Source organism: Rhodanobacter sp. FW104-R8 (assembly GCF_001617365.1).
Taxonomy (GTDB): domain Bacteria; phylum Pseudomonadota; class Gammaproteobacteria; order Xanthomonadales; family Rhodanobacteraceae; genus Rhodanobacter.
The window spans coordinates 1-54,807 of record NZ_LVJR01000011.1; the positions used below are offsets into that span (position 1 = coordinate 1).

The window sequence follows — 54,807 nt, forward strand, 5'->3', positions numbered from 1 at the left end:
GTGGCGGCGCGGCCGAGGCGGTGCCTGCCGCCGTAGGCGCGGGCGTCGCCGCCACGGCCGAACCGGCACTTGCGGCCGGCATCACGGGCGCGGCGATCGGCACTCCCGCCTGCACCTGGTTCAATTTCGCGGTGAGTACCGGCACCAGGGTCGCCTGCACCTGTGCCGAGGGCTTTTCACGCAGCACCGATTGCGCCAGCCGGTACGCCTTGTCCACTTCGCCGATCGCGCGATAGCCGTCCGATACCTGCGCCTGCAGCTGCGGATTGCCGGTCGCGCGTCGCTCCAGGTCAGCCAGCACCCGCTGCGCCTGCTGCTTCTGCGCCGGGTCGGCAGGGGCCTGCGGCTGCGCGCGGATGCGGTCCAGCTCGACCGTGTCCTGGCTGAACTTCACCGCCTGGATGCCGGGAAAACCCATCAGCACGATCGCGAACACGATCAGCCCCATCGCCATCTTGAAATCGCGCCGCTGCACGATCATCACCGTGATCGCCGCCAGCGCGAACACGAACAGCACGAAGCCGCAGACCAGCATCAGCTTCTCGTAGCCGTAGAGGCCATCGAAGATGTTCATGGCAAGGTATCCATCAATGCTTCCCCGGAGTGTCGAAATTGAACGGCCCCGGGGTCTTTATGCCGAACGATTTCTGGGCCGCCTCCAGAACCTCCGTGCTGCATTCGACGGCGCCGGGTTCGTCGTGCGCCGGAACACCGGGCTGGCGTTCGCGCACGACCCGCGTGCGCTCCAGCACGATGGCCGCACGGCGCATCAGCTCGTACGCCTGTTCGCGTTGCCTGCCGAAAGACTGGCGTTCGAACTTCGTGCGCTCCGCCGGGTCGGCCGGCGCCAACGGGTCGGGCGTGCCGGTCTTGCCGAGGAACTCATCCACGGCCCCGTGCTCCATGGCTGGCCCCTTCGGCTCGGGCTCCTGCTTGCCCTGTTCGGGCGGCAGTTCGCTTTCGCCGCTTTGCGCCGCGCCCGACAAGTCGCAGCCGGCGCACACCTTCGGGTCCGCCAGCCAATCGTGTGCCGCCTGCGCCCGCTCGACGGCCAGCGCCACGTTGCCCTCGAACTGCGGCGCGTGTTCGGTGCCGCGCGGCCCCTCGGGCGAGGTATAGCCCTTGATGGAGGTGACCCGGTAACCCTGTTCGTTCAACGCCTGGATGTCGGTCGGCAGCCGGAAATCCTTGCGCACCTCGTGCCTGGCGTGCCGGAAGAACACGTAGCGGGTCTGGACATCCGTCTGTTTCTGCTCCGGCACTTCCGGTACCGCCGGCACGTGGTTGATCTTCTCGCAGTTGAAGGTCAGCTTCTGCTTGCCTTTCTTGTGGCAGTCGACGTCCTTGGATGCCGCACCGCCACCGATGTCGATGGTGAACATGCACGACCCCGCCCGCGGGTCGCAATTCACGCCGCTCTTCACAGTCACGTCCTTGGTCTGCACCTCCACCGACCCACCGGCGCCGGCAAGGCCCTTCTCGTCCAGCTTGACCGACGGTACGAGCGACACCGTGAAGCTCGATCCCTGGATGAAGGTGATCTTCAGCTCGGGATTGATGGCAACGCCCTTCAGCGCATCGGAGCCCGCCACCATGTTGGCGACCACCGAGCCGAGCGCCTGCGGAAGGTCCACGCCCGGCTGCAGGTTCACCTGGATGTTGCCCTTGCACAGGGAGATGTCCAGCCAGATTTCCTTGAGACTGGCGCCGGGCGTGACCGAGCCGTGGAAGCCAGGCACGTTCGGCCCGTCGGTGGCCGTCATCGTCACCCGGTAGTCGGAGCCGTCCGGGCAATGCACCTTGCGCACGTCCGGGCTCTCCCCTGCGCTGGCGGCGCAGCCGCGCATCTGTCGGCGCATCAAACCGCCACCGCCGGGCGAAACTGAGACCCGCTCGCCCCGCATCACCGCATCGGCGGCGCGGTCGGCGGCGATTTCAGAAGCGTCGTCAGGCCGGCCGATCGCCAGCGATGCATGCAGGCCGCCGGCGCCGGGATCCTGCAGCGTGTGCGCCAGTTCGTGGGCGAGCAGGCGGCGGCCCGCCGGCGTGCCTGGCGCGTACTGGTGGGCCTCGAACACGACATGGCTGCCGACGGCGTAGGCCAGCGCGCCCACCGCGCGCGCTGATTCGGCGGCGCGGCCATCGTCGTGCACGCGCACACGGCTGAAGTCGCTGCCGAAGCGCGATCCCATCCAGCCCTGGGTGGCGAGGTCGAGCGGCCGGCCGGGGGAGGCGATCACGTCGTGCACGAGCGGGGGAGCGAGCATGGACGGGCTTCCACCGGCTCCGCTGCGCTGCAGTCGCTTGCTCGCGCAATCCCGGCACTCGCCGCCGTTCGGCGTATGCGTGCCGCAGGCGCATTTGCGGCGCAGGCTCGTCGCCGAGAGGGTTGCATTCGGCGGCTGCATGCGGACGAGGGGGCTATTCGTGCTCATGGTGCCCTCTCCCCATATCCACCCGCTCGAAAAAAAGCACCCGCCGGTTGGCATCCTGACGCTCGATGGCGAACACCATCGACGGATCAGGACCGAGCAAATCGACCAGTCCCTGCAGCGCGCTGCAGTTTGCACGTATCGACACCGTGGCCGTGTACAGCGCTGCGGCGGGATCGCCTTTCAACAGTGGCGGCACCAGATCGGCCATCTCCGGCGCATTGCCGCGCAGAAACTCGACATAAGCCTGCGCCGTCTGCAGGCGCGGCCCCCGAAACGCTTCGCCCGACAGCGGCGCGCGCCAGATGTCCTGACGCGGATGCAATACGCACCGGCCGTCTATCGCGGTCCACGCGTACTCGGGCACGACCGCGACAAGGGAATCCAATAACGCTTCCGGCGTTGTGTACGACGACGCCTGCCAGTCATGGGGCGCGGCTCCGTTTTCGATGAGGCACAACGCCACGTGGTGTTGCCCGCGCAGATACGCGGCGGCCTGCCTTGGGGTGAAGGCGGACGGGCCATCGGATCGAGGTGGGGGCGTGTTCATGGCGTTCCCTCAGGTACGCGTAACCGTGCCCGAGCAACTGCTGCCCGACCTGGTGATGACAAAGCGGATCGCCCGCGTCTCGGCCAGCGCGCCACCAACGAACAGCTTCTGCGTATAGGTTTCGGTGCACCCGGTCGCACCGAAGGCAGTGGCCGGCCCGCACAGCGCGTAAGTGTCGTGGCAGTTGCGGATGATGCCGTGGCCGGGCAGTAGCGGCGGATGCTCCTCGATCGGACAGCCCGCACCGGTGGTCACGCCACCGGGGCCGCAGCCGTTGTCGGTGGTTACCGATTCGGTGACACGCAAGCCGTTGAGCGTGGGCGGGCAACCGCTCCCGGTCGCGGTCACGCCGGTTACGTCGTACTCGATCTGCGCACCGCAGCTCGCGCCACAACCGGTGTTCCTGACGTTCTCGTAGTCGATCGCGAAGCTGCAGCCGCCCGAGCCGGAACCGGAGCGCACCGGACCCGTGACGCCAGGCGGTGGTGGAATGATCTGTGCCGTGCGCATGATGCCGCCTGCGCCTGCGCCTTCGTTCTCCTTCGTCCGCTCGCCTGCCTGCTGCAGCGCGCCCAGGCGGGCGGGCGCGTTATGGCGCACCGTGCGCACGTCGATATCCATCTCCCTGCCGCCGTCGTTTGCTCTCGCCATGGGCACGTTGGCGCCATTGACGCGGATGCGCGAGAAATCCTCGCCGAAGCGCGAGCGCATCAGTGAAGCGGTCAGTGGATCGGCAGTCCGCAGCGCGGCGGGTGGATTCGACGTTTGCGCCGAACGCCGCAGACCCGCGTGTTTCTTCTTGCAGGACTCGCATTCACCACCGCCGGGCACATGCGCGCCACACGCGCACTTGCGGCGAAGCACGCCGGCTGGCGTCGCTTGACCAGCGGGTGACTTGCGTTCCGCAGTGGCGCTGCGCTCAGCCATGCCGCAATGCTCCCCCGTGGTGCATGGTGGTGTTGAGGCCGAGGCTCTGCCGCACGGCCGAAGCGACGCGGGCGCCAAACGGCTCGTGCAGCCGCACGGCCGCTGGCAACGTCATCGGCGGCAGCGCGGCTACCGTGCCGAGGCTATGCAGCGTGTCGATGGCGCCGGCTTGTGCCAGCTGTTGCCCCAGTTCGCGCTCGAGCGTCGCGCGCACATCGGTGGCGCGTTCGCCACCGAGCAGCGCCGCGTCGATCACCAGCCGTTCGATGTGCAGCTCGATGCTCACGAGTGGCCTCCGGCGCTTGCCAGCCAGCGGAAATCCGCTTCGTTGACCGGCTTGTCGAGCTTGCGGTACTCGCCGCGCACGGCATCGAGCAGTAACGGCATGCCGATTTGCACGCCAGCCTGGGCGGCCATGAAGGCGGCGTTGAGCGCGATGCCCTGGATGCTGCCGCCGGTGAGCGCGAAGCGCGCCAGCCGCTCCAGGTCCAGCGCGCCTACCGCGGCCTGCGGGGGAAACACCGAGGCCCAGATCGCGCGGCGCTCGGCCACGCCGGGGAACGGGAAGTTGATGACGAAGCGCAGCCGGCGCAGGAAGGCGCCGTCCAGCGCGCCCTTCATGTTGGTGGCCAGGATCGCCACCCCGCGGAACGATTCCAGCCGCTGCAGCAGGTAGTTCACCTCGATATTGGCGTAGCGGTCGTGGCTGTCCTTCACTTCGCTGCGCTTGCCGAACAGCGCGTCGGCCTCGTCGAAGAACAGGATCGCGCCGCCGCCCTCGGCCGCGTCGAACAGCTTGCGCAGGTTCTTTTCCGTCTCGCCGATGTACTTGCTGACCACCGCCGACAGGTCGATGCGGTACAGCGACAGGCCCAACTCGCGCGCCAGCACTTCGGCCGCCATGGTCTTGCCGGTGCCGCTCTCGCCGGTGAACAGCGCGCTGATCGACAGGCCGCGGTTCATGCGCGCGCGGAAGCCCCAGTCGTCGTAGACGGTGCTGCGCTGGGCGACCTGGTCGGCGATCTGGCGCAGCAGGGCCTTTTCGCTGTCGGGAAGCTTCAGGTCATCCCACCCCGCCTTCGGCTCGATGCGCTGGGCGAGCTGGTCCAGTGCCGGTCGCGTATGCGCCAGCGCACCCTGCCACAGCGTCTGCGCCAGCGCTTCGGGCTTGTCCGCGACCGCCGCCAGCGCGACATGCGCGATCTGCTCGATGCGGTTGAGGTTGAAATCGAAGTGGCCGGCCAGTTGCTGCGGCTGGGCGCCCGCGGCGGCGCCGAGCAGGCGCTGCCACAGCGTGCGCTGCTCGACCGCGGTGGGCTTGGCCACATCGATGCTGAGCGCGCGCGTCGTGGCGCCTGCCCACGGCTCACGCGCGTCGACGAAGCTGAGCCCGCCGGCGCGTGCGAGGAAGCGCTTGACCAGCGCCGCGGCAGCGTCGCCGCGCTCGACCTCGGCCGCATCGAGGTACAGCGCCAGCGGCAGCAGCTGGCTTTCGCGCTGCCACAACCGCAGCAGGGTTTCCTGCTCGCCCACCGCGGCGGGCAGCAGCTCGGCCGACAGCCGGTACGCCTGCGCGCCGAATGCGGCGGCAATCGTTTGCGCCACGGCCTGCTTGCTCACACCGTCGCTGCCGAGCAATTGCACCGCCGGCATCGGCTCGCCCGGCGGCACGTGGCGCAGGTTGTCCAGCAGCTGCTCGGCGAGTGCCTGCTGCGAGGGCGGCAGCGTCGCCGGCGGCAACGCGGTGAGCAGCGGCGTGAGGCGGTCGTCGAGGTAGTTCAGGCCCTTGACGAAGTTGACCACGCGCTCGTCCGCGCCCAGTGCCGCGCCGATCAGCGGCTGCGCGCCGGGTTGGTGGATCTCCAGCAGGCGCCAGTAGCGCAGCGGGCGCTCGGGCGACAGCGCGTCCCAGCTCGGCGCATCCAGCACCGCGAACGCCAGCGCGTAGGTGGGATACGGCTTGCCCGGATCGTGCTGGGCCTGCGCGCAGAGCGCGGGGAAGCGGGTGTCCAGTTCCATGCCGATGCACAGCAGCAGCAGGTCGCGCTCGAACGCAGTGAGGCCGAGCCGGCTGGCGAGAATTGCCAGCGCGGGTGTGTTCCCGTGGCCGGCCGTGGGGTCGACCGGCGGGCCCGTGTCGGCCGCGGCGCTGCCTTCCGGCGCCACGGCGACGATCGGCCGCGGCGCGGGCGGCTCGATGGCGTCCAGTTCCGCCGCGCTCAGCGGTGCATGCCCGTGCGTGCCGCCGAACATCCGCGCGAGCCAGGAAGGTTTCGGCGCGGCCGGCGCGTTCACCGCCGGCGCCGCTTCCATCAGGGCGGTGGCCAGCGGTGCAGGCGACGGCGCGGCGGCTTCGTCGTGGCGCTGCGCCCCGCGCTGCAGGCGTGCGCGCAGCTCGGCCAGCGCCGCGGCGAGGTAACGATCGTTCGCTTCCAGCCATTGCGCGTAGTCGTTCATGTCACCGCGACCTGCTGGTTGGCGGCGAACGCGGGCACGCTGCCGCTGAAGTCGACCGGGATGCTGTCGGCGCCATCGACGCGCAGGCGCACCACATACGTACCCGCCGCCACGCCCGGCACGTGGAATACCAGTGCGCTCGGCTGATGCTGATCGGCCGGATTGCCGATGCTCTGCGGCACCAGCAGGCGATCGCCGAACAACAGGAACACCCGCTGCCCGTGGCGGATGCGCGGCATGCAGGTGAGGTTCAAGGTGAGGTCGCCGGCCGGCGCGGCGAGCGGACTCAGCGTGATGACCGGCGCCAGCGCCAGCGGCAGTTCGTTGCTGAGCAGCGGCGGCAGTCCCGGTGGCTGCACCTGCAGGGCCACGGTATAGATGCCCGGTGCCCAGCGCGACGCGGCATCGGCATCCTCGGCCGTGTTCGCCAGGTGCACGCGCAAGCTGGCGTCGTCGCCCGCCAGCGGTGCGATCTCGACCGGCGCGTCGAGGCGCAGGCTGCTGAAGCGGGCCAATGCGTGATTGGTGGTGAGCTGGCGCCCGCCCAGCACGAGATCCTCGCCCAGCCGCACGGCTGCCTGCGCGCGCGGATAGCTCAACGTGTCCAGTGCCGCCGCGGCAGACGCCGTGGCGATCACGCCGCGATCCTGCGGGCCACGCCGCAGCACCGGCAACGGCGCGCGCACCGCGGCCTGGCTGTCGATCAGCACCACCGCCGCCTCGTAGACGGCCGACGTGCGGTAGTTGGTCTGGAAGGCCGTCCACAATTTGGACAACTCGTCGACGCCCTGCGGCAGCGGCGTGATGCGCACGCGCTCGAACTGGCCGGCGAGGTCGTTGCCCGGCAGCGCGTTGCGGATGTCGTTGCCGTCGAGCACGCCGCGGTCGTGCAGCGTGCTCATCGCCGCGGCCAGCACGCGATGGCTGATGGCGTCGTTGTCGTTCTCGCCGCGGCCCCACGCGGTAATCACGTAGTGCAGGTTCAGCGCCAGCGACGGCGGCGCACTCTCGCCGGCATGCACCTGGCCGGGCATGTCGAGGTTGCGCCAGGCGGCGTTCGCCACCACCTGGTACAGGAACAGGTTGAGCTGCGCCTTGCTGACGCCCTTGCGCGCCACGTCCGGCGGCTGCAGGGTCACCTCCAAGTCGCTCAGCTCGGCATCCAGCACGGGCATCTGCGCCAGCAGCAGGTTGCGCAGCGTGCGCGTGGTCGCGGCGATGGCCAGCACGTTGCTCATGGCGAGGCCTTGCCGCCGCGCTGGCGCAGGTAGTCGTCGAGGCTGCCTGGCTGCGGGCCGTCGCGGCGTCGCGGCGGCGCGCTGGCCGGCGGCGCAGCACGTACTTCGAGGCGGCCGATGCTGACGTGCACGGCCGGCTCGCTCGCCGCTGCGCCGCCATGGCCGGCTTGCGCCGCGCCGGCGCGCGGTGCGGCGGCGCCATCGCGCCGCGCGGATGCGGTCGCGGCACGCGGCGCGGCAAACACCGGCGCGTGCGGAGGCAGCAGGACGCCGCTTGGCGGCGACGGCGGCGCCGTCTCGAGCCGGGCCGGGGCGATGCGCGTCCGCCGCGGCGGCACCGGCGGCGGCGCGACTTCTGCCGGATGCGCCGAGACGGACCGCGGCGTCCCGACGCGTTCGGTGAGGGGCGACGAAGCCTGCGTCGCGGCGCCCGGCATCGGCGACGGCGGCGATATTGTGCTACGCGGTGCATCCGCGACGGCGGGTGCCGGCGCGGATGCCGCGAGGCGCTCGTGCGGCGCGCTGCGCGAGGCATCCGGCTCGATCCGCGAAGCGGCATTCGGCAAGCGCGCCGGCGCTTCGGGCGGTGCCGCTTCGGTCGCAGGCGGCCCCTCGCGACGACGTGACGGCATCTCGCCAGCGTCGGTGGGCGGCATGAGCGGCGCGCGCCGCAGCGGCTCGAACAGCGACGGCAGCCGCGGCGCCAGCGCCGTCTCGCTGCCGATCGCCCTTGCCGCCAGCCGGTCGAGGAAGTCGCTCATGGCGCGCACAGCTCCAGGTAGGCCTGGCGGCGGCGCGGGCTCAGCGCGAGGATGTCGGCCTCGCGCCAGTGGTAGGCGTATGCCAGCGTGTCCACGTCGCGCAGCATGTGCAGCGCCCACGCGTGCAGTTCCTGCCACAGGAAGCGCGCGACATCGAACGCCGGCTGCCAGCCGTGACCGCAGTCCGGGCAGCGGAAGGCCAGTTGCAGGTCGGCCTGCGGATCGGCCCGGGCCATCGCCTGCGCGATCTCCATCTGCACGTCGTACGGTAGCTCGCGCACATCGCGCGATCCGGTGCCTCCCTCCGTGGCCAGCACGCAGCGTTCGAGCAGCAGGCCGCGCGCCGCCTGGGCATCGCCGCACTGCTCCAGCGCCAGCAGGTCGCTGCTGTCGGGCAGGCGGAACCGCACGCGGATACCACCGTGCGAGGCATGTTCCAGCACGGGCGCTGCGGCATCCGGCTCCGCCAGCCGCAGGTCGTCGCAACGAAACGTCGCCTCGACTGCGGCCGCGCATGCCGGGCAGCTCGCCACCGCGGCGATCTCGGCGCCGAACAGGCGTTCGCGCAGCTCGAGCAGCAGCGCGTCGCGCCGGCCCAGCGGCAGCGCCGCCCGCGCTTCGGCGGAGTATTCGTCGCAGCTGCAGCCGAGCAGCAGCAGCCCGCGTGCCGCGGCGGACGGGTCGCCCCCGCGTTCCCAGACCTGCAGCAGCTGCGCGGGCGTGGGCGTGCGCATGGCGCTCAGACGGCGGGCACGGTGAAGCTCGGCTCGGCCGGCTCCGACACGCCGACGTCGCGCTCCCAGCCCTCGTTCTCGAGCTTCAGGTGCTGGATCGCCACCGCATTCGCGTTCGCGTCCAGGTCGGGCATCGCCTGGTACTCCGACACCCAGCAGCGGTACAGCTTGTAGGCGAGTGCGAGCTGGCCGGCCTCGTTGTAGACCTCCAGGATCAGATCCTTGCGGAAGTCCTTCAGCGAGACCTCCGCGCCGAGCCCGGCGCCGAAGTTCCACACCTTGTTCGCCCACTTCTCGAACTCGGTGTCGTGGGTGACGCCGCGCTCGATGGTGACCGCCTCGTACTCGGTGCGCCCGGGCGACTTGCGCGTGCTGCTCGGGTCGCCGCCCTCGCGGTGCTTGACCACCTCGGTGGTGCGCTTCAGCCCGGAGACCTTGCTGACGCCGGCCACGTAGCGGCCGTCCCACTTGACCCGGAACTTGAAGTTCTTGTACGGATCGAAACGCTGCGCATTGACGCTGAACTGAGCCATGGCGTTTTCCTCAGGACTGGATCTGGCCGGCCATCTGCTGCAGCTGGATGACCACGAACTCGGCGGGCTTGAGCGGCGCGAAGCCGACCACGATGTTGACGATGCCGAGGTTGATGTCGTTCTGCGTGGTGGTTTCCTTGTCGCACTTCACGAAGTAGGCATCGTTCGGCGTCTTGCCCTGGAACGCGCCCTGGCGGAACAGGTTCTGCATGAAGGCGCCCACGTTGAGGCGGATCTGCGACCACAGCGGCTCGTCGTTCGGCTCGAACACCACCCACTGGGTGCCGCGGAACAGGCTTTCCTCGATGTACAGCGCGAGCCGGCGCACCGGCACGTACTTGTATTCGTCGGCGAGCAGGTCGGCGCCGCGCAGCGTGCGCGAACCCCACAGCACCGGACCGACCAGCGGGAAGCTGCGCAGGCAGTTCACGCCGAGCGGATTGAGCATGCCGTTCTCGGCGTCGTTGAGCGTGGCGGCAAGCCCCTGCACGCCGTTCAGCGCCGCGTCGATGCCGGCCGGCGCCTTCCACACGCCGCGCTGCGTATCGGTGCGCGCCATCACGCCGGCGACGATGCCGCAGGGCACGAAGCTGTCGAGCTGGCCTTGCCGCACCGGGTCGGATTCGATCACCCGCGGGAAATACAGCGCGGCGTTGCGTGCGGCATCGCCGTTGAGCCCGAGCGCGGTCAGCGCCGCGTTGCTGGACTGGGTGATCGCGCCGGCACTGCTCCATTCGGCGGGCGCGTCGACGATCAGCAGCGCGCGGCGATCCACGCAGAACGCCAGTGCGGTCTGGTACACGGTGACCGCGGTGTTACCGCCGCGCAGGTCGGGCGGAATGCACAGCAGGTTGAACAGGTCGGCCTTCTTCAGCGCATAAAGGCCGGTCTTCGCGTCCGGGCTGCCCAGGTACGCCGCGTCGTCCAGTACCGCGCTATCGGCGGCCTGGTCGGCAGGTGCGACGCCGGTGGAGGATTTGTCCTGCTCCCACACGGTCTTGCCGGGATCGGGATCGAGATGCGCCGCGGGCACGGTCGTGGCCGGCAGCGTCAGCGACGCCGCCACGCGCGCCAGCGACGAACCCGCCTTCAGCACGCGGTCGGCGCGGCGCGGGCTTTCCTTGACGGTGAGGTTGAGGAAACTTTCCTGCGCGCCGCTGGCCACGTCGCGTACGGTCAGGTTGAACAGGTCGGTGGTCGCCAGCCCGAAACGCGCCGCGATGTCGGCGGATACGCCGTAGTCGACGCGCGCGCGCAGCTGGTTGCCCCAGCTGCCGGCCGACGCGGCCTCGAGCGGCAGGTTCGCGATCTTGATCGCCGCCTTGGCCGGCTTGCCGCCGTTGGCCTTGTACAGCCGCACGATCACGGCCTGGGCGCCGCCGTTGAGGTAGAAGTCGCGCACCGCGTAACCCATCGGGTAGGTCGGATCGAGCTTGCCGAAATTGCGCTCGAAGTCGCCGTAGCTGTTGATGGTCACCGGGCTTTCCGCATCGGCGTCGGTCGGTCCGCGCGCGGCGCGGCCGACAAAGGCGGCGATCGACGTGGCCACTCCGGTGATGGTGCGCACGCCGCTGGGAATTTCCTCGATGTAGACGCCCGGATAGGTGAGCGCAGATGGCATGGGATCGGTCCTCCGTCGTGAAAATTCGTGTCGCAGTCAATGCGGCTGCGGCGGTTTCGTGTGCTTGTTCAGCGCATACAGCACTTCGCCATCGGGCAACTCGTCGCGATGCAGCAACCCCTCGGCCACCAGCCGGTCCAGCACGTGCTCGATGCGCCAACAGCCGCTTTCGTAACGCTGCCGCGGCAGCCACCAGTTGACGATGCCGCGGAGCGTGTCGGCCGCCTGCGGGTGGCGATGCAGATATGCGAGCACCGAACGCTCGATCTCGCCTTCGTCTTCCACTGCCGCCCTGGTGCACGGTTGCTTGGTCATGACACCTCTCTTGCATACGTGAGGGTTCAGGCAACGAACATGCCAGCCGCCGGAGACGATGGAATGAACAGCGGCCGCGGTTTGGCCCGGAACATGGCGGAATCTCCGGGTCAAAACCGACCCGATTTGCAGGCGCAGCGGGAGCAACTGCACCCGGCCCGGAAGGCACGCACGCCGGACGCCGCGGACCATGCCAGCCTCCTCCCGACGATTGCCTGCGACCTCGCTCCGCACTGCCCACCCTTCCCGCTCCGGGGCCTGCCGGGGCAGGCCCCGGTCCGTTTACGGGTGCGGGACGGCTCGCTGCTCGGCCAAGGCAAATGCAATCAGCCTCGAGGCATCGAGCCCCAGACGCTCGTACCCGTTGGTCGCCTTGCCGTACACGTACAGGCTGGCGGCGAAGGCGGCGTTGACGCAGCCGCCGACCAGTTCCGCGGGGATGAAATCGCGTTGGTAATACCCGGCGGCCTTGATGTACGGCGCGCTGGTCGTCGCCGCACTGGCCGCGGCCACTTCGACATAGGGAGCCAGCGTCGAAGCCGTGGGCATGCCGTTCGACCCGCGCGTGATGCCGAAGCCGAACACGGCACGCTGGTTGGGATGGGCCGCCAGGTACCGTACATGCACCAGGTCGCCCGCCTGATAACGCAGGAAGCCGCAATCGTCGCTCGCCGCCACGCCGCCGATGCTCGGTTGCGGCAGGTCGGCACTCACACCGTTGTTGTCCACGTGCACGCGCAGGACATAGGCGCCACCCGCTTCTTCGGCCGCCGTGGACAGGCGGGTGGTGGTGCCGTCGGCATTGCGCGCCAGGAAGCGGAAGCTGCCGGCACCGGGCATGACCTGGTTGCCTGCAGGATCGAATACCTCGATCTTGATCTCGAAATCGCCGGCGTCGTCGGTGGCGTTGTCGGCCGACAGCGGCGGGGCCGCGAGCAGGGTGTTCCAGCTCGCCCCCACTTCGCTCAGGTTGCCGCTGGTCCATTCGCGCGCGACGACGGTGGCCGGGTCGGTGCCGCGCGCCGGCGGGGTTTGCGGCTTGAATTCGAACAGGCCGCTGTGCGCACCGAGCGTGGCCGGGCCCACCGGATAGCTTTCATAGGTAGGTAGCCGGTCGGAATACTCCATCCGGTAGCCACGCGCCAATGGCGTATTGATGGGCGTCCAGGTCGGGTCGTCCGCACCGGCGTTCGGCGTGACGTTCCAGCGACGGTAGGCATAGCGGTAGTACTTGATGCCGCTGGAGGGGATGAAATACGAGTCGTCGTGGATGAAGTTCAGCGTGCCGCCGAACGGTGCGTCGTGGAGCCAGCCCAGCGAGGTGCCGGTCTGGTAGTCGATCAGGCCGTCGGGCCGTACCCAGCCAGCGGGCGCGGGCGGCGCACCGGGCGGAATGCCCCAGATCGGCGCATTCGCAATGGCGTAGGGCAGCACGAACAGCGTGACGCCCGGCGGAATGTCGTAAGGCGGCTCCTCGCAAGCCACGGCGCGCGGCAGGTTGAGCACGACTTCGGTGCCGCAGGCATAGCTCCAGTACGTGCCGCAGCCGATGCCGGGGCGGTACACGGTGGTCCATGCACCGCCCTGGAATTGCTCGACCCAGAAATACAGGTCGGGATGATCCGCGCAGTCGTGGAAGATGAGCGCACCGAACCGCCCATCGTCATCGGCGTCCACCGTGGTCAGGCAGTCCACCTGGAAGTAGGCCCAGAGATACACCAGGTCGCACAGATGGACGGCGATGAAACTGGAAAGCCCGACGAGCTGGGCGCGGGCGTGGGCCACCGAATGGGAAGTGGCCAGCGCGGAGGCCATCATGGCCATCGGATCCACGGCCGAATCCGCCTGCACACGATGCTGCACCACCGGCGCCGCGTTCAGCGCCGCGGCGGGCGCCACACGACTCGCGGCGCGTGCCTGCATCAGCCCGTCGAGCGGCCCGGGCCCCGGGCCGGGCGGAAACGGCCGGGGCACCACCCGCAGCCTGTCCAGCAAATCGCCGCGCAAGCGCAGGATGTCGTGATCGGGCAGTTTCCCGATCACCAGTGGTATGCGGTCGACCTCGCAGATATGCACACGGGCGTGGCAAACCGGCAGTTCCCTGGTGCTGCCGTCCGGCATGGTGAAACGCTTCACCAGCCGCCCCCGCACGAAACACAGGCACCATTTCGGGAAGATGACGCTGGGGATACTCACATCCAGCACGGGCTCTTTCACCAGCAGCCGCGTCGACTTGGCATAGCCACCCATGCGCCTGAGGGAGGCCGCGGTGGGCATCGTCTGGCCTTCCCCCGGACGCGGCCCGAGTATCACCTCCAGCATGCGCCCATCGAGTTCGGCGGGCACTTCCACCGTGGCGGCGCCATTTTCCACGACCCCGCTGCCCAGCAGCCTGCCCTGTCCGGTGAAGGCGTAGGCCTGCAACGGCGAGGTCTTGCCCTGGTCGCTGAACTTGACCTTGATTTGCAGTCGAACGGATTGCTCGGAATTCATGACGGGCCTCCTGGATGACTGGTTCGGGTGGCCTGGCGATCGACGCACCGTCGATTTCCAGGACATCGGTACCGACTCTGGGGCAGCCGATCGACAAGGCGCTGGCAACCGGCCTTCCGAACCCCAGTGGCGGGACGCTGTTCCGCACACGTGCGGGGGGATCGAGGCAACATGCATGCCATCGCGAAAAGGCGATCGAATGGGCCGCCACAAGGACCCTTGGCAGCCTGGCTCGAAATCACCGGGTCAGCGATGACCCGTTTCGTCGGCGCGGTGGGAGGGTTTGTACCCGGAGCCGTGGAATCAGTGTGGCCGGAACTGCTTGGTCTCGATGCCGTGCTTCAGCAGCAGCTTGCCGAGCTGGCGGCGCTCGGTGCCGGACAGGCGGGCGGCGGCACTGATGTTGCCGCAGGCCTGCTGCATCAGCCGGGTGAGATAGTCGTGCTCGAACTTGCGGATGGCATGCAGCTTGGCCGCGCTGAAACCGAGATCCGGCTCGCTGGCGCGGCGCCGCGCCAGCGACTCGGTGCCGGCGAACGCCGGCTCCGCCGCCACCAGCTCGGCGAAGCCGATGATGCCGCCTTCGGTGCCCAGGTAGGCGCGCAGCGCGACATTCTCCAGCTCGCGCACGTTGCCAGGCCACGCATACGCCAGCAGCGCCTGCAAGGCGTCTTCGCCCCACCGCCTGGCCGGCCCCCGCAGCCGCGCGGCGATGGCATCGACGAAATGCCCGGCGAGCAGGGCCACGTCGTCATCGCGCTCACGCAACGGCGGCAGCCGCAGATACAAGGCATTGAGCCGGTAATGCAGGTCGCGGCGGAAGCGGCCGGCCGCCACCTGGCGCTCCAGGCTGGCGTTGGTGGCGGCGATGATGCGCGCGTCCGACACCCGCGCCGCGCCGCCGCCCACCGGGCGGTACTCGTTGTCCTGCAGGAAGCGCAGCAGGGTCACCTGGCCCTTGTCCGAGAGCGTGTCGACCTCGTCGAGGAACAGCGTGCCGCCGCGCGCATGGTCGACCAGCCCGGGCTGGGCGGCCTTGGCGTCGGTGAAGGCGCCGCGGCCGTGCCCGAACAGCTCGTTCTCGATCAGGCTGTCGGGAATCGCGCCGCAGTTGACCGGAACGAACGGGTGGTCGCGGCGCGCACTGGCGTAGTGGATCTCCCGTGCCGCCAGTTCCTTGCCGGTACCGGTCTCACCCTCGATAAGCACCTGCACGTCGCAGCCGGCGTAGCGCTGCAATTGCACGCGCACCGCCTGGACCGCCTTGGATTGGCCGAGCATGACCGGCATCATCCGTCCCCGAAGCCACCAGCAAGAACCACCGCACGCCAGCCATCGGCGCGCTGCGAAATCCCCCTGGTGCCCATCGCGATCCGGCCCTCGCGCACTGGATCATCGGCGACGATGGAGTATGCGCAGTTTCAGCGCTGCAGTCCAAGTCTGTTCTTGCTGTCGTCCCCGGCCGCTGTCGATGTAGTACCAGAACGATCACCGGCGTAGTACAGCGCCTTGTTTGCCCCCAGGAACGGTTGCCGGTCACAGAACCGGCACTTCGTCGCGCCGCCCCCACGATGGCTGATGGCGCGGCAAGATGGCACAGATCGCCTCGCGATCGCGCCTGGACACGGGCGCGTTCGCGGCCGCTCGCGTATCCTAGGCAACCGTCGCCGCGTTCCTCCCGGCGCTCGCAAGGCACCGCGGCATGGCCGCTCTCCCCGCGAGTCTCCATCTCCGGCCTGCCGGATGGCCCGGCGTGCGACTCCCCGGCACCGATACTGCAACAACGCGAGACGACCGACCATGGTGGCAATGGCAACCGAGCACGTGATCGACGTGCGGCATTGGAACGACAGCCTGTTCTCCTTCCGCACCACGCGCGACCCCGGCTTCCGCTTCGACAGCGGCCAGTTCGTGATGATTGGCCTGGAGCAGGAGGGCCGCCCGTTGATGCGTGCCTACTCCATCGCCAGCGCCAGCTGGGAGGAGCACCTGGAGTTCTTCTCGATCAAGGTGCCCAACGGCCCGCTGACCTCGCGCCTGCAGCACCTCAAGCCCGGCGACCCGCTGATCGTCACGCGCAAGCCCACCGGCACCCTGGTGCTGACCGACCTCAAGCCCGGCAGGCACCTGTACCTGCTCGGCACCGGCACCGGGCTGGCCCCGTTCATGAGCATCATCCGCGACCCGGACACCTACGAGCGCTTCGACCGGATCGTGCTGGCCCATGGCGTGCGCCGGGTCGACGACCTGGCTTACGCCGACTACCTGGAAAACCAGCTGCCGCAGCACGATTACCTGGGTGAGCTGGTACGCGAGAAGCTGATCTACTACCCCACCGTGACGCGCGAGCCGTTCAAGAACCACGGCCGCATCACCGACGCGATCGTCGACGGCGCGATGGGCAAGGTCACCGGCCTGCCGCCGCTGAACCCGGACACCGACCGCGTGATGCTGTGCGGCAGCCCGGCGATGCTGGACGACCTGTGCGCCCTGCTCGACGGCCGCGGCTTCCACGCTTCGCCGCGCACGCGCGAGCCGGGCGACTACGTGGTCGAGCGGGCGTTCGTGGAGCGATAGGCGAGAGCGAGGAGTGAGAAGTAAGGAGTGAGAAGTGAGAGAAAAGCCGCGCGCTGTGCTTTCTCTCGCTTCTCACTCCTCTCCACTCACTTCTGTTCCCATGCTCCAATGCCGTGACCCCGCCACGGAATCCGCCCGATGGATATCGCGCTCTACATCCTCGCTGCGCTGCTGATCGTCGGCGGCCTGGCCGGCGCCGTGCTGCCGACCCTGCCCGGCATCCCGATGCTGTTCGGCGGCATCTGGCTGGCCGCGGCGGTGGACGACTACCGGCACCTGGGCCTGTGGTGGCTGCTGGCCATCGGCGCGCTGGGCACGCTCGGGGTGATCGTCGACTTCGTCGCCAGTACGCTCGGCGCCAGGCGCGTCGGCGCCAGCAAGCGGGCCCTGTGGGGCGCCGGGATGGGCACCTTTGTAGGCATGTTCTTCGGCATCCCCGGCCTGCTGTTCGGGCCGTTCCTCGGTGCGCTGGCCGGCGAGCTGGCCTCCGGCACCAGCGTGCTGCGCTCGGCCCATGTCGGCATCGGCACCTGGCTCGGCCTGCTGTTCGGCACCCTGGTGAAACTGGTCCTTTCGTTCGTGATGGTCGGCCTGTTCGGGCTGGCGATGCTGTTCGGCTGAGCTTCCGGCACATGCCTCCGGGACGCGCCACGGCCTAGGCTTGGGCTTCCCCAGGGAGAACACCATGTCCAGACGCCTCGCCCTCGCCTTCGCCGCCCTGCTGGCGGCGACCGGTTCGCTGCATGCCCAGGCCGCACCGCCGGCATGGATCGCGCGCAGCAATGCCGACTCGCAGATCCTGCTCGAGCAGATCGCCCGCTTCCGCCCGGAGTTCGCCTCGCAGGTGGGCGTGTCCGGCTACGACGACAAGGTCGCCGACCTCCAGCCCGGCGTGGACGAGCGCTCGCGCGCCGCGCTGGTCGCGGCGAAAGCGAAACTCCAGGGCCTGCTGGCCAACGAACGGGACGCCAACGTGCGGCAGGACCTGCAGATCCTGATCAAGGCCGCCGCCGAACAGATCGAGGGCATCGACCTCGACCGCAAGTACCTGTTGCCGTATACCGACGTCGGCGCACTGGTGTTCGGCGGCGAATTCAGCCTGCTGAAGGACGGCGTGCCCGCCGCGCGCCACCCCTCGGCGCTGAAGCGGCTGCAGTGCTACGTGGGCAAGGCGCCCGGCTGCACGCCGATCGCCGAGCTGGCGAAGGCGCAGACCATCGCCCGGCTCGGCGACAAGGCGCTGCTCGGCCCGTACCAGGGCGAAGTGGAGCAGAAGCTGTCCAACACCTCGCGCTACGTGGACGGCATCCGCCAGCTGTTCGCCAAGTACCGGCTGGACGACGCCGCGGGCAAGGCCGCGCTGGACGCGCTGGATGCGCAGCTGAAGGCGTACGACGGCTGGGTGCGCAGCACCGTGCTGCCGCGCGCCCGCAGCGACTTCCGCCTGCCCGAGCCGCTGTACGCCTACAACCTGCGCCGGGTCGGCATCGACATCCCGCCGCAGCAACTGCTGGAGCAGGCGCAGCTGGAGTTCGTCGAGCTGCGCGGCATGATGCAGGTGCTGGCGCCGGTGGTGGCGAAGGCCGAAGGCATCGACGCCACCGACTACCGCGACGTGCTGAAGGCGCTGAAGCGGCAGCAGCTGGGCAAGGACCAGGTGACGCCGTGGTACCACGATGTGCTCGGCCACATCGAGGACACCATCCGCCGCGAACGCATCGTCACCCTGCCGCAGCGCAAGATGCAGATGCGCCTTGCCTCGGAAGCCGAATCCGCGGCGCAGCCGGCGCCGCACATGGATCCGCCGCCGTTCATCAACAACCACGGCGAGCAGGGCACCTTCGTGCTGACCATGGGCAACCCGGCAGCGAACGGCGACAAGACCCAGGCCTACGACGACTTCACCTTCAAGGCGGCGGCGTGGACGCTCACCGCGCACGAGGGCCGGCCCGGCCATGAGCTGCAGTTCGCGGCGATGGTCGAGCGCGGCGTGTCGCTGGCGCGCAGCCTGTTTGCGTTCAACAGCGTCAACGTGGAAGGCTGGGCGCTGTACGCCGAGTCCGAGATGCTGCCCTACGAGCCGCCGGCCGGCCAGTTCGCCGCACTGCAGGCGCGCCTGCTGCGTGCCGCGCGCGCGTGGCTCGATCCCATGCTCAACCTGGGCCTGATCACGCCCGAGCGCGCGCACCAGGTGCTGGTCCACGACGTCGGCCTGTCCGAGGCGATGGCGCGGCAGGAGATCGGCCGCTACACGTTCCGCTCACCCGGCCAGGCCACCGCGTATTTCTACGGCTACCTGCGCCTGCAGCAGCTGCGCCTGCAGACCGAGCTGGCGCTGGGCCCGAAGTTCGACCGCATGGCCTTCAACGATTTCGTGATCGGCCAGGGCCTGCTGCCGCCGGAACAACTGGCCGAGGCGGTGCGCACGCAGTTCGTGCCGGCCCGGCAGAAACCGTGACCCTCAGCGCCGCGCGCTCTTCGCCAGCCAGCCGGCAAGCCGCGCGGTGTCGCGGCTGAGCGCGGCGGGCAGCACGATGTAGTGCCGGCTCGGCGCCGCACCGGGCTTGGCGACCAGTCGCGCGGTGCCTTCGATCCGCAACAGCGCCGGCTGATCGGCCGGCGCCAGTTTCAAGGCCAGCCCGCCGGGGGTCAGCCACGCGCACGGCTTTTCATCGAGGTACGCCATCAGCCCGCCGAACATCGGCTGGAAGCGCAACTCGTGCGGCCGGCCCAGGTGGGTGGCCGCATCCTCCAGTTCGCGGCGCAGGGCGGCGAGGCTCGGCGGCATGCTCACGCCGGGTCGGGAATCACGTACAGCAGCACGGCGAGGAAGTGCAGCACGCTGCCGGCCAGCACGAACACGTGCCACAGCGCGTGGTGGTACGGCAGCCGCCGCCACAGGTAGAACGGCACGCCCAGCGTATAGGCCAACCCGCCGGCGAGCAGCAGCACGGTGCCGCCGGTCTGCAGATGCTCGCTGAGCGGCTTGAACGCGACCATGCCGATCCAGCCCATGCCCACGTACAGCAGCACCGCCAGCTTGCGGTAGCGCCCGAGCAGGCCCAGCTCCAGCGCGCTGCCGGCCAGCGCCAGCGCCCACACCGCCACGAACAGGCTCCAGCCCCACGCGCCCGGCAAGGCCACCAGGGTGAACGGGGTGTAGGTGCCGGCGATCAGCACGTAGATCGCGATGTGGTCGAGCGCGCGCAGCGCCGGCTTGGCGGCCGCCACGGGAATCGAGTGGTACAGCGTGGAGGCGGTGTACAGCAGCACCAGCGAGGTGCCGAACACCGCGCAGGCCACCACGGTCAGCGCGCTGCCGTGCAGCGCGGCGAACGCCACCAGCGTCGCCAGCCCGGCGATGCTGAGCGCGATGCCGAGGCCGTGCACGATGCTGCTGGCCAGCTCGTCGCCGAAGCTGTAGCGGGGAATCGCCGCAACGGATGGGGCGGGCATGGCATGGCTCCCGGGCCTGGTTCCCGCCTACCTTAGCGGGCGCACCGGCGCTTGCATACACGACGCACGGCCGCGCCGGCACGCCGTCACGTCATTCGATGATGAATGCGCCGAACGCCACGCCCAGGTTCCAGCCCTCGCCCTTGCCGCTGAGCGCCAGCGAGACGCTGCCCTTGGTCAGCACCTGCGCCGCGGCCGACTTCTCCGCACCGGCGTGCGCCTCGGCATTCGCGTAATGGCCCAGCACGTCGCGCACGTCGCTGACGCCGCTGAACTTGCCGACGCCATCGGTGATCCTGGTCTTGCCGAAGGTCAGCCCGCCGCCCTTGGCGCGCAGCTTCACGTTCAGGCTCTGGCCGTTGCTGCAATGGACCGTGCCGCTGCCGCTGGCGGTCTTGTAGAACACCGACCAGCCGGAAAGCTGGAAATCCATCCTGCAGGAAATGTCGGCAGCCCGCGCCGGCGTGCCGGCCAGCCATGCCGCACACGCGAGCGTCGCCACGCCCGCCCCTCTGACCATGTTCATCGCCGTTCCCCGCCTGCCGTCCCGGCCCGCCGCCGGGAGCCGATTGTTGCAGGGCCGATGCGCCGGCGGCGAGCGCAGCGCGTGAAAACGGCTTTCACGCTGCATCCACGTCGGACGGCCGGGTGCATGGCAATACTGAAAGTGCGTGGGTGCAACCATTCCCCCCTGCACCCGCATTCCACCCCGCCCCGGCGGGGTTCTTTTTTGCCGGCCTCGCGGATGCGCCATCCGCAATATGGCCGTCCAGCCGTCTACTTGCGCCCCTGCTCTGGGCGGGCATACGCTGCAGTCGCGGCGACACGATCCCCCTGCCCGTGCAGCGTGAGCGCCGCGACAACCCCAACGATGTCAGGAGGTCGCCCATGTCGTCCGCCAGCCTGGCCGTATTCCGTCGCACCCACCCCGACCGTGCCCGCATCGCCGCCATCAGCGTCGCGGTCGCCCTCAATCTCGCTGTGATCCTGGTCGCCTCGCGACCCACTGCGCCGACGCCGTTGCGGCTGCCGCAGTCGCTGGTTCCGGCGCAGCTGGTCCGTTTCATCGATCCGCCGCCGCCGATACCCCCGCCACCGATCGAAATGCTGCCGCGTCCGCATCCGCCGGCGGCGCCGGTCGTCGTCCACCCACGGCCGCTGCCGGTCACCACGCCGGCCGTCGTGCCCAGTGACGAAGGCAGGCTCGCTGCGCCACCGGTCGGCACACCCACCCTGCAGCCCGCCGGCGACGCGGCCGGCAGCGCGACCGGAACAACGCCGGTCGAGGCTACCCTCGCCTACCGTTCGGCACCGCTGCACTTCCCCACCCGCGCCCTGCAGCAGCGCATGCAGGGCACCGTGATGCTGCGGGTGCTGGTGGACGAGAACGGCAAACCGGTGCAGGTGCTGGTGGAACATGGCAGCGGCTACCTCCTGCTCGATCGCAGCGCGGTCGAGCAGGTGCTGGCCGGCTGGCTGTTCCAGCCTGCGGTGGTGGACGGCCGGGCCGTGCGTGCCTGGGCGCGGGTGCCGGTGGCGTTCAGCCTGCGCGAATGACGATCCAGGCGCAGGGACCCGGCCGGCGATACCAACCGGGCCTTTCCGCCATGGCGGAAACCACGCCTTCGCCGGCCTGTGCGGGGGCCTGCCCGGCAGCCCTCGGCTTACGTGTCTTTAACGATACGCATGCTCCACTGGCGCCCACTCACCCTGCCGGGTTTCAAGCATGGGCAAGCACAAGAACATCCTGAATTCCCTGCGCACGATCGCGCTGGAGCACACCACCGCGCAGCCGGACCTCGCCTTGATGGCGCGCGAACTGGGACGCGTGGTGCATCAGGATGCGTTGGCGCTGGCCACCCGGCTGACCTCGTTGCGCACCCGCCAGCATGGCTTCGAACGCTGGCTGCTGGCCGAGCGCGGCAAGCCGCCGGTCAGCGTGCTGGTGCTGGCGTGGCCGCCGAACCACGTCACCCCGGTACACGACCATGCCGGGTTGTGGGGTCTGGAAATGACCCTGGTAGGTGCGCTGGAGGTGCATTCGTACCTCCGCGACGCCGCCACCGGCGACCTGCGCCTGCGTGGCCGCGACTGGCTCGGCCCCGGCGACGGCACCTGGTTCGAGGGCGACCGCCACCACGCGCACCGCTGCCGCAACCTGTCGCGGCACGAGACGGCGCTGTCGCTCCACGTCTACGGCGGCAACCTGGCCGAGTACTTCGCCTACGAGCGGGCCGAGCCCACCGGGCAATGGAGCGCGCCGCAGCCACGACGCAGCGCCATTGCCGGCCGCCTGCACGGCTGATCCGCACGACACCAGACGCACAGGGAATCCCATGTATCGACGGGTCGCCATCATCGGCGGCGGTGCCGCCGCCGCCACCCTGCTCAGCGAATTGCTGGAGCGTGCATCGCCGCAGCCGCTGCACCTGGACTGGTTCACCGGCGGCGGCACCCCTGCGCGCGGGGTGGCCTACGGCACCGCTTCGGACCGCCATCTGCTGAACGTGCGCGCGGCCTCGATGAGCATGTTCGCCGGCAGGCCGCGCGGCTTCCTGGACTTCGTGCAGCGCGACGACCCCGCCATCGCCGGCACCGACTTCCTGCCGCGCCGCCGCTACGGCGACTACCTGGAGGCCGAGGTGGCGCGCGCACTGCAACAGGGCAAGCTGCACGGGCACGACGTCAACATCGTCCCGTTCGCGGTCGATGCGCTGGTGCCCGAGCCGGGCGGCGTCACCGTGATCCATGGCGAGGAAAGCCACCGGGCGGATGCGGCCGTGCTGGCGCTGGGCGCGCTGCCGCCGCAGCCGCTGGCCGCGGTCGGCGCTGCCGCGCTGGCCAGCGGCCGCTACGAGGTCGATCCATGGCGCCTGCTGGCCCGGCTCGACGAGCGGCAACCGCCGCCGCGCCGGGTGGTGATCATCGGCCTGGGACTGACCGCGGTCGACGTGGTGCTGGAACTGTCCGCATGCTGGCCGCAGGCCGAATTCGTCGCGGTTTCGCGCCACGGCCTGCTGCCCGAGGCGCACCTGCACGCTGCCGGCACGCCTGCCGGCGACGGCGCCGAACTGGTCGAGGCGATGCGCGACGCGCCGGAGATCCGCCGCTGGATGCACCTGCTGCGCGAGACGATCGCGCAGGAAGGCACCGAATGGCGCCCCGTCATCGACAGCCTGCGGCCGCACCTGCCCGGCCTGTGGGCCGAGCTGGCGGCGGAGCAGCGCGCGCGCTTCATGCGCCACGCGCGCTGGGCATGGGAACGCGTGCGCCACCGCATGCCGCCGCAGGTGCGCGAAACCATCGCCGCGCTGGAGCAGGAGGGCCGGCTGCAACGCCGGCGCGGGCGCGTGCACGCGGTGGGCGTCGCCGGCGACGCGCTGCAACTGAGCGTGAGCCATGCCGGCGCGACCCGGCTGCTTGACGCCGACCTGGTGATCCAGACCGTGGGCCTGGATACCGACGTGCGCCGCAGCAACCACCGGCTGGTCAGCCAGCTGCTCACCAACGCGCACATCGTGCCCGATCCGCTCGGCCTCGGCGTGACGGCGAGCGCGGACGGTCGCCTGCAGCACGACGGCCAGCACTGGCCCCACCTGTTCGCCATCGGCAGCCTGTTGCGCGGCACGCTGTGGGAATCCACCGCGATGCCGGAGATTTGCCAGCAGGCGCGCAACCTCGCCGACCGGCTGCTGGGCGACTGAGCGCCCGGCCGTGATATCCGGTTACCCGCGATGATCGCCGCCTGCATCGTCCTGCTGCACCTGCTGGGCATGCTCGCGGCGATGCATGCGGTGATGCACACGCGCACGCCGCAAGGCGCGATCGGCTGGACCCTGGGCCTGCTGCTGCTGCCGTACGTCACCCTGCTGCCGTACCTCTACCTCGGTTCCAGCCGCTTCCGCGGCTATCGGATCAGGCATCTGCAACCGCACCCCGCGGCCACGGGCGTCGCGCCGTCGGCCGACCCGGCCTGCGCCCGCTACGCGTCGATCAGCGCGCTGCAGGGCCGGCCGTTCCGCAGCGGCCACCGCTTGCGCCTGCTGATCGACGGCGCCGCGGCCTTCGACGCCATGCTGGCGGCGATGGCCGCGGCCGAACATTGCCTGCTGGTGCAGTTCTTCATCATCCACGACGACGCGCTGGGCCGGCGCCTGCAGCAGGTGCTGCTGGATCGCGCCGCGGCCGGCGTGCACGTATACGTGCTGTTCGACGGCATCGGCAGCCACGCCCTGCCGCAGCGCTACATCGATGAACTGCGCGGCGGCGGCGTGGCGATCCACCGTTTCGCCACCCATCGCTGGCGCAACCGCCTGCAGCTGAACTTCCGCAACCACCGCAAGATCGTGGTGGTGGACGGCGCGCGCGGCTTCGTCGGCGGGCTCAACGTGGGCGACGAATACCTGGGCCTGAAACCGCCGCTGGCGCCGTGGCGCGACACCCAGCTGGAACTGCGCGGGCCGGCGGTGGCCGACCTGCAGCAGTTGTTCGCCGAGGACTGGCGATGGATCACCGGCGCATCGCCGCCGCTGCCGCCCGCGCCGCCCGCCGATGGCGACGCCAGTGCGCTGGTGGTGGCCAGCGGCCCGGCCGATCCGCAGGAAACCGGCTCGCTGTTCTTCACCGCCGCGATCAACGCGGCGCGCCAGCGCGTGTGGCTGAGCACGCCGTACTTCGTGCCCGACCATGCGGTGCGCGCGGCGCTGCAGCTGGCGGTGCTGCGCGGGGTGGACGTGCGCATCCTGATCCCCTCGCGACCCGACCACCGCACCGTGTTCCTCGCCTCCACCCTGCACGCCTACACCGCCGTGCGCGCCGGCATCCGGGTGTTCCGCTACCAGCCCGGCTTCCTGCACCAGAAGGCGCTGCTGGTCGACCGCGACACCGCCGCGATCGGCAGCCTGAACCTGGACAGCCGCTCGTTCCGGCTCAACTTCGAGGTCGCCGCCCTCGCCGTCGACCACGCCTTCGCCGCCGAAGTCGCAGCGATGCTCAGCGCGGACTTCGAGCGCGCGAAGGCCATCGACGAGCGCGAATACCGCGACACGCCCTACCTCGGCCGGGTGGCGATGCACGTGGCACGATTGTTCGACCCGCTGCTGTAACCCGCCGGCCCGGAGTATCCGCCATGCGCCGGGTCGCCCGGCTGCCTAGCCTGATGGCCGCGAGCGTGACCGGGCACGCTGGCGAACCGGCGCGCTGGACGCCTACCCGCGTCCGCCGAAGCGCCGGCGCCAGTCGCCGCTGCACAGCGCCCAGCCCAGGTAGATGCCCAGCGCGGCGCCCAGCAGTTCGCACAGTGCGCGCAGGCCGATGTGGTCCGGGTCGTGCACCTCGGCCAGCTTCACCTTCAGCAGCTGCAGCGACTGCAGCTGCCCATAATTGAAATAGAACAGGTTCCACAGGTCGCCGCTGGCGGTCAGCGCGGTCGCCAGCAGGAACGACCAGCCGATCTGCGGCCCCCAGCCCCAGCCGTTGCGCCGGCCCAGCCAGTGGAAAACGAAAAACAGCAGCAGTCCTGCCACCGCGGCGATCAGGCCGGCCTGAATCCCGCCGACGATCCCGTAACCCATCCATGACTGGTCGTACTGCATCGCGCACCCCTGGACCGTGTTGCCACTGCATCGCGCATTATGGAGCATCGCCGCGGAGGGCGCGCCGCGCGCTAGACTTCGCCGGAACATCCGCGCAAGCCAGCCCATGAACCAGCCACTCTCGCCGCGCAGCGCACTGATCCTGGTCGACGTGCAGCCGGATTTCATGCCCGGCGGCACGCTGGCCTGCCACCAGGGCGACGCGATCGTGCCGAGCATCGACGCACTGTTGCGCCAGCGCCGCTTCCGCCACGTGGTGGCCACCCAGGACTGGCACCCGCGCGGGCACGTCTCGTTCGCCGGCTCGCATCCCGGCCGCGCGCCGTTCGAACAGATCACCCTGTACGGCCAGCCGCAGACGCTGTGGCCGGAGCATTGCGTGCAGGGCACGCCCGGCGCCGCACTGCACCCGGGCATCGACTGGTCGCCACTCGACGCAGTGATCCGCAAGGGCAGCGACCCCGGTGTGGATTCCTACAGCGGCTTCCGCGAAAACCACGGCCCGCACGGCAGCCGCCCCAGCACCGGCCTGGCCGGCTGGCTGCGCGAGCGCGGCGTGGACGAGGTGTTCGTGTGCGGGCTGGCGCGCGACGTATGCGTGCTGTGGACCGCGCAGGACGCGCAAGACCTCGGCTTCCGCGCCAGCGTGTTGTGGGACTTGAGCCGCCCGGTGGCGCCGGCCGGCGACGAGGCCACGCGCGCCACGCTGCAGGCACAAGGCATCGGCATCGTCACGTCGGCGGAGCTGGCGGCCGCCTGAGCTTCAGGCGTCGTTCTCGCCGGATGCACGCACCTGCGGCTCGCCGTCCGCATCGATCTCCACGCTGAGCGTGATCGGGCGGCAGCACACCTGGCAGTCCTCGATGTACTGCTGGCTGGGCACCGAGGCGTCGACCAGGATCTCGATCGGCTCGCCGCAATACGGGCAGTCGATGATGTGTGACGTGAGCACGGGTGCGTCTCGACAGGCGGGCACCCAAGTACACCACGGCGGCGTACCGGCGGCGATGCGACGCCGGGAGCCTGTTCAGGCTCTTACCCCTTGCGCAGCGACCACGCCTGCGGCAGGCCGATCCAGAACAGCGCATCGCGCGCGCAACGCGGGGCCAGCTTCAGCAGTTCGTTGTCCTTGCTGACCAGCCAGCGCGCGCCCGATGCCTGCGCCAGTTCCAGGAACTTCTGGTCGTCCGGGTCGGCGCAACGCGGCAACGGCGCATCGGCCGGTGCCGTGGCCAGTTCGTCCGGCAGGCAGCGCACCAGCGCATCGAACGCCGCCTCGATCGCCGGGCGGGCGGCGTCGGTAACCGGCAGCTGCGGATAGTGCAGCACGCGCAGCCATTCGGCGCGGCAATCGGCGCGCGTCACCGCCTCGATCGTGCCATCCTGCATCGCCACATGCAGCGCCGCGGACTGCGGCTCACGGAACACGAACAGGTCCAGGCACACATTGGTGTCCAGCACGATGCGCGGCGGCGGCAGGTGGTCGGCGGTCATCGCGCCATGATGAGGCAAGCGCGGCGCGCTATACACTGCACACTTTCCGACCGGAGCCGTCGCCCATGGCCGAGCGCGAGTTCAACGACTACCTTGCCCGCTCCGGCGCCACGCTGGAAGGCTCGCGCTACGCGGCGTGGCTGGCGGTCACCCCGCGCCGCCACGGCTTCCCGGTGTACTACGCGATCTGCGAAAACCGCAGCTTCCGCGACAAGGGCATCGCCGAGGCCGCCGCCGCCAAGGCGCTGGCCGACATGCTGGGCCTGGAAGCGGACGGCACGCCGATCTTCCCCGAGGGCTACACCGGCTTCGACGACTAGGAGCCTGGGCGGTAGAAATTTCCGAGGCGAAAATTCGACTGCGCGAGGACAGCTTTTCGACGCTTCGCCGGCCCATAGCGGTTCTATGGGCCAAGAAGTGGCGGAAAGATGGACCGCGCAGTCGGATTTGCAGCCCGGAAGATTTCTACCGCTCAGGCTCCTAGGCCGCGGCGAGTTCCCGCAAGCGTTCCACCGCCGCCGGGATCGCCGCCGGCGCATCCACCGTGAGCAGGCGCGGCTCGTCGGCATCCAGGCCGTTCTCCAGCTCGTGCGCCCAGGTCACGTGGTACGGCATGTGCACGCCCCAGCCGCCCAGCCGCAGCACCGGCTCGATGTCCGAGCGCAGCGAGTTGCCGACCATCGCGAACTGCGCCGGCTGCAGCGCGAACTCGCCCAGCACGCGGCGGTAGGTGGCGGCGTTCTTCTCCGAGACGATCTCGATGCGGCGGAACAGATCGGCCAGCCCGGACTCGGCCACCTTCTTCTCCTGGTGGAACAGGTCGCCCTTGGTGATCAGCACCACCTCGTACTTCCCCGCCACCGCCTCGACCGCCTCGCGGATGCCCGGCAGCAGCTCCACCGGATGCTGCAGCACGGTCTTGCCCAGCTCGACCAGGCGATGGATGTCGGCGGCGCTGACGCGGCCTTCGCTGATCGCGATCGCGGTTTCCACCATCGACAGCGCCATGCCCTTGGCGCCGTAGCCGAACAGCTGGAGGTTGCGCTGCTCGGTGGCCAGCATGCTGTCGTGCACGTGCCGGTCGCCCAGGTCCACGTAGCGCCCCATGATCGCGGCGAACGCCTCGCTGGCCTGGCGGTAGTAGCCCTCGCTGTGCCACAGCGTGTCGTCGCCGTCGAAGCCGATCAATTGCAGCATGGTTGTTCCGTTCCCGTGGGTTCCGCCGTCAGCCGGCGTCGCTGCCGAGGCGCAGGTTGATGTGCAGCGCCGTGGCCAGTTCGCGCATCGGCTCGCTGTCGCGGGCGAGCGTCATCCAGCCCGCCTGCCGGTCGCCGTCGGCTTCCCACAGCCACAGGGTGTAGCCGGATTCGGCCAGGCGGTCGTAGGCGATCGAGAGCAGCCCGGACGCGTCCATGTCGTCGAAGAAGTCGTCGTCGTCCGGATCGCCGCCCCAGTCGATCGACAGGTTCCAGCGCGCGACCAGTTCGTCCAGCGCCTGCACCAGCGTGCGCAGATCGCCCGCGTCGACCATGAAGCCGGAGCGCCAGTCGATCACCCGCCCGACCAGCTCGACCGGCTCGGCCTCGTCGCCGTCCGCCACCGCCTCGCGGTAGTCGGCGAACTGCTGCAGCGCGCCCTCCTCGTCGCCGGGGTTGATCAGCAGCAGCAACTGCCAGACCTTCGCCTCGACCGAGTCGTCCTCGTCGTCGAAGTCCTGGCCGGGCTCGAAATCGTCGTCGTCGCGCATGCTCACGCGCCCACCCGCCGCCTGACGGCATCCATGTCGCGCACCGGGCGGACTTCGATCGCGCCGGTGCGCGCCCACGGGAATTCCGCGGCGATCCGCAGCGCCTCGTCCATGTCGGCGGCCTCGATCAGGTTGAACCCGCCCAGGTACTCCTTGGTTTCGGCGAACGGACCGTCGACGACGCTGCTGCGCTGGCCGCGCACGCGCAGGGTGCGCGCCGTGGCCGGGTGTTCCAGCTGCTGCGAGCCGAGCAGGCAGCCGTCGGCCTGCAAGGCGTCGGCGTGGTGGAGGCAGCCGCGCATCATGCGGTCGAACTCGCCGTCCGGCAGCGCGTCCAGCAAGGCGTCGTCGCAGTAGATCATCACGAGAAATTTCATGTCGTCCTCGGCGGGGAACGGTTCGCGGAACCGTGGAGAGGCGGTGCGAGGGTGGATAATGCCGCACATGACCGCCATGCACGATACCTCCGGCACCTTCTGCTGCCATCCGATCGCCTTCGTGCGCTCGCCGTATGCGGCGCGCATCGACGCGCCGCACCAGCCCACCGTGGTGGCCGGCACCGAGACCGGGGCGGCGGCCGAAGCGGTGGTCGAGTTCGTGGCGGGCTTCCCCGCGGCGGCGTTCCGCGACCTCGCCGGCTTCGAGCGGATCTGGCTGCTGTTCGCCTTCCATCGCAGCGAGGGCTGGAAGGCCGAGGTGCGCCCGCCGCGCGGCGGCGGCAAGCGCAGCGTGCTGGCGACGCGCTCGCCGCACCGGCCGAACGCGCTCGGGCTGTCGGCGGTGGAACTGGTGGCGGTGGAGGAAGGCGCGCTGCGGGTGCGCGGGGTGGACCTGCTCGATGGCACGCCGATCCTCGACATCAAGCCGTACGTGCCCTACGCGGACGCGTTCCCGCAGGCGCGTGCGGGCTGGATCGACGCGATCGACGCGGCGCAGGGCCGCCGCTCCGCGCCGGGGCCGCGCAAGCCGCGTGCGCGGCCGCGCGGCGCGGGCGACGTCAGCGCGTCATGAGCAGCTGCCGCAGCACGTGCTGCCGCCGCTGACGTGGATCTGCCGCGGCTCGGACAGGCGCTCGGCCGCGTAGCCGGCGGCCTGCAGCGCGGCGATGATCTGGCCGGAAGTCAGCGGCGCGTCCACGTCGATCTGCCCGGCGGCGGGATCGCAGGCGACCTTCGCGTTGGGTTCGAGCGCGAGCACGGCGGCGACCACGGCGCCGGCGTGGCCGGCAAGCTCCTTCACCTGGAACAGCATCGGGGTTTCTCCTCAAGCAGGGTTGCGGACGACGGGTCGGAACGGGCGCGGGCGCCCGCCGGCGGCGATGGTGACGGCCGCGCCGCCCGGTCGCCCTGATCCCGGTCAGGGCGACCGGGATCAAGCCCGTCCCGATCCGTGAGACGCGCCCCCGCCAGACTGCGCGGGCCGCTGCGGATCGCTCCGTCGCCGGCACCCGATGCATTGGCAGTGGATCGGTTCAAGCCTTGGCCGCGCCCGGCTCTTCCCGCCGGCGCGGCCTTTTTTGCCTCAGGGCTGCGGCGCGGCCGCCGACTGCCACGGCGACACGCGCGGGCGTTGCAGTGCGGCGAGCAGCGGCGGATCGCGCTGGTACACGTCGGGGCGGAAGCCGACCCGGCCATCCTCGCGCAGGTCCACCGTCCAGTACGCCAGCAGCAGCGTCACCGGTTCGCGCAGCATCACGGTCTGCGTCTTCAGCGTGTCGATCGCGCGGTCGATCCCCGCGCGGTTCCAGCGCACCGGATCGTCCAGCAGCAGCTCGGCCAGTTCGCGCGGGCGCTCCACCCGGATGCAGCCGGAGCTGTTCGCGCGCTGCTCGTTGGCGAACAGCTCCTGGTGCGGGGTGTCGTGCAGGTAGACCGCGTAGTCGTTCGGGAAGCGGATCACCAGCCGGCCCAGCGAATTGCCCGGGCCGGCATCCTGGCGGAGCACGATGCCGCGCGGGTTGGCCCAGTTCACGCTGGCCGGCGACAGCTCGCGGCCCTGGCTGTCCAGCACGCGGATGCGGTTGGCGTCGAGGTAGCCGCGGTTCTTGCGCAGCTTCGGCAGGATGTCGTTCTTCAGGATGGTCGGCGGCACCGTCCAGGTCGGGTTGAGCGTGAGGTAGGTGATCTTCGACTTGAACACCGGCGTGCTGCGGTACGGCTTGCCCACCTGCACGCGCGAACGCCACACCGGCTTGCCGTCCTTGTAGTAGGCGACCTGGTAGCCGGCGATGTCGACCACCACGAAATCGCCCTGCAGCTGGTACAGCAGCCAGCGCGCGCGCTCCAGGTTCACGCGCAGTTGGTCGATCCGCGCCGCGACCGGCACGTTCAGCGCGGCCAGGGTGGCCTTGCCCAGGTGGCCGTCCGCGGCCAGGTACTGTTCGCGCTGGAACTGCTTCAGCGCGGCCTCGAGCGCCGGGTCGTACAGGTCGTCCGCGCCCTCGCCCACCAGATAGCCGCCCCGCTGCAGCCGCTGGCGCAGCGCCGGCACGCGCGCATCGTGGCTGCCCGGCTTCAGCGTGGGGCCGTCCGCGATCGTGGGCCAGCCGCCCTGCGCCGCCACCTCGCGCAGCTTCGCCAGCGCCGTGCGCAGCTGGCCGTACAGCGGATGCTGCGGCCGCGCGCGCGCGAACAGGTCGCCGATCGTGCCCTGGGCCAGCGCATCGCGCACGGCCTTCAGGCCCTGCGCCTGGTCGAGCTGGCGCGGGTCGTAGTTCCAGTGCGTGTCGAGCGTGGCGGGGTCGACCTTGCCGCGATACAGGTGCAGCAGCGCGGCCAGGCATGCATCGGTGGCCAGCACGTCGAACTGCGCGCGCTGCGCCGGCGCGGCCTGCGGATCGGCCAGCACGGCGCGCCGGCGCTGCAGCTCGGTCAATCCGTAGTCTTCCGGATCGAGACCGTCGCCGGCCACGTCGCGCAGCGCGGAAAGCAGCTGGTCGAGGTCGCCCGGGCGCGTCCAGGCCGGCGCGAACCGGTTCTGCTCGTAGAAAGCGGCCACCACGTTGCCGGGCGTCGTGGCGGCATCCCCGTCGGCATGCGCGACGCGCCACTGCTCGACCCGTTCGCGGATCTGCTCGGCCACCGGACTCAACGGCTGCTCGACCGCGGACTGCGCATGCAGCGCGCCCGCCAGCACCAGCATCAACAGGGCGAGGGCCTGCAGGAAACGGCAACGGATGGGCGGCACGACACGATCCTGTTCGAGTATGGCCTGCTGTGATAACACAGCATCCCGCCGGCGCAAACGACCGGCGCATGCGGCCGCGGCCGACGGGTTCTTAACGAGGCGCTGCTAGCATGGACGGCATTGTGTCCGATGACGCCCACGCCCAGCCGTTCCGATGAGCCGACTCCTGCGCCCCGTCGCCACCCTGACCCTGCTTCTCGCTGCCTGCTTCGCCGCGGCCCACGCCGCCACGCCGTCGCTGCAGGACGCACTCAGCAAGCTCGCCCCGAACGCAAACCCAAAGGTGATCGGCCTCGCGCTCGCCGCCACCGAGTGCGCCGCCGCACAAGGCCAGCCGCCGTCCGACCGGCTGGCGGTGATCGACTATTCGAAGCCCTCGACCGAACCCCGGCTGTGGGTGTTCGACCTGGCCAAGCGCAAGCTGCTGTACCACGAGCTGGTGGCGCACGGCCGCAACACCGGCGAGAACCTGGCGACAAGGTTCTCGAACATGCCGGAAAGCCTGCAGTCCAGCCTGGGCCTGTTCCGCACGCTGGGCACCTACGCCGGGCACAACGGCTACTCGCTGCGGATGGAAGGGCTGGAGCCGGGCACCAACGACCATGCGCTGGAGCGCGCGCTGGTGATCCACGGCGCGTCCTACGTCAACCCCGCCCTTGCCCACCAACAGGGCCGCATCGGCCGCAGCTATGGCTGCCCGGCCGTGCGTACCGCGATCGCGCGGCCGCTGATCGACGCCCTCAAGGGCGGCCAGTACGTGTTCTCCTACTATCCCGATGCGCGCTGGCTGGGCGCTTCGCCGTACCTCAAGTGCAGCAGCGGACGCGCCATGACCGCGAGCCTCGCCGCACCCTGAGTCCGCGTCAGGGGCGTGACCCGCCGGCGAGCGCGCTGTCGCTGCGCTCGCCGGCGCCCCTTACCGGCCCTCCGGTGCGCTCCTGCAACAGCGCCTGCATCTTCAGGTACACGCCGTTGCTCCAGCCGAAACCGATCACGTTGGCGGTGTAGCCGGCGCTGATCTTCACGTCGGCGTTGCCGCTGGCCATGTTGTATTTCTCGCGGATGGTGCCGTCGGCGGCGAGGCTGCGGTCGATGGTGGCGGTGAATTCGCGCGCGATGCGGCGGGCGTCGTCGTGGAAGCCGTAGGCGTCCAGCCCGGCCGCCGCCAGCCAGTTGGTCGGCGCCCAGCCGAACGGCGCATCCCACTGCGCGCCGCTGGCGTGCTCGCTCATCTGCAGGCCGCCCTTGCGCTCGAAAACACCGAGCCTGCCGCGCAGCGCCGCGGCCTGCTGCGGCGAGGCCGCGCCGGCCCACAGCGGGTAGTAGGTGGCGACGAAGCGATAGCCGGACGGCTTGCCGTGCACGAAGTCGTAGTCCATGTACATGCCCTGGTCGGCGCGCCACAGGTACTTGTCGATCGCCGCGCGCCGCGCCGCGGCGACATCGGCCCAGTGCGCGGCATCCGCCGTGCGCCCCAGCTGCACGGCGAAGTCGTGCAGGTCGCGCTCGTAGCGGTACAGCAGGCTGTTCAGATCCACCGGCGCGTAGTGGTGGGTGGAGCCGCCGAACGGGCCCATGCGGAAGGTGGTGTCGAAACCGGACTCGCGCATCGCGCGGTCGCCCAGGTAGTAGTCGGCGCTCAGGCGAAAGCCTTTCGACCAGGCGCCGGCGCAGACTTTCGAGGCCTCGACGTCGCAGCTGGCGGCCTTGAGTCGCACGACTTCCGCCGCGTCGGGATGCTCGGAGGCCTTGACCAGGTAGCCGGGATCCTCCGACGGGTGCGCGATCAGCCAGTCGATCACGCCGCGCAGGTAACTGCTGTCACGCATCTCCAGCACCGGCGCGGCGCCGCCGTAATCGTAGTAACGGGCCAGCCCGGTGTCGCCGGCCAGGTGTTCCCTGCGCGTCCACGTGGCGTGGTCGCGCACCGCCAGCGGGTACGCCTGCTGCAGCCACGCGCGCGCGGCAGCCTGGTCCTTGAAGCTGGCCGGGTCGTCCAGCAGCGCGCGCATCATCGCGCCGAGGAACGGCGGCTGCGCACGGGTGAGGTAGTAGCTGCGGTTCGCGTTGAGCACCGCGCCGTAGTACCGCACCTCGAACAGCGCGTTGTCGACCATGTCGCGCGCCAGCGCCGTGCGCTGGTCGGCCAGCAGGCCGAGCACGATGAAGTAGCTGTCCCAGCCGTACATCTCGTTGAAGAAGCCGCCCGGCACCACGTACGGATGCGGCAGGTAGAGCAGGCCCTGCCGTGGCAGCGTGGCCGGGGCGATGTCGCCCAGCTCGCCGATCGCCCGCGGCAGCACCTGCACCTCGACGCGGCAATGCGCCTGCATCGCGGCCAGTGCCGGCGGCGCGGGCAGGTTTGCCGGCAGGTACAGCAGCGGCCGCGTGCCCACCTTGCTGTCGCCCAGCGCCGAGCAGTCGTCCATCGAGCGGGTCAGCGTGGTCCACGCGTGGTCGATGTAGGCGCGGGTCTTCTGCGCATCGGGCCGGGCGGCCGCCTCCGTGGCGGCGAACAGGACCGACCATCCGCACAGGGCAAGGGGCAGCAGGGATTTCATCGTCATGGACCGGTCCCGTGGGTGCATGCACCACAGCGTGTCGCCACGGCCCCGCCAATGCAACCGGCACGCCCCGGCGGCCGATGTATCCTGCGCCGTCGACCGCGCGCCGTCGCGGCCGGCCCGCTGCGCATGGCATGGCAAAAAACGGGGTGTCGCACCCCGTTCATCGAAAGCATGCTGTGCGTCCTCCCGGCTGGGACGGCGGTGCACCGCATGCGGCGGCGACGGTCCGGGCAATCGAAGATCAGTGGCAGGGAGAACGACGCATGCGTGCGGGGAAAGGCAGGGCGGGACCGATCATCAAGAACCGGCCCGGCGGCCGCCGGATCCTGCTGCTGTGCGGCGTGCTGGGCATCGCCTTGCCATTGCAGACGGCGTACCCGCAGAGCGCGCCGGCACCACGCCAGTCGCTGGACGATGCATGGTGGACCGGGCCGATGCTGGCCAACTCGGCGGCGACGCTGCCGCGCGGCCACGTCCTGGTCGAGCCCTACCTGTACGACGTGCACTCGGCGCATGCGGACGGCTACGGCTCGCTCACCTACATGCTGTACGGACTCACCGACCGGCTCACCGTGGGGCTGGTGCCGGTGCTGGGCTACAACCGGGTGGATGGCGGCCCCGGCAGTTCCGGCGTGGGCTTCGGCGACGTCAGCGTGCAGGCGCAGTACCGGTTGACCCAGTTCCACGAGGGCAGCTGGCTTCCCGCGATCTCGCTGCAGCTGCAGGAAACGCTGCCCACCGGCAAGTACGACCGGCTGGGCAACCGCCCCGCCGACGGCCTCGGCGGCGGCGCCCGCACCACCACGCTGCAGCTCAACACGCAAACGTACTTCTGGCTGGGCAACGGCCGCATCCTGCGCATGCGCTTCAACGTGGCGCAGTCGTTTTCCGGCACGGCGGAGGTCGAGGACGTCAGCGTCTACGGCACGCCCGACGGCTTCCGCGGCAGCGCCCGACCCGGCCGTTCCTTCTTCGTCAACGCGGCGTGGGAATACAGCCTGAGCCAGCGCTGGGTGCTCGCGCTCGACCTCACCTACCGCCACGACAGCGCCACTCGCGTGCGCGGCGGCGTCGCGCTTCCCGGCAGCGCGCAGACAACCTCACCCCTGCGCAGCGATTCCGGCACCAGCACGGCGTTCGGTTTCGCGCCGGCGATCGAGTACAACTGGAGCGCCCGCGTAGGCATGCTGGTGGGCGTGCGCGTGATCACCGGCGGCCACGCCACCGCCACCACGGTCACCCCGGCGGTGGCGCTCAACTACGTGCACTGAGGCCGCTGGCCTGTCGAGTCAGTAGCCGGCGCCGCAGGCCGGGCTGCGGTTCTCGGCGAGCGGATTCGCGCCGGCCTTGCCGCGTTCGCGCAGTCGCAGGAACGGGCGCTCGACCAGGTAATGCAGCGCCGCGCCCAGCAGCAGTACGGCCAGCGCATAGGTGGCGAACGCGAGCGCGCGCTGTCCCTGCAACGTCGCGCCGAACGTCACCTGCACCAGATGGAAGGCGATCTTGTGGCTGAGGTAGAGGCTGTAGGAAACCGCGGCCAGCCAGCCCGCGCCCGGCACGCGCCAGCGGCCGATCAGGCTGTGCCGGTCTGCGCCGGCAAATACCAGCAGGCCGAAGCCGAACGACAGCAGCGGCCAGCCCAGCGCATTGGCGAGCAGGCCGGTGCGCTCGCGGAACAGCCAGAACGCGAGGCACGACATCGCCAGGCCGCCTAGCAGCACGGCGTTCGAACGCGCCTGCCACCGCGTCCAGGCCTGTGGCCGGAAGACCCGCAACGCCGCCAGCAGCACGCCCGCCAGCAAGCCGTCCAGGCGCATCCAGGTCGGGTAGTAGATGTCTTCGATGAACCAGTTGCGCGGCGGATCGATCGCCGCGTCGTGCAGCCATACCGCGCTGCGCAGGGCGATGCCGAGCACCACCACACCCGCGCACACGCCCAGGCACTTCCACGTCGACGGCCGCCGCGTCAGCCACCACGCCAGCAGCGGAAAGACCAGGTAAAAGTGCTCCTCCACGCACAGCGACCACGCGTGCGAGAACGCCTGGTTGTGCGTGTAGTCGATCAGCAGGTTCAGCGTGAACGTGGCGAACTGCCACCACGGCTGCAACCCCGGCACTTCACGCAGCGCGGGGAAAAACACGTACAGCGCCAGCACCACCGCAAACGTCGGCAGGATGCGCCAGGCCCGCCGCGCATAGAACCCGCGAAACGACAGCCGCTCGCCGCGCTGCAACGGCCGCAGCACCTGGCTGCCGATCAGCAAGCCGCTGAGCACGAAGAAGATGTCCACCCCGGCCCAGCCGTAGCGCGACAGCCAGGCGAAATCGGGGCCGAGCCCGCCGACGATGTACGAGTGGAACAACATCACCCAGACGATGGCGATGGCGCGCAGCAGGTCGAGGCCCGGGAGACGATGCATGGACGTCCTTGTCGCGGCAAATGTAGGTGATGGAGCGGGTTCCTGCGCCGGATTCTTCTTGAATGGCTGGGGCGGTTCAATGGATCACTTGGGGCAATCCGATGGCAGCCACCTGCACCGCTCTTCGATCACCGGCGGATTCCCGGAAGGCGATCCTGGTGTGACCGGATGCAAAAAAAACCGCCCGGATCGCTCCGGGCGGCTTCGTTTCCAACGGGCGGTTCCGGATCAGTCGGCCGCGGCATCCAGCCCGCGACGCTTCAGCAGCGGCTCGATTTGCGGCTCGTGCCCGGCGAAATCGCGGAACAGCTGCAGCGCGTCCTTGCTGCCGCCCTGCGAGAGCAGGGTGGCGCGGAAGCGGTCGCCGTTGGCGCGGGTGAGGCCACCGTTCGCCTTGATCCACTCCACCGTGTTCGCGTCCAGCACTTCCGACCAGATGTAGGCGTAGTAGCCGGCCGCGTAGCCGCTCATGATGTGGCTGAAGTACGGCGTGCGGTAGCGCGGCGGCACCGGCGCGTAGTCGGTGCCGTTCGCCTTCAGCGCGGCGGCCTCGAACGCCACCACGCCGCCGGCCGCGGGGATCTTGTCGGCGCCGATCTGGTGCCAGCTCTGGTCGAGCATCGCCGAGCCGAGGTACTCGGTGGTGGTGAAGCCCTGGTTGAACTTCGAGGTGGCCAGCACCTTGTCCAGCAGGGCCTTCGGCATCGGCGCGCCGGTCTGGTAGTGCTTGGCGTAGTTCGCCAGCACGCTCGGCCAGTCGGACCACATCTCGTTGACCTGCGACGGGAACTCGACGAAGTCGCGCGGCACGCTGGTACCGCTGAAGTACGGGTACTTCACGTTCGAGAACATGCCGTGCAGCGCGTGGCCGAACTCGTGGAACATCGTGGTCACCTCGGTCCAGGTCAGCAGGGTCGGGCCGCTGGCCGGCTTGGTGATGTTGAGGTGGTTGGCCACGATCGGCAGGTTGCCGGTCAGCGCGGACTGCTCGACATAGGAGTTCATCCACGCGCCGCCGCGCTTGGACGGGCGCGCGTACATGTCGGCCAGGAAGATCGCCAGCTGGCTGCCGTCGGCGTTGTACACGTCGTACACCAGCACGTCGGGGTTGTAGACCGGCAGGTCGGTGCGCTGCTTGAAGCTGAGCCCGTAGAGCTGGCCGGCGGCGTAGAACACGCCGTTCTCCAGCACGTTCTTCATCTCCAGGTAGGGCTTGAGCTGGCTCTCGTCGAAGTCGTACTTCTCTGCGCGCACCTTCTCGGTGTAGTACGCCCAGTCCCACGGCTGCAGCGCGAACGTGGGCTCGCCCTTCGCCTTCTGCTCCTTGTCGATCATCGCCTGGATCGCCGCGCCCTCGCGCTTCGCGTTCGCCACCGCCGGCGGCGCCAGCTTGGTCAGCATGGCGTTGACCGCTTCGGGCGTCTTCGCGGTCTCGTCGGCCAGCACATAGGCGGCGTAGGTGGGATAGCCGAGCATCTTCGCCTTCTCGGCGCGCAGCTTCAGCACCTGCGCGACGATCGCGGTGTTGTCGTAGGCGTTGCCGCGGCTGCCGCGGGCGATCGACGCCTCATGCAGGCGCTGGCGCAGCGCGCGGTTGTGCAACTGGGCTTCCGGCGGTTGCCCGGTGGTGTTGAGCAGGGCGATCACGTACTTGCCGTCCAGGCCCTTCGCCTTCGCGGCGGCGGCGGCGGCGCCGATCTGCTCGTCGGTGAGGCCGGCGAGTTCTTCCTTCGTGTCGACCACCAGGGCGGAGTCGTTCACCTCGGCCAGCACGTTCTGGCTGAACCGGGTGCCCAGCTTCGCCAGCTCGCCGTTGATCTCCTTCAGGTGCGCCTTGTCGGCGTCGGACAACCTGGCGCCGGCGCGCACGAAGTCGGTGTGATAGCGCTCGACCAGGCGCACGCCCTCGGCGTCCAGGCCCAGGCTGTCGCGCGTGTCGTACAGCTGCTGGATGCGCGCGAACAGCTTCGGGTTCAACGAGATCGCGTCGCGGTGCGCCGCCAGCTTCGGCGCGTATTCGGCCTGGATCGCCTTGCGCGCGTCGTTGATGTCCACGCCGACCAGGCTGAAGAACGCGGTCGAGGTGCGGCTGAGGATCTGCCCGGATTTCTCCAGCGCCACGATGGTGTTGTCGAACGTGGGCGCCTCGGCAGCGTCGGCGACCGCCTGGACTTCCTTGAGGTGTTCGGCCATGCCGCGGTCGAAGCCGGGCGCGAAGTCGCTGTCCCTGATCTTGTCGAACTGCGGGTAGTGCAGCGGCAGCGGGCTTTCGCTGAAGAACGGATTGCCGGCGTCGGCCACCACCACGCTGGCTTGCGCCTGCGGCGCGGCGGCGTTCTTCTTGTCGGAGCCGGCGTCGGAGCAGGCGGCGAGGGAGCCGGACGACAGGGCGATGGCCAGGGCCAGCGCGACGGGATGCTTCATGGTCGGGTTTCTCATCGTGGATCGAACTCCCGATGCTACCCAATCCATCCCGCGATCACCCATGACCAAAGCCATGGGTCGGCGCCGGCCTCCGCGGCCGCGACCTCAGCCCGCCTGGGCGGCCGACGCAACCGTCGTCGCCGCGTGCGCGCCGGCGAGCTGTACCGGCGACGCGGTCATCGTCAGCATGGCGCCCAGCACCAGCACGCAGAGGGCAAAGCAGGCGCCGAACAGGCCGGCCAGGATCATCGATTCGTATTTCATGATGTGTCTCCGCATGGGTGGATTCCCTGTGCGGTATAGAAGTGCAATCGCCGTGCCAACCCGCTGGAGTGCCCGCGAAGCCTTGTCTCGCCTGCATCGGGCGGCTTCGCGCGCAAGCTCGGCGCGTTGTCCGCGGACAGCCGCCGCGCCGCGTCCGGACACGCGGACAGCCGCGTGCGCCGCGCCGCCAGCTCAGCCGCCGGCGTGATGCCGCAGCTTGCGGTACTCCACCACGGTGAGCGCGATGATCAGCAGGTCGAACAGAGTCAAGACCACGAACGCGAACGAGGGGCCGGCCACGGCCATGTGGTAGATCTGGTAGGCGGCAAACGCGGCGGTCAGCCAGATCAGGCCCGGGTAGGCCCACAGCCTGCCGCGCAGGATCTCCACGATCACCACCAGTTTCGCCACGCCGTGGGACAGCAGGTAGATCGCCGCGAACAGCACCGAGCCCTGGTCGAACTGCGCGGCCCAATGCAGGATGTGCGTCGCGATGATGTCGTCGGGATCCTGGCGCAATTCCGGCGCAACCAGCGCGCCGATCCAGGCCTGCAACCGCAGCGGCCCGAGCAGCAGCAGCCAGAGCCCGCCGACGACCTCGCCGATGCCGTCGAGGCCCTTCAGCCCGAGCCCGACGGCGAAGGCCCTGTCGGATACCGTCCGAACGCGCAAACCGATCATCGACATGCCCTCCCGCGGTGGACCCGGAAACCCGCGGCCCCTGGTCCGAAACACGCGCCGTGGTCCGGCGCCGGTAACAGCCGGCCTACGCCGACAACCATGTCCGCATCGCCCCGGTGACCGCCGCGGGCTGCTCCATCGGACTCATGTGGCCGCTGTCCTCGACCACCACCAACTTTGCCTGCGGCATCAGCGCCGCCATCGCCTCGTGCAGCGGCAGCGGCGTGAGCGCGTCCAGCCGGCCGCACAGCACCAGCACCGGGCAGGCCAGTCCGCGCAACACCGCGGCGCCATCCTCGCGCAGCATCGCGTTCTGCCGGATGAACACCTCGCGGCCCTGGCGCAAGGTCATCGCGTTGATCCGCTGCGCCAGCGCCGCATCGTGCAGCCGCGCCGGCGCCACGAAGCTCGGCAGCAGCTGCTCGGTCATGCCGCGGAACTTCCCGGGCAGGCTGACCGTGCGGTTGGCCGCCCGGCGCTGCGCGATGCGCTCGGGCGTATCGGCGTGGAACGAGGTGTCGAGCAGCGCCAGCCGTTCGATGCGCGGCGACGCCTGCCGGGCGATTTCCTGGGCGACGTAGCCGCCGAACGAGAAGCCCGCCAGCGCAAAGCGCGGCGGCGCCGTCGCCAGCACCTGCTGCGCCAGCGCGGCGATGCTGTCGGCATGGCCCAGGTCGGCCACCCGGCAGTCGGCGACGTCGGCCAGGCCCGCCAGCTGGTCGCGCCACAGGTCTTCGTCGCACAGGAATCCGGGGAGCAGCAGCAACGGCTGCCGATGGTCAGTCACGGTCATGCCCGGCAGTCGAAAGAGCGGACATTATCGACTACAGCACGTGCCGTTCGACACACCCGGCGCGGGAGACGCGGCGTGGCCGGGGCAAGCGCCGGTCAGGTCGCGTTGGTCCAGGTCGACTCGACATCGGCCTTCACCAGGTCGTCGAGCGCCGCCGGCGCGACACCCTGCATGCCATAGAGGCAGCCATGCCGCATGCCGGCGTAATCGCCGTCGCGGCGGAACGTCGCCGTCCAGATGACGCGGCCGGCACTCGCCTGCTCGTAATCGCCTGCGTAGTCGAACCCGTTTTTCGTCTTGCCGGAGACCGTGGTCATGGCGGGAAGCTCCTGGCGTGATCGCCCGGCCAGCATAGCTCCTTGCCGCCGCGGCAAGGTGGCGGATTTCCCGGCGGCGGTCGGGGACAGCCGTCAGCCGTGGCCGGCCAGCGGCGTGTCACCCGCGCCGACTTCGAGCGCCTGCAGCGAAACGGTCTTGCGGCCGCCATGCAGTTGCTGCCGGCCGACTTCGCGGAAACCCAGCCCGGCATGGAAGCGCTCGGACGCCGGGTTGGGCGGCTCGAGATCGAACTCGCAGGTGACCAGCGGTACCGCGTCGCGCACCGCCAGCGCGTAGAGCTCGCGGTACAGCCGGCGACCGGCGCCGCGCGCCTGCGCGTCGCCGGCCACCACGATGCGGTCCACATACAGGAAATGCGGATAGCGCTGCGCGAACCAGCGGTAGTTGGGGCTGTCGTAGTCCGCCCCTTCGCGGAACGCGAGCAGGAACGCCTCGACCCGCCCCTCCCGCTCGATCACCCGATGCAGCGCCGCCTGCGCATGCAGCCGCGCCAGCCGCGCGCCGTCGAGCGGACTGAGCACGGCCACGAACGCCTCGTTGAGGGCGAGGATGGCGGGAAAATCGGCGGGGGTGGCGTCGCGGAGCATCGGGCGGCCTTTGCGGAATCGGGCGAAAGCGAAGCATGTCGGGGGCCACAGAAAGTGCACCGGGACCCTTCGATTCATCGCCGGGACACACGGTGAGCCGACATGTCGCGCGCCACCTTCGCACTGGGGGCGATCCCGCGCAACGTTCGCGGAAGTCCGGCTGCGACCGGCAAAACTTCCCGCTGCACCGACACCGTCCCCGACGCAATCAAAAGGCCGCGTGCACCTTGTCGACTGTGTCGTGGTGGATTGCAGGAATCTCGAATACCACCCGCAAACCGGCACCCCCGGTGCCGCATTCGGCGTGGATGCGTCCGTTGTGAAGCTGGATGATGCTGCGGCAGATGGCGAGGCCCAGGCCACTGCCCTTGTCTTCGGTGTTCACCTGGTTGAAGCGGACGAAGCGCTCAAAAGCGCGTTCGTACTGGTCGTCCGTGAGTCCGGGGCCCTCGTCTTCGATGCTTACCCTCCAGATATGGCCTTCCAGCTCCGAGCGCAGCGTGATCAGGCCTCCGGGAGGCGACATCCTGAGCGCATTGGTGAGGATGTTCAGGACGACCTGGCGCAGCCAGCGCTCCTCGAAAGCAACCAGCCCCTCGCCGTAGTGGGTACAGCTGAAACGGCAGCCCCGGTGCTCGGTGAGAGCCTGGACGTCCTGCTCGAAACTCCGCAGGAACCGGTGGGGATCCTGCACCACGAGATCCATGCGGATTCCCTGCGCCTCGGCGCGGGAGAGGAACAGCAGCTCATCGACCATCTGGTTGACGCGGGCCAGTTCCTCCAGTTGGACGAGGACCGCTTCCTCGTGCGAATGGCCCAGATTGCCCTCGACCAGCAGCTTCTCGGCATGCAGCCTCACCAGGGAGAGCGGCGTCTTCAGCTCGTGCGATACCTCGGCCGCGAACTGGCGCACCTGGTTGAACGACGATTCCAGGCGGTCGAACATCTGGTTGAGCAGGGTGGCCAGGCCCGAGATCTCGTCCTCGACGCCGGTAACGGCAATCCGCTCGGTCAGGTTGTCCGAGCGGATGCGGTTTGCCGTTTCGCCGATCAGGCGAACCGGGCGCAGCATCACGCGGGAAAGCCCCAGCCCGATCGCGATGCTGGCCAGCAGCATGCCGATGAGCAGGGCGAGGCACACTTCGGTGTAGGCGACCATGGTCCTCCGGACCTGACCCATGGGCGTGCCGATACTGACGTCGAACGGCGGTAGCACGAACTCGGCTATCCGCAACTCGCCGACGCCCGGCATGACGCCCTCGAAGACATGTCTTTTAGGCACGTCGGGCAGCGGATTGCCGGCCAGGTTCTTCGAGCGGAACAGGTTCCCGCGACTGGGCGAATCGATGCTTATGTAGAACAATACCGACGCATATTCCGTGGTCTGGCGTATGCGTTCCTCGATGACTTCCCGGTTCAGCGACGGATAGTCCGAGCCGAGGCGCGCCTTGATCTGCTGGAACTCGGTGGCGTTCAGCAGATCCAGGTCGCGGATGACGTAGTTCTGCAGGAGCTGGTACCCGGCGATGAACAGGCTGGCGACAGTCAGCGTGGCGCTCAACGCATACCAGAACGTGATGCGCGCACCGATCGACTTCATACCAGCTGATAGCCGATCCCGCGCAGGGTCTTGAACAGCGGTTCGGCCGGATTGGACTCCAGCTTCATGCGCAGCCGGCTCATGTAGACGTCCAGCAGGTTGTTGTCCGTCAGGCCGGGCCAGATCCTTTCGGAGATGTACGAGCGGGTAAGGGTGCGCCCCACGTTTTGCATGAAGATCTCGAGCAACGCGAATTCCCGGCTGGTGAGGTCGACGTTTTGCTCCTTCAGCTTGACCGTGTGGCCCAGCAGATCCATTCGCACGCAGCGGTGGGTGATCACCGTCTGCTTGACCGCCGACTGGCGGCGCAACAGTGAGCGGACGTGGGCGCGCAGCTCCTCGAAGCTGAAGGGTTTCGGGAGATAATCATCGGCGCCGAGGTCGAGTCCCTTGATGCGGTCCTCCACGCTGTCGCGCGCACTGAGGATCAGCACCGGTTCGTTGAAACCCGCCCGGCGCCATTCGGAAAGCAGATGCAGTCCGTCACCGTCCGGCAGGCTCAGGTCGAGAATGATGACGTCGTAGCTGGTTTCCGCGAGCGCGTCGCGCGCCTCCCGACACGTCACCACCCAGGTGACGGTGTAGGCACATTCGCTCAGCCCCTGCTTGAGAAACGTCCCCAGGCGTTGCTGGTCTTCGACGATGAGTATTTTCATGCTGCCCCAGCCGATTGACACTGGTGCAGCGAGTCTAGGATAGCGGCGCGCGAAACCGATGATGCGTCGCACAACCCTGTGCGCACCGAACCGCCGCACGCGAGGCGATGGCCCGGGCGGTGGAGCACCGTACCTGCGCAGCCATCGACCGGCGGCTTCGCAGACCCGCCACGGCATGGTGTTGCGCGGCTGCCCGCGGCGCACATCCGCCCCTGAATATCTTTTAAGAATGGCTACAGGTATCCGCAAGGTGATGCATCTAGGGTGCAGCCGTGCCTTGGACCTTCGAGGCGCGTTTCAGGCAACAAGCCCGTCGTTTCAAGGACACCTGACGCCGTTCGCCAATCGCCAATCGCCGCTGCAATCATCCAGCCATCCAGCCGTCGAGGAAAGTTTCCATGGTTCGTTCCGCACTGTTTCTGGCTACTGCCCTGCTGGCCCCATCGCTGTTTGCCCAGGTTCCCTCAAAAATCTATGCCCAGGAGCTGGTGGACGGCACGCTAGAGGCGCACCCCGACATTGCCATCCTGGCGATGCACGTGACGCCGCCGAAGCAGCCGGACAACGTCATCATCGCCTCCAACATCGGCCGCATCGGCAAGAAGGCCGACGAGGACGACATGAATGTCGTCAACAACGGCAAGACGAACCTGGAGGTCAACAAGGCGGGCGACCACTTCGAGGTCGAGCTGCCGCTGCTGGACATCACCGGCGACCGCATCGGCGCGCTCAGCGTCGTGTATCCGTACAAGGCCGGCGACGACAAGGCGGCACTGGAGAAGCGGGCCGAGGCGGTGCGCGACCAGCTGAGCCGGAAAATTTCCAACGTCGGCAATCTGACCCAGCCCTACCAGTTCAATCCGGCCGTTCCCACCCATACCTATGCGCAGCAGCTGGTCGAGCAGACCATGGCCGCGCATCCCAGGCTGCTTATCCTGATGCTGCACGCCGTGCCGCCGGGCACGTCGACCAACGTGGTAGTGGGATCGAGCATCGGCCGTTTCGGCAAGGCGGCCGACGAAGACGACATGCGCGCGATCAACACCGGCATCCCCAACCTCGAGGTCAACGGCAACCGCTTCGAGGTGGAGACGCGCCTGCTCGACGCCAAGGGCCGGACGCTCGGCGCGGCGGGCATCGTGCTTCCGTACAAGCCGGGCGACGACAAGGCGGCGCTGCAGCGCGAAGGGTTTGCGATCCGCGACGAGCTGCGCGCGAAGATTCCCTCGCTGGCGAAGCTGATGGAACCCATGCCGGCAGCGGCGGCCGTGGCCGACCCGACGGCTACCCTGGCCGGGCGCAGCACCAGCTGGAAGCCCGGGTACGCCGGCGATTTCGATCACTTCGGTATTGACGTCAAGGGCAATCGCCTGTTCCTGGCGGCCGAGGATCACGGCACGCTCGAGCTGTTCAACCTGAAGACCGGCCAGCATGAGCGCACCCTCACCGGTTTCGAGACGCCGCACGCGATCATCTACCTGCCCGAGCACAACCGCCTGATCGTCACCGACAGCGGCAAGGGCATGACCAAGGTACTCGATGCCACCACCTACAAGGTCGTGGGCCACCTCGCGCTGGAACCCGGCGCCGACTCGGCCGAATACGACACCTCGACCGGCCACCTGTACATCGTCACCGGCGGCAAGGACGTGGACATGAAGGACTGCTTCCTCAACGAGGTGGATCCGCTCACCGGCCATGTGTACGCCAAGCTGCGGTTCGACTCGGACCACACCGAGGCGGTCAAGGACGAGCAGCACGGCAACCGGCTGTTCGTGAACGTGGCCGACCACAACGAAGTGGACGTCGTCGACAAGAAGACGTTCAAGGTGATCGCGCGCTGGCCGCTCAGCGGCGCCCAGACCAACCTGACCATGGCGCTGGACGAGGCCGGCCACCGCCTGTTCGTCGGCACCCGCAGCCCCAGCAAACTGCTCGTGCTCAACACCGATACCGGTGCCACCGTGGCCAGCCTGGATGCGCCGGCGACTTCGGACGGGCTGTTCTACGACAGCGCCAGGAAGCGCGTGTATGTGCCCGGCGGCGACGGCTATCTCGGCGTGTTCCAGCAGGTCACCCCCGACCTCTACGCCGCGCGGCCGCGCATCCCCAGCGCGACCGGCGCCAAGTCGGGCATCGTGGTGCCGCAGCTGGACCGCCTCTACCTGGCCGCCTCGCCCGGCGAGCACGGCAAGGGCGGCGAAGTGCTGTGGTACTCGCTGGGCCGATAGGAGTCAGTGATGCATCCGGACCATCAACAGGAAAAGACGCGGCCACGCATCCCGTTGGCTGCCATCTCGATCGCACTGCTCGGCCTCGCCCTGCTGCCGTCGCCGGGTCATGCCGCGACGCGCTTCTACCGTCTCGGTTCGGCGGTGACCCTGCCGGGCAAGGCGCCGGGGTGGGATTACCTGACCTACGATGCCGCCCGCTCGCACCTGTTCATCGGCCGTCGGCATAGTGGCGCCACCGTGTTCGACGTGGCGGCACAAAAGGTCGTTGCGACGATCGCCGATTCCGAAGGTGCGAACAAGGCGATCCTCGTGCCCCAACTCGATCGCGGCTACACCGTCAACGGAGACGGCACCACCACCGAGTTCGAGCTGGCGTCGCTGAAGACGGTCCGACGCATCCGCTTCGGCGACGACGCCGATGCGGGCAGCTACGAACCGGTGACCGGGCAGGTTCTCTTCACCATGGGCGACAGCGGGAAGGTCGCCTTCCTGGATGCCCGCAGCGGCCAGCCCGTCGCCACGCTGCCGCTGCCCAGCCACAAGATCGAGGCGTCGGCCCCGGACGGCCAAGGCCACATCTTCGTGGCCGAGCGCGACCGCGATGCGGTGGTGCGCATCGACGCCCGCACGCATGCGGTCACGGCAACCTGGTCGACCGCGCCCTGCAGCCAGCCCACCGGGCTGGACTACGACGCCAAGAGCCGGCGCGTCTTCGTCGGTTGCCGCAGCGAGCGGCCGCTGCTGGCCGTGCTCGACGCCGACACCGGCGCCGTGGTGGCGAGCCTGCCGATCGGCCGCGGCAACGATGGCGTGGCGTTCAACCCCGCCACCGGCCGCATCTACGCGTCCAACGGCGTGGACGCCAACCTGCTGGTGATCGACCAGTTGGGCGCCGACAGCTACCGGCTCGAACAGGCCATCACCACCCGGCCGACGGCGCGAACGCTGGCGCTCGACCCGCAGCGCGATCGCGTGTACCTGGTCGCCGCCGAAGGGGGCGTCGACCCGGCCATGAAAGTGGACACCGCGGTGGCGCCGTTTTACCCGAACTTCTATTTCGACCATAGCTTCACCGTACTGACCTACCAAAGAACTGAAACAACAAACTGAATACAGTCGCTGCGCACCGCCCCGGGATGTCGATGCATGGGGAAGGGCCCGTCGCGCGGATTGCCCGGAACCTGACGTGATACCTGGGGAGATACCATGCAGAACCATCCACGCAATGCGCTGTTCGGCGCGCTGTTCCTGAGCGTCGGCCTGGCCGGCCACGCCACGGCGGCGGCCGCCACCGGCGCTGACACCGGCAATCCCGGCCAGGCCAAGAAAGTGACCACCCTGGATGTGGTTACGGTGACCGGGTCGAATATTCCCACCACACCGGATCAGGCGGTGGTGCCGGTAACGTCCATCGACAGCGACGCGATCAAGGCCAGCGGCGTCAATACCAACGTGCTCGACCTGCTGCGCAAGGTGGTGCCGTCGTTCGCCGGCCGCGGCAATGCGGGCAACAGCAACGCCAACAACACCAACCAGAACACCGCCGGCGGCTCGCAGATCCAGCTGCGCAACCTGGACACGCTGGTGCTGGTCAACGGCCGCCGCGTGGCGACCAGCGGCATCAACGGCATCGGCGGCAAGAGCTTCGTCGACGCCAACGAGATACCGGTGGCGGCGATCGACCACATCGAGGTGCTCACCGACGGCGCCTCGGCCATCTACGGCTCGGACGCCATCGGTGGCGTCGTCAACATCATCCTGAAATCGGACTACCAGGGCGTGCAGGTGGGCGCGCGCTACGGCTCGGCCAAGGGACATTACGGCGAGCGTTCCGCCTATGTGGTGGCCGGCACGTCCGGGCACGGCATCAGCGTCACGGCCACGGCGAGCACCTCGAAGAGCGATCCGCTGCGCCAGAACGCGCGCAGTTTCAGCAGCCCGTTCACCGGGCACCTGTCCAACGTGCCCGGCGCGGTCGGCGCCAACGGCCTGTTCCCCGGCGCCCTCCTGGCACCAGGGGTGGATTCGCCCGGCATGCGCAATCCGACCGGCACGCAGGCAACGGCGACCGCGGTCAACGACCTCATCAACAACGGTACCTACGTGGCGACCACGCCGGCCGGGGTGGCGTCCGGCTACGACCTGTCGCGGTTCCAGACCCTGCTGCTGAGGCAGAAGCAGGATGCATTCACCGTCAACGCGACCGCCGACCTGATCGACGACGATCGGCTCAGCGCGTTCGGCGACGCCATCTACTCGCATACCCGCAGCTTCACCCAGTTCCTGCCGATCTCCTCCACCGTGACGGTACCGGCGGGCGCGCCGCACAACCCGCTGGCCGGCCCGTTCAAGCAGGTCATCTTCGCCTATCAGCCGCGGCCCAAGCAGTACTTCAACGACTCCGTGGCCAAGCGCGTGACCGGCGGACTGCGTGGCGACATCGGCGGCGGCTGGAGCTGGGAGGTATCGGGCGTGCACAGCGAGGACAAGCTCGAGCAGCAACAGCGCAACGTGATCTATGCACCCAATCTTTCGCGCGCGATCGCCGGCGGCTACGACGCGCAGGGCAATCCCCTCGCCGGCGGCAGCTACAGCCGCGTGGCGACTGGGTTTTCCGGCGCCGGCCCGTTCGTGATCCAGCCGGCGCTGGATCCCTTCGCGCTGGCGGGCGGCATCACGCCGGCGATGCTCGGCAACCTCTACGGCACCGAGGTGATCGACGCGAAGAGCACGCTGAACTCGGTCGACGCCAAACTGGTCGGCAAGCTGTTCGAGTTGCCCGCCGGCGCGATCGGATTTGCCGCAGGCGCGGGCACGCGCAGGGAAGCGCTCTCCGCGCACACCGATCCCAACGGCACCAATACCGGCCCGACCAACCACAACTGGATCGGCGGCATCGGCGCCGATCCGTTCTCGAAGAGCCGCACCATCGACAGTGCCTATGCCGAATTCCGCGTGCCGATCACCAGCGCGTCGTGGACCCTGCCGGGTGCGCATGCGTTCGATCTGGTGGGCGCGGTGCGCGCCGAGAGATACAGCGACGCCGGCCACTCGCTGGTGCCCAAGATCGGCTTCCGCTGGGAGCCGTTCGACTCCCAGTTCACCGTGCGCGGATCGTTTTCACGTTCGTTCACTGCACCGACGCTGTATGCGATGTTCGGCCCCACCGATACGCGGCAGATCGGCAGCGGCGTGATCCGGTCGGTGTTCGGCCTGCCGGGACTGCAATTCAACGGCGAGGACGGCAACAACCCCAACCTGAAGCCGAGCAAGGCGGTTACCCGCTCACTGGGCGTCACCTTCAACCCGGCCGCGCTCAAGGGCCTCACCGTCACGCTGGACTATTCGTCGGTGGACCAGCGCGGTTACCCCGGCGGCATCGGCTTCACCAATATCCTGCAGAGTGTGGACCAGCTCGGTGCGGCGTCGCCGTTCTCGGGCAACCTCGCGCTGGGCAATTTCCCCGGACTGCCCGGCGCCACCGCGTTCACTGCGCCGGGCCAGGTGGGCAACTACCTGCGCTCGGGCGGCGATCCGAACAACCTCTACGCGATCGACCGCTTCACCAACCTGGGCGGCCTGCACGTGCGCTCGGCCAACCTCACGGCGCAGTACTACTTCACCACCGCCAACCTGGGCACGTTCACGCTGGCCACCAACGGCGCAATGTTCTTCAAGTACCAGTTCCAGGCCCTGCCGGGGCAGGCGTTCTACAACTACGCCGGCTTCGCCACCAACGGCGGCACCGGCGTGCAGGGAACGATCCCGAAGTACAGCTTCTACACCACCCTCGACTGGCAGTACGGCAACTGGGACGCGAACCTCGGCAATACCTACATGTCCGCAGTCACCGATATCGGCCCGGGCGGGCTGGTCTATGCCACCAGCAAGACCTTGAAGCCGCTGGGCGTGAGCAGCTACACCACGTGGGACCTCCGCGTGGGTTACGCCAGGGACCTGGAAGCATCCGGCCTGGTCAAGGGCTGGTCGGTCGGCGCGGGCATCAACAACCTGTTCGACCGCATGCCGCCACGCGCGCCGCAGGCGTTCACCGACAACAACGCCGACGTGTCCACCTATTCGCCGATCGGGCGACTGGTCTATGCCATGGCGTCGATCAAGTTCTGATGCGATCCATCGCCCGCTCCGGTGATTCTCGCCATGGCCAGCCGGTCCTGCGCGATCCTCGCCGCTGCGGCACGTCCACAGCGTCGCCCGGCCCCGCCGGGGACGATCCACACTACCGACAGGCAACCCCCGTGTCCGAAATCGAATCAGCCAGAATCGCCGCCCGCCTCGACCGACTGCCACCGTCGCGTACGGTCTGGACCATCGTCATACTGATTTCGCTGGGCGGCGTCTTCGAGTTCTACGACCTGTTTTTCACCGGCTACGTGGCGCCGGGAATGATCAAGTCGGGCCTGTTCACTCCGCAATCGCTGGGGTTCTTAGCCGCGCTCGACAGCATCAAGGTCGCGGGATTCGGCACGTTCGTCTTCAGCACGTTCGCCGGCCTGTGGTTCGGCGTGGTGCTGCTGGGCCACCTGCCGGACCGCTTCGGCCGGCGGCCGGTATTCACCTGGTCGCTGATCTGGTACGTCGCCTGCACCGCGATCATGGCGTTCCAGCAAACCGGGGAGATGCTGAACATCTGGCGCTTCATCGCCGGCATCGGCTTCGCCGTGCAGCTGATCACCATCGACACCTACATCTCCGAGCTGATTCCGGGCCCCGAGCGTGGCCGGGCTTTTTCCATCAACCAGTTCATCACCTTCTGCGTGGTTCCCATCGTCGCCCTGCTGGCGTGGCTGCTGGTGCCGCTCAGCCCGCTCGCTCTCGACGGCTGGCGCTGGGTCGTGCTGATCGGCTCGATCGGCGCCGGGGTCGTGTGGCTGCTTGTCCGAAAGATACCGGAGAGCCCGCGCTGGCTTGCCCTGAAAGGGCGTGTCGACGAAGCGGAAGCGGTAGTCGCGATGATCGAAAGGAAGGTCCGCGCGGAAACCGGCCAGGACCTGCCGGCGCCCCGGCAGGAGTCGACCGAAGAGAAAGGCCGCGGAAGATTCCTGGAGATATTCTCGGCGACCTATCGAAAGCGCACGCTGATGCTTTCGGTATTCAACATGGCACAGGTGGTCGGTTTCTACGGTTTCGCGGCATGGGTGCCGACCTTGCTGATCGCCCGCGGAATCACCCTGACGCACAGCCTCGAATACTCGTTCATCATCGCGATCGCCAATCCCTTCGGGCCGCTGCTGGGCACGCTGTTCGCCGACCGCATCGAGCGCAAGCTGCAGATCATCCTCGGGCTGGTGGTCATGGGACTGGCGATGCTGGCTTTCTCGCAGGTCAGCGATCCGCCCGCCCTGATCGCCCTCGGCGTACTGTTCACCCTTGCCGCCAACGTGATGTCGTACGCGTACCACAGCTATCAGGCGGAGCTCTATCCCACCCGCATCCGGGCCCGCGCCATCGGCTTCGTGTACTCGTGGAGCCGGATCGCCGCCGCCTTTGCGGGCCTCGCCATCGGTTATTTCCTGAATGAGGGCGGCGTACTCGCGGTAGCCGTGTTCATTGCCATCGCCATGGTCACCGGCATCGCCGTCATCGGCCTGTTCGGGCCGACGACGAAGGGCATGGCCCTGGAAAGGATCAACCACTGATTCGATCAGGCATCGCCCGGCGGTCTTCGGCCATGCCGCCGCCGACTCCCGGCAAACCGGCGCTGCGCCAAGTCGAAAGCCGCCGGCACGGCAAAACGGCCGGCACGCCGGTCAATGGCCGCCGTGCGCCAGCGCGAAATCGATCGCCGCGCAGATCGCCGTCGCCTGCGCGGCGTTGCACTGTTCCGGCGTCGCCCGCGGGCTGTCGGGGTAGACCTCGGTGGTGGTGCGGTAGTGCGCGTCGGTGATGCCGGCGCACAGGCCCAGCTGGCGGCAGGCGTACTCGATCACGCCATGCGCCACCACCGGCGAGCCGATGATGGTGCCGTCGGGATCGGCCGGCGCGATGTGGGTGACCTTCGCCACCGCCGCGATCACCGCCTGCTGGAAGGCGGGCTCCGGCCGCGCGCTGTCCGCGCACAGGTAGAAGCCGTCCGGGACCGTGCCCGGCGCGTACGGCTTGCCGTCGCGCGCGGCCAGCGCCGGGCGGAACTCGCTCTCGTCGCTGTCGGTGGTCTCGTGCAGGTCGATGTGCACCAGCACGCGATCGCACAACGGCGCGACCAGCCGCATCAGCGCCGCCGATTCCTGCGCCGGGCTGTCGTCGCGGAACGAGCGGTTCGGGTCGATCGCGTCCGGGTTCCAGCGGTGGATGCGCTCGTAGCCCCACGGGCTGACGCAGGGCGCCACCAGCAGGTTGATCCGCCCCGCATAGTCCGCCGCATGCCGGTCGACGAATTGCAGCGCTCCGTGCACGCCGCTGGTTTCGTAGCCGTGCACGCCGCCGGTCACCAGCGCGATGGGGAGTTCGTCGCGCCAGCCGCGGCTCTCGATCGCGAACAGCGGATAGCTGCCGGAGGCATACTCCAGCCGGCCGTACTCCGACACGTCGAAGCGTGCGCGCAGCGTCTCGATCACACCCAGCACGTCCGCCGCGTAGCTGCGCTTGATGCTCTGCCGCGAGCGCCAGGCCGCCACCTCCGCTTCGCCCCAGGGACGTCCGGGTATGCCGATGGGGTAGAAGGCCTGGGTCGTCATCGCGTGGCTCGCTTCGCTGTGGCGGGGAAGCGAAGCACTCTAGCACCGGACCGGAACGGCGACGGCCGCGGCGGCGACCCGATCGCGATGGTCCGCTCGCCATCTGCAGACGCCCCTTGCCGAGCGCGTGGCCCGGCCTTCGGCTCAGCGGCCCGCCGCGGACGCCGCCCGCGCCGGCGCCGAAGCCGCTGGCGGCGATTCCAGGATCTCCGCCAGCGGCTTGCCCTGGACCGTGCCGAGGGAAATGTGCAGGAGCTGCGCGATCGTCGGCGCAACGTCGAGGTTGGGAAAGGCCGGGATTTCGCCCCTGGCCCGAATGCCGGCGCCCGCGGCGATGAAGATGCCCTGCATGAGGGGGTTCGAGTTGGGGTAGCCGTGGGCGCCGATTTCCCGGGTCGGCGTCACGAAGTCTCCCGTGTCGCCCTCCTTGAAAGCGTAGCCGTCCGCCGCGTAGAGCAGCAGATCGGGCGCCTGGTCACTCTGCGCCGGCACCGGCCAGCCTTGCTGCGCCGCTTCGGCGGGAGTCAGCGCCGCGCGGATGCCGGGCTTGCCCGCGAACAGCGATTTCAGCTTTTCGGTCGAGGCTTCCGTGGCGCGCTGCTGGAAGACCAGGGCGAAACCGTCGTCCGGCAGGCAGAAGCTGGGCTGCGCCGCGGAGGCCGCCTGCAGGCCGGCCTCCCTGAGCAGGACGTTGGGGTGCACCAGCCGGCGGACGTTCTGCTGGCCGTGGTCGGAGACGATGATGAAGGCGGTGCGGTCGAGGTCGCCGGCGTCGCGCACCGCGTCGACGACCTCCTTCACGCGGTCATCGAGAAAGCCGATGGTGTTGCGCCCCGAGTCGTTGCCGAAGCCCGTCTCGTGCTCGATGTTGTCCAGCGCTAGCAGGTGCAGCAACAGCAGGTCGGGGTGATGCCGCCGGATGATGTCGACCGCCGCGCGGGTGTAGATGCGATCGCGCCACGCCTGGGACGGTTCGCCGAAATGCGCGAGCTGGCCGCGGGTGACGACGCCCTGCCGCACGAGGCTCTGCTCGATGGCGCCGTCGGGATCGGGGTGTTCGGCGAACTGCCAGTCGATGCTCGACGCGCCTTCGATGGCGACCCAGTCCACCTGCGCCGTGGTGAGGCCCGCCCGGTGCGCGGCGTCGTAGACGGTGGCGGCGGCGACCAGCCGGGACTTCGGCGCCCCCATGTCGATCCGGGGCGGCGTGGCGGTGCGCTGGTTGACGATGAGCCCGTTGACCAGCACGTGGTGGCGGCTCGCGTCGACGCCGGTGACCATGGCGGTGTGGTTCGGCCAGGTGACGGTGGGGTTGATCGGCCGCATGGAAACCGCATGGACGCCGCGCTGCATCAGCGCATGCAGCGTCGGCGCGGGCAGCTGCGGCTCGTGCAGGCTGGCCGCGGCGAAGGCGTCCAGGCTGATCACC

At 69.2% G+C, this 54,807-nt stretch carries 53 protein-coding genes (1 of these 53 only partly in view); 16 read left to right on the forward strand and 37 right to left on the reverse strand.

Features of this window, described 5'->3' with window-relative positions:
• The 14 genes from RHOFW104R8_RS02440 to RHOFW104R8_RS02505 all read right to left on the reverse strand — a co-directional run.
• On the reverse strand, positions 1–574 hold a 574-nt coding region (locus tag RHOFW104R8_RS02440; RefSeq protein ID WP_068205422.1), incomplete at its 3' end, for a hypothetical protein.
• Positions 575–587: 13 nt separating this feature from the next.
• Positions 588–2,267, reverse strand: coding sequence for a DUF4157 domain-containing protein (locus RHOFW104R8_RS02445; RefSeq protein ID WP_068095883.1), 1,680 nt, complete (start codon positions 2,265–2,267; stop codon positions 588–590).
• 154 nt (positions 2,268–2,421) lie between these two features.
• Positions 2,422–2,982, reverse strand: coding sequence for a hypothetical protein (locus RHOFW104R8_RS02450; protein WP_235604274.1), 561 nt, complete (start codon positions 2,980–2,982; stop codon positions 2,422–2,424).
• A 9-nt stretch (positions 2,983–2,991) separates the two neighbouring features.
• The gene (locus tag RHOFW104R8_RS02455; protein WP_068097217.1) at positions 2,992–3,909 is read right to left on the reverse strand and encodes a hypothetical protein; all 918 of its coding nucleotides are present in this window, start codon (positions 3,907–3,909) and stop codon (positions 2,992–2,994) included.
• On the reverse strand, positions 3,902–4,195 hold the full coding sequence (locus RHOFW104R8_RS02460) for a hypothetical protein (protein ID WP_068097214.1): 294 nt from the start codon (positions 4,193–4,195) through the stop codon (positions 3,902–3,904). Before RHOFW104R8_RS02460 ends, RHOFW104R8_RS02455 begins: the two co-directional genes overlap by 8 nt.
• Complete coding sequence (locus RHOFW104R8_RS02465; RefSeq protein ID WP_068097211.1) at positions 4,192–6,366, reverse strand: ATP-binding protein; 2,175 nt, start codon at positions 6,364–6,366, stop codon at positions 4,192–4,194. Before RHOFW104R8_RS02465 ends, RHOFW104R8_RS02460 begins: the two co-directional genes overlap by 4 nt.
• Positions 6,363–7,604, reverse strand: a complete 1,242-nt coding sequence (locus RHOFW104R8_RS02470; protein WP_068097208.1) for a DUF4255 domain-containing protein — start codon at positions 7,602–7,604, stop codon at positions 6,363–6,365. Before RHOFW104R8_RS02470 ends, RHOFW104R8_RS02465 begins: the two co-directional genes overlap by 4 nt.
• The gene (locus RHOFW104R8_RS02475) at positions 7,601–8,365 is read right to left on the reverse strand and encodes a hypothetical protein (protein WP_068097205.1); all 765 of its coding nucleotides are present in this window, start codon (positions 8,363–8,365) and stop codon (positions 7,601–7,603) included. The genes RHOFW104R8_RS02470 and RHOFW104R8_RS02475 overlap by 4 nt, the downstream gene beginning before the upstream one ends.
• A complete protein-coding gene (locus RHOFW104R8_RS02480; RefSeq protein WP_068097201.1) occupies positions 8,362–9,099 on the reverse strand; it encodes a hypothetical protein in 738 nt (245 codons plus the stop codon). The genes RHOFW104R8_RS02475 and RHOFW104R8_RS02480 overlap by 4 nt, the downstream gene beginning before the upstream one ends.
• Before the next feature lie 5 nt (positions 9,100–9,104).
• The gene (locus RHOFW104R8_RS02485) at positions 9,105–9,632 is read right to left on the reverse strand and encodes a phage tail protein (RefSeq protein ID WP_068097198.1); all 528 of its coding nucleotides are present in this window, start codon (positions 9,630–9,632) and stop codon (positions 9,105–9,107) included.
• Between the two features lie 10 nt (positions 9,633–9,642).
• Entirely contained in the window at positions 9,643–11,253 is a 1,611-nt protein-coding gene (locus RHOFW104R8_RS02490; RefSeq protein ID WP_068097195.1) for a phage tail sheath C-terminal domain-containing protein, read from the reverse strand.
• A 36-nt stretch (positions 11,254–11,289) separates the two neighbouring features.
• Positions 11,290–11,568, reverse strand: a complete 279-nt coding sequence (locus RHOFW104R8_RS02495; RefSeq protein WP_068097192.1) for a hypothetical protein — start codon at positions 11,566–11,568, stop codon at positions 11,290–11,292.
• A gap of 282 nt (positions 11,569–11,850) precedes the next feature.
• Positions 11,851–14,061 carry a hypothetical protein gene (locus RHOFW104R8_RS02500; RefSeq protein ID WP_068097189.1) on the reverse strand — a complete coding sequence of 737 codons (2,211 nt, stop codon included), beginning with the start codon at positions 14,059–14,061 and terminating at the stop codon, positions 11,851–11,853.
• A 303-nt stretch (positions 14,062–14,364) separates the two neighbouring features.
• On the reverse strand, positions 14,365–15,342 hold the full coding sequence (locus RHOFW104R8_RS02505) for a sigma 54-interacting transcriptional regulator (protein WP_235604273.1): 978 nt from the start codon (positions 15,340–15,342) through the stop codon (positions 14,365–14,367).
• A 519-nt stretch (positions 15,343–15,861) separates the two neighbouring features.
• Between RHOFW104R8_RS02505 and RHOFW104R8_RS02510 the strand changes: the two genes are divergently transcribed.
• From RHOFW104R8_RS02510 to RHOFW104R8_RS02520, 3 genes are all read left to right on the forward strand, one after another.
• A complete protein-coding gene (locus RHOFW104R8_RS02510; protein ID WP_068097186.1) occupies positions 15,862–16,638 on the forward strand; it encodes a ferredoxin--NADP reductase in 777 nt (258 codons plus the stop codon).
• Between the two features lie 138 nt (positions 16,639–16,776).
• Positions 16,777–17,259 (forward strand): DUF456 domain-containing protein, encoded by a 483-nt coding sequence (locus tag RHOFW104R8_RS02515; protein WP_068097183.1) that lies wholly within the window; start codon positions 16,777–16,779, stop codon positions 17,257–17,259.
• A gap of 64 nt (positions 17,260–17,323) precedes the next feature.
• A complete protein-coding gene (locus RHOFW104R8_RS02520; RefSeq protein ID WP_068097180.1) occupies positions 17,324–19,096 on the forward strand; it encodes a DUF885 domain-containing protein in 1,773 nt (590 codons plus the stop codon).
• 3 nt (positions 19,097–19,099) lie between these two features.
• Here RHOFW104R8_RS02520 and RHOFW104R8_RS02525 read toward each other — a convergent pair whose 3' ends face one another.
• From RHOFW104R8_RS02525 to RHOFW104R8_RS02535, 3 genes are all read right to left on the reverse strand, one after another.
• The gene (locus RHOFW104R8_RS02525) at positions 19,100–19,426 is read right to left on the reverse strand and encodes a TfoX/Sxy family protein (RefSeq protein WP_235604283.1); all 327 of its coding nucleotides are present in this window, start codon (positions 19,424–19,426) and stop codon (positions 19,100–19,102) included.
• A gap of 2 nt (positions 19,427–19,428) precedes the next feature.
• A complete protein-coding gene (locus RHOFW104R8_RS02530) occupies positions 19,429–20,094 on the reverse strand; it encodes a hemolysin III family protein (protein ID WP_068097175.1) in 666 nt (221 codons plus the stop codon).
• Between the two features lie 91 nt (positions 20,095–20,185).
• Entirely contained in the window at positions 20,186–20,614 is a 429-nt protein-coding gene (locus RHOFW104R8_RS02535; protein ID WP_068097172.1) for a hypothetical protein, read from the reverse strand.
• Positions 20,615–20,982: 368 nt separating this feature from the next.
• Between RHOFW104R8_RS02535 and RHOFW104R8_RS02540 the strand changes: the two genes are divergently transcribed.
• From RHOFW104R8_RS02540 to cls, 4 genes are all read left to right on the forward strand, one after another.
• Positions 20,983–21,651, forward strand: coding sequence for an energy transducer TonB (locus tag RHOFW104R8_RS02540; protein ID WP_068097169.1), 669 nt, complete (start codon positions 20,983–20,985; stop codon positions 21,649–21,651).
• 169 nt (positions 21,652–21,820) lie between these two features.
• On the forward strand, positions 21,821–22,399 hold the full coding sequence (locus RHOFW104R8_RS02545) for a cysteine dioxygenase family protein (protein WP_068097168.1): 579 nt from the start codon (positions 21,821–21,823) through the stop codon (positions 22,397–22,399).
• A gap of 31 nt (positions 22,400–22,430) precedes the next feature.
• Positions 22,431–23,798, forward strand: coding sequence for an FAD/NAD(P)-binding protein (locus RHOFW104R8_RS02550; protein WP_068097163.1), 1,368 nt, complete (start codon positions 22,431–22,433; stop codon positions 23,796–23,798).
• A gap of 30 nt (positions 23,799–23,828) precedes the next feature.
• A complete protein-coding gene (gene cls / locus RHOFW104R8_RS02555) occupies positions 23,829–25,199 on the forward strand; it encodes a cardiolipin synthase (protein ID WP_068097160.1) in 1,371 nt (456 codons plus the stop codon).
• 102 nt (positions 25,200–25,301) lie between these two features.
• Here the strand turns inward: cls and RHOFW104R8_RS02560 are convergent, their stop codons facing one another.
• Positions 25,302–25,688: a hypothetical protein gene (locus tag RHOFW104R8_RS02560; RefSeq protein WP_068097157.1), complete on the reverse strand. Its 387-nt coding sequence runs from the start codon at positions 25,686–25,688 to the stop codon at positions 25,302–25,304.
• 106 nt (positions 25,689–25,794) lie between these two features.
• Here RHOFW104R8_RS02560 and pncA point away from each other — a divergent pair, with 106 nt between their 5' ends.
• The gene (pncA, locus tag RHOFW104R8_RS02565) at positions 25,795–26,448 is read left to right on the forward strand and encodes a bifunctional nicotinamidase/pyrazinamidase (RefSeq protein ID WP_068097154.1); all 654 of its coding nucleotides are present in this window, start codon (positions 25,795–25,797) and stop codon (positions 26,446–26,448) included.
• A gap of 3 nt (positions 26,449–26,451) precedes the next feature.
• On the opposite strand, the gene RHOFW104R8_RS02570 is transcribed toward pncA, so the two are convergent.
• Together RHOFW104R8_RS02570 and RHOFW104R8_RS02575 are read right to left on the reverse strand one after the other, a co-directional pair.
• Positions 26,452–26,640 carry a CPXCG motif-containing cysteine-rich protein gene (locus RHOFW104R8_RS02570; RefSeq protein WP_063089491.1) on the reverse strand — a complete coding sequence of 63 codons (189 nt, stop codon included), beginning with the start codon at positions 26,638–26,640 and terminating at the stop codon, positions 26,452–26,454.
• Positions 26,641–26,723: 83 nt separating this feature from the next.
• Entirely contained in the window at positions 26,724–27,182 is a 459-nt protein-coding gene (locus tag RHOFW104R8_RS02575; protein ID WP_068097152.1) for a putative toxin-antitoxin system toxin component, PIN family, read from the reverse strand.
• A 65-nt stretch (positions 27,183–27,247) separates the two neighbouring features.
• On the opposite strand from RHOFW104R8_RS02575, the gene RHOFW104R8_RS02580 reads away from it, so the two are divergent.
• On the forward strand, positions 27,248–27,502 hold the full coding sequence (locus RHOFW104R8_RS02580; protein ID WP_068097149.1) for a hypothetical protein: 255 nt from the start codon (positions 27,248–27,250) through the stop codon (positions 27,500–27,502).
• 160 nt (positions 27,503–27,662) lie between these two features.
• Here RHOFW104R8_RS02580 and RHOFW104R8_RS02585 read toward each other — a convergent pair whose 3' ends face one another.
• The 3 genes from RHOFW104R8_RS02585 to RHOFW104R8_RS02595 are packed head-to-tail and all read right to left on the reverse strand — an operon-like array spanning position 27,663 to position 29,306.
• Entirely contained in the window at positions 27,663–28,379 is a 717-nt protein-coding gene (locus tag RHOFW104R8_RS02585) for an HAD family hydrolase (RefSeq protein ID WP_068097146.1), read from the reverse strand.
• Between the two features lie 28 nt (positions 28,380–28,407).
• Positions 28,408–28,929, reverse strand: coding sequence for a hypothetical protein (locus RHOFW104R8_RS02590; RefSeq protein ID WP_068097143.1), 522 nt, complete (start codon positions 28,927–28,929; stop codon positions 28,408–28,410).
• 2 nt (positions 28,930–28,931) lie between these two features.
• Positions 28,932–29,306, reverse strand: a complete 375-nt coding sequence (locus RHOFW104R8_RS02595; protein WP_068097141.1) for a YciI family protein — start codon at positions 29,304–29,306, stop codon at positions 28,932–28,934.
• Positions 29,307–29,373: 67 nt separating this feature from the next.
• On the opposite strand from RHOFW104R8_RS02595, the gene tsaA reads away from it, so the two are divergent.
• Complete coding sequence (gene tsaA, locus RHOFW104R8_RS02600; protein WP_068097242.1) at positions 29,374–29,940, forward strand: tRNA (N6-threonylcarbamoyladenosine(37)-N6)-methyltransferase TrmO; 567 nt, start codon at positions 29,374–29,376, stop codon at positions 29,938–29,940.
• Here the strand turns inward: tsaA and RHOFW104R8_RS02605 are convergent.
• Together RHOFW104R8_RS02605 and RHOFW104R8_RS02610 are read right to left on the reverse strand one after the other, a co-directional pair.
• Complete coding sequence (locus tag RHOFW104R8_RS02605; RefSeq protein ID WP_068097138.1) at positions 29,935–30,180, reverse strand: hypothetical protein; 246 nt, start codon at positions 30,178–30,180, stop codon at positions 29,935–29,937. The two genes, tsaA and RHOFW104R8_RS02605, sit on opposite strands and share 6 nt — an antisense overlap.
• Positions 30,181–30,450: 270 nt before the next feature.
• Positions 30,451–32,070 (reverse strand): murein L,D-transpeptidase, encoded by a 1,620-nt coding sequence (locus RHOFW104R8_RS02610; RefSeq protein ID WP_153021771.1) that lies wholly within the window; start codon positions 32,068–32,070, stop codon positions 30,451–30,453.
• Between the two features lie 199 nt (positions 32,071–32,269).
• On the opposite strand from RHOFW104R8_RS02610, the gene RHOFW104R8_RS02615 reads away from it, so the two are divergent.
• Positions 32,270–32,971, forward strand: a complete 702-nt coding sequence (locus tag RHOFW104R8_RS02615; RefSeq protein ID WP_068097135.1) for a murein L,D-transpeptidase catalytic domain family protein — start codon at positions 32,270–32,272, stop codon at positions 32,969–32,971.
• A 7-nt stretch (positions 32,972–32,978) separates the two neighbouring features.
• On the opposite strand, the gene RHOFW104R8_RS02620 is transcribed toward RHOFW104R8_RS02615, so the two are convergent.
• A complete protein-coding gene (locus RHOFW104R8_RS02620; RefSeq protein ID WP_068097133.1) occupies positions 32,979–34,682 on the reverse strand; it encodes a trehalase family glycosidase in 1,704 nt (567 codons plus the stop codon).
• Positions 34,683–34,945: 263 nt separating this feature from the next.
• Between RHOFW104R8_RS02620 and RHOFW104R8_RS02625 the strand changes: the two genes are divergently transcribed.
• Positions 34,946–35,953, forward strand: a complete 1,008-nt coding sequence (locus RHOFW104R8_RS02625; RefSeq protein WP_235604271.1) for a transporter — start codon at positions 34,946–34,948, stop codon at positions 35,951–35,953.
• An 18-nt stretch (positions 35,954–35,971) separates the two neighbouring features.
• On the opposite strand, the gene RHOFW104R8_RS02630 is transcribed toward RHOFW104R8_RS02625, so the two are convergent.
• The 9 genes from RHOFW104R8_RS02630 to RHOFW104R8_RS02665 form a co-directional block, all read right to left on the reverse strand.
• Positions 35,972–37,102 carry an acyltransferase gene (locus RHOFW104R8_RS02630; RefSeq protein ID WP_068097129.1) on the reverse strand — a complete coding sequence of 377 codons (1,131 nt, stop codon included), beginning with the start codon at positions 37,100–37,102 and terminating at the stop codon, positions 35,972–35,974.
• Positions 37,103–37,330: 228 nt separating this feature from the next.
• Positions 37,331–39,526 carry a M3 family metallopeptidase gene (locus tag RHOFW104R8_RS02635; protein ID WP_068097125.1) on the reverse strand — a complete coding sequence of 732 codons (2,196 nt, stop codon included), beginning with the start codon at positions 39,524–39,526 and terminating at the stop codon, positions 37,331–37,333.
• Positions 39,527–39,631: 105 nt separating this feature from the next.
• Complete coding sequence (locus RHOFW104R8_RS17560) at positions 39,632–39,790, reverse strand: hypothetical protein (protein WP_161487739.1); 159 nt, start codon at positions 39,788–39,790, stop codon at positions 39,632–39,634.
• A gap of 192 nt (positions 39,791–39,982) precedes the next feature.
• Entirely contained in the window at positions 39,983–40,471 is a 489-nt protein-coding gene (locus RHOFW104R8_RS02640; RefSeq protein ID WP_161487738.1) for a DUF2127 domain-containing protein, read from the reverse strand.
• A gap of 85 nt (positions 40,472–40,556) precedes the next feature.
• The gene (locus tag RHOFW104R8_RS02645; protein ID WP_407071424.1) at positions 40,557–41,258 is read right to left on the reverse strand and encodes an alpha/beta fold hydrolase; all 702 of its coding nucleotides are present in this window, start codon (positions 41,256–41,258) and stop codon (positions 40,557–40,559) included.
• A gap of 101 nt (positions 41,259–41,359) precedes the next feature.
• Entirely contained in the window at positions 41,360–41,581 is a 222-nt protein-coding gene (locus tag RHOFW104R8_RS02650) for a TonB-dependent receptor (RefSeq protein WP_068097116.1), read from the reverse strand.
• A 93-nt stretch (positions 41,582–41,674) separates the two neighbouring features.
• A complete protein-coding gene (locus tag RHOFW104R8_RS02655; protein ID WP_068097113.1) occupies positions 41,675–42,190 on the reverse strand; it encodes a GNAT family N-acetyltransferase in 516 nt (171 codons plus the stop codon).
• A 208-nt stretch (positions 42,191–42,398) separates the two neighbouring features.
• Positions 42,399–43,790, reverse strand: coding sequence for a sensor histidine kinase KdpD (locus RHOFW104R8_RS02660; RefSeq protein WP_068097110.1), 1,392 nt, complete (start codon positions 43,788–43,790; stop codon positions 42,399–42,401).
• Positions 43,787–44,446, reverse strand: a complete 660-nt coding sequence (locus RHOFW104R8_RS02665; RefSeq protein ID WP_068097107.1) for a response regulator transcription factor — start codon at positions 44,444–44,446, stop codon at positions 43,787–43,789. The genes RHOFW104R8_RS02660 and RHOFW104R8_RS02665 overlap by 4 nt, the downstream gene beginning before the upstream one ends.
• 398 nt (positions 44,447–44,844) lie before the next feature.
• Here RHOFW104R8_RS02665 and RHOFW104R8_RS17230 point away from each other — a divergent pair, with 398 nt between their 5' ends.
• From RHOFW104R8_RS17230 to RHOFW104R8_RS02685, 4 genes are all read left to right on the forward strand, one after another.
• Positions 44,845–46,677, forward strand: coding sequence for a YncE family protein (locus tag RHOFW104R8_RS17230; RefSeq protein WP_068097104.1), 1,833 nt, complete (start codon positions 44,845–44,847; stop codon positions 46,675–46,677).
• A 9-nt stretch (positions 46,678–46,686) separates the two neighbouring features.
• Complete coding sequence (locus RHOFW104R8_RS02675; RefSeq protein WP_153021766.1) at positions 46,687–47,790, forward strand: YncE family protein; 1,104 nt, start codon at positions 46,687–46,689, stop codon at positions 47,788–47,790.
• A gap of 96 nt (positions 47,791–47,886) precedes the next feature.
• Complete coding sequence (locus RHOFW104R8_RS02680) at positions 47,887–50,808, forward strand: TonB-dependent receptor domain-containing protein (RefSeq protein WP_068097101.1); 2,922 nt, start codon at positions 47,887–47,889, stop codon at positions 50,806–50,808.
• 131 nt (positions 50,809–50,939) lie between these two features.
• Positions 50,940–52,340 carry an MFS transporter gene (locus RHOFW104R8_RS02685; RefSeq protein WP_068097098.1) on the forward strand — a complete coding sequence of 467 codons (1,401 nt, stop codon included), beginning with the start codon at positions 50,940–50,942 and terminating at the stop codon, positions 52,338–52,340.
• 111 nt (positions 52,341–52,451) lie between these two features.
• Here the strand turns inward: RHOFW104R8_RS02685 and RHOFW104R8_RS02690 are convergent, their stop codons facing one another.
• Positions 52,452–53,378: a M14 family metallocarboxypeptidase gene (locus RHOFW104R8_RS02690; protein ID WP_068097096.1), complete on the reverse strand. Its 927-nt coding sequence runs from the start codon at positions 53,376–53,378 to the stop codon at positions 52,452–52,454.
• 144 nt (positions 53,379–53,522) lie between these two features.
• Positions 53,523–54,807 carry the 3' portion of an alkaline phosphatase family protein gene (locus RHOFW104R8_RS02695; RefSeq protein ID WP_201028706.1) on the reverse strand. Its footprint extends 122 nt past the window's final position, so 1,285 of the gene's 1,407 nt are visible here — the last part of the coding sequence; the start codon falls outside the window, past its right edge; its stop codon occupies positions 53,523–53,525.

Excerpts from the sequence above, each read along its gene's own strand:
- RHOFW104R8_RS02445 (WP_068095883.1), bottom strand. The coding sequence starts at position 2,267 with ATGCTCGCTCCCCCGCTCGTGCACGACGTGATCGCCTCCCCCGGCCGG.
- RHOFW104R8_RS02450 (WP_235604274.1), bottom strand. The coding sequence starts at position 2,982 with ATGAACACGCCCCCACCTCGATCCGATGGCCCGTCCGCCTTCACCCCA.
- RHOFW104R8_RS02455 (WP_068097217.1), bottom strand. The coding sequence starts at position 3,909 with ATGGCTGAGCGCAGCGCCACTGCGGAACGCAAGTCACCCGCTGGTCAA.
- RHOFW104R8_RS02465 (WP_068097211.1), bottom strand. The coding sequence starts at position 6,366 with ATGAACGACTACGCGCAATGGCTGGAAGCGAACGATCGTTACCTCGCC.
- RHOFW104R8_RS02470 (WP_068097208.1), bottom strand. The coding sequence starts at position 7,604 with ATGAGCAACGTGCTGGCCATCGCCGCGACCACGCGCACGCTGCGCAAC.
- RHOFW104R8_RS02475 (WP_068097205.1), bottom strand. The coding sequence starts at position 8,365 with ATGAGCGACTTCCTCGACCGGCTGGCGGCAAGGGCGATCGGCAGCGAG.
- RHOFW104R8_RS02480 (WP_068097201.1), bottom strand. The coding sequence starts at position 9,099 with ATGCGCACGCCCACGCCCGCGCAGCTGCTGCAGGTCTGGGAACGCGGG.
- RHOFW104R8_RS02485 (WP_068097198.1), bottom strand. The coding sequence starts at position 9,632 with ATGGCTCAGTTCAGCGTCAATGCGCAGCGTTTCGATCCGTACAAGAAC.
- RHOFW104R8_RS02490 (WP_068097195.1), bottom strand. The coding sequence starts at position 11,253 with ATGCCATCTGCGCTCACCTATCCGGGCGTCTACATCGAGGAAATTCCC.
- RHOFW104R8_RS02495 (WP_068097192.1), bottom strand. The coding sequence starts at position 11,568 with ATGACCAAGCAACCGTGCACCAGGGCGGCAGTGGAAGACGAAGGCGAG.
- RHOFW104R8_RS02500 (WP_068097189.1), bottom strand. The coding sequence starts at position 14,061 with ATGAATTCCGAGCAATCCGTTCGACTGCAAATCAAGGTCAAGTTCAGC.
- RHOFW104R8_RS02505 (WP_235604273.1), bottom strand. The coding sequence starts at position 15,342 with ATGCTCGGCCAATCCAAGGCGGTCCAGGCGGTGCGCGTGCAATTGCAG.
- RHOFW104R8_RS02510 (WP_068097186.1), top strand. The coding sequence starts at position 15,862 with ATGGTGGCAATGGCAACCGAGCACGTGATCGACGTGCGGCATTGGAAC.
- RHOFW104R8_RS02515 (WP_068097183.1), top strand. The coding sequence starts at position 16,777 with ATGGATATCGCGCTCTACATCCTCGCTGCGCTGCTGATCGTCGGCGGC.
- RHOFW104R8_RS02520 (WP_068097180.1), top strand. The coding sequence starts at position 17,324 with ATGTCCAGACGCCTCGCCCTCGCCTTCGCCGCCCTGCTGGCGGCGACC.
- RHOFW104R8_RS02525 (WP_235604283.1), bottom strand. The coding sequence starts at position 19,426 with ATGCCGCCGAGCCTCGCCGCCCTGCGCCGCGAACTGGAGGATGCGGCC.
- RHOFW104R8_RS02530 (WP_068097175.1), bottom strand. The coding sequence starts at position 20,094 with ATGCCCGCCCCATCCGTTGCGGCGATTCCCCGCTACAGCTTCGGCGAC.
- RHOFW104R8_RS02535 (WP_068097172.1), bottom strand. The coding sequence starts at position 20,614 with ATGGTCAGAGGGGCGGGCGTGGCGACGCTCGCGTGTGCGGCATGGCTG.
- RHOFW104R8_RS02540 (WP_068097169.1), top strand. The coding sequence starts at position 20,983 with ATGTCGTCCGCCAGCCTGGCCGTATTCCGTCGCACCCACCCCGACCGT.
- RHOFW104R8_RS02545 (WP_068097168.1), top strand. The coding sequence starts at position 21,821 with ATGGGCAAGCACAAGAACATCCTGAATTCCCTGCGCACGATCGCGCTG.
- RHOFW104R8_RS02550 (WP_068097163.1), top strand. The coding sequence starts at position 22,431 with ATGTATCGACGGGTCGCCATCATCGGCGGCGGTGCCGCCGCCGCCACC.
- cls (WP_068097160.1), top strand. The coding sequence starts at position 23,829 with ATGATCGCCGCCTGCATCGTCCTGCTGCACCTGCTGGGCATGCTCGCG.
- RHOFW104R8_RS02560 (WP_068097157.1), bottom strand. The coding sequence starts at position 25,688 with ATGCAGTACGACCAGTCATGGATGGGTTACGGGATCGTCGGCGGGATT.
- pncA (WP_068097154.1), top strand. The coding sequence starts at position 25,795 with ATGAACCAGCCACTCTCGCCGCGCAGCGCACTGATCCTGGTCGACGTG.
- RHOFW104R8_RS02575 (WP_068097152.1), bottom strand. The coding sequence starts at position 27,182 with ATGACCGCCGACCACCTGCCGCCGCCGCGCATCGTGCTGGACACCAAT.
- RHOFW104R8_RS02580 (WP_068097149.1), top strand. The coding sequence starts at position 27,248 with ATGGCCGAGCGCGAGTTCAACGACTACCTTGCCCGCTCCGGCGCCACG.
- RHOFW104R8_RS02585 (WP_068097146.1), bottom strand. The coding sequence starts at position 28,379 with ATGCTGCAATTGATCGGCTTCGACGGCGACGACACGCTGTGGCACAGC.
- RHOFW104R8_RS02590 (WP_068097143.1), bottom strand. The coding sequence starts at position 28,929 with ATGCGCGACGACGACGATTTCGAGCCCGGCCAGGACTTCGACGACGAG.
- RHOFW104R8_RS02595 (WP_068097141.1), bottom strand. The coding sequence starts at position 29,306 with ATGAAATTTCTCGTGATGATCTACTGCGACGACGCCTTGCTGGACGCG.
- tsaA (WP_068097242.1), top strand. The coding sequence starts at position 29,374 with ATGACCGCCATGCACGATACCTCCGGCACCTTCTGCTGCCATCCGATC.
- RHOFW104R8_RS02605 (WP_068097138.1), bottom strand. The coding sequence starts at position 30,180 with ATGCTGTTCCAGGTGAAGGAGCTTGCCGGCCACGCCGGCGCCGTGGTC.
- RHOFW104R8_RS02610 (WP_153021771.1), bottom strand. The coding sequence starts at position 32,070 with ATGCTGGTGCTGGCGGGCGCGCTGCATGCGCAGTCCGCGGTCGAGCAG.
- RHOFW104R8_RS02615 (WP_068097135.1), top strand. The coding sequence starts at position 32,270 with ATGAGCCGACTCCTGCGCCCCGTCGCCACCCTGACCCTGCTTCTCGCT.
- RHOFW104R8_RS02620 (WP_068097133.1), bottom strand. The coding sequence starts at position 34,682 with ATGACGATGAAATCCCTGCTGCCCCTTGCCCTGTGCGGATGGTCGGTC.
- RHOFW104R8_RS02625 (WP_235604271.1), top strand. The coding sequence starts at position 34,946 with ATGCGTGCGGGGAAAGGCAGGGCGGGACCGATCATCAAGAACCGGCCC.
- RHOFW104R8_RS02630 (WP_068097129.1), bottom strand. The coding sequence starts at position 37,102 with ATGCATCGTCTCCCGGGCCTCGACCTGCTGCGCGCCATCGCCATCGTC.
- RHOFW104R8_RS02635 (WP_068097125.1), bottom strand. The coding sequence starts at position 39,526 with ATGAAGCATCCCGTCGCGCTGGCCCTGGCCATCGCCCTGTCGTCCGGC.
- RHOFW104R8_RS17560 (WP_161487739.1), bottom strand. The coding sequence starts at position 39,790 with ATGAAATACGAATCGATGATCCTGGCCGGCCTGTTCGGCGCCTGCTTT.
- RHOFW104R8_RS02640 (WP_161487738.1), bottom strand. The coding sequence starts at position 40,471 with ATGATCGGTTTGCGCGTTCGGACGGTATCCGACAGGGCCTTCGCCGTC.
- RHOFW104R8_RS02650 (WP_068097116.1), bottom strand. The coding sequence starts at position 41,581 with ATGACCACGGTCTCCGGCAAGACGAAAAACGGGTTCGACTACGCAGGC.
- RHOFW104R8_RS02655 (WP_068097113.1), bottom strand. The coding sequence starts at position 42,190 with ATGCTCCGCGACGCCACCCCCGCCGATTTTCCCGCCATCCTCGCCCTC.
- RHOFW104R8_RS02660 (WP_068097110.1), bottom strand. The coding sequence starts at position 43,790 with ATGAAGTCGATCGGTGCGCGCATCACGTTCTGGTATGCGTTGAGCGCC.
- RHOFW104R8_RS02665 (WP_068097107.1), bottom strand. The coding sequence starts at position 44,446 with ATGAAAATACTCATCGTCGAAGACCAGCAACGCCTGGGGACGTTTCTC.
- RHOFW104R8_RS17230 (WP_068097104.1), top strand. The coding sequence starts at position 44,845 with ATGGTTCGTTCCGCACTGTTTCTGGCTACTGCCCTGCTGGCCCCATCG.
- RHOFW104R8_RS02675 (WP_153021766.1), top strand. The coding sequence starts at position 46,687 with ATGCATCCGGACCATCAACAGGAAAAGACGCGGCCACGCATCCCGTTG.
- RHOFW104R8_RS02680 (WP_068097101.1), top strand. The coding sequence starts at position 47,887 with ATGCAGAACCATCCACGCAATGCGCTGTTCGGCGCGCTGTTCCTGAGC.
- RHOFW104R8_RS02690 (WP_068097096.1), bottom strand. The coding sequence starts at position 53,378 with ATGACGACCCAGGCCTTCTACCCCATCGGCATACCCGGACGTCCCTGG.